Origin of the sequence: Methylobrevis albus (assembly GCF_015904235.1) — a bacterium.
Taxonomy (GTDB): domain Bacteria; phylum Pseudomonadota; class Alphaproteobacteria; order Rhizobiales; family Pleomorphomonadaceae; genus Methylobrevis_A; species Methylobrevis_A albus.
Genome location: NZ_JADZLT010000049.1, coordinates 510463 through 567092 on the forward strand (window position 1 = coordinate 510463; position 56630 = coordinate 567092).

A 56630-nucleotide genomic window follows, 5' to 3' on the forward strand; every position below is an offset into this window, starting at 1 on the left:
TGGGCGGCGTTGCCGAGGTAGCCGCTGACGATGCCGCCGATCTCGCGAAGGCGCGGCGAGCCGGCGAGGTCGGCGCAGAGCGCGGCGAAATCCGCGTCGGACGCGACGATGCGGGTGCCGCGCCCGTGCCCCGGGTGCCAGGGCAGCAGCACGGTCGGCACCTGCCAGACCCGGTGGCCGAGCCGCTCCAGCACGAAGCCGGCGCGGCCGCCGACGGAGCCCCGCACCACCTGCGAGGAGATCACCAGCATGTCTGCGGACGGCGGCGGGCGCTGGGCCTCGGGCGGCGGGACGGCGAAGGGGTCTGTCATGCGGGGCGTCGCGTCGGAGGGGAGGGATCTCGATCCCGTCTTAAGCCAGATCGGCGCGCCGGTGTCACCTTTCGCCGAGATCGCCGGGATCGGCGCAAGGCGGCGGTCCGGGCCGGCCGCTCGCCGTGCCGCCGGCGCAGGGCAGGCGACCGCCGCGCCGGCGTCGCCTAAACTGCGGCACGCAGCGGCGATTCGACGAGGCGCCTCCGGCACCGCCTCCCAACGACAAGGACCTCACGCGCATGGACCTCCTGAGCGGGGAGGCGGACGGCGCCGCCCCCGCGGTGGTGCAGGTGCTGCTGCCCGTCGCCCTTGACAAGACCTACAGCTACCTGGCGCCGCCGGATCTCCGGCTGGTGCCGGGCAGCATCGTCACGGTGCCGCTCGGCACGCGAAAGCTGATCGGCGCGGTGTGGGCGTTCGGCGATCCGGCCGGCGTGCCGCTCAAGAAACTGAAGCCGGTGCTCGGCGTGCACGATGCGCCGGCGCTCGGCGATCCCTTGCGGACGCTGGTCGACTGGGTGGCGCGCTATACGCTGACCCCGCGCGGCATGGTGCTGCGCATGGTGCTGCGGGTGCCCGAAGCGCTGGCGCCGGAGCCGGCGGTGCCGGGGGTGCGCCGGGCCGGGCCGGCGCCGGAGCGGCTGACCGACGCGCGGCGCCGCGTGCTCGCCCGGCTCGAGGACGGTTTTGCCTGGACGCGGACGGGCCTTGCCGCCGCAGCCGGCACCAGCCCCGGCGTCGTCGACGGGCTCGTCACGGCGGGCACGCTGGAGGTGGTGGCGCTGCCGCCCGGGCCGCCGGTGCACCCGCCCGATCCCGATTTCAACGCCCGCGCGCTCACCCCCGACCAGGTCCGGGCGGCGGACGAGCTGCGCCGCGCCGCGGGCGAGGGCTTTTCCGTCACGCTGCTCGAAGGCGTCACCGGCGCCGGCAAGACCGACGTCTACCTCGAGGCGGTCGCCGAGGCGCTGCGGCGCGGCCGGCAGGTGCTGATCCTCGTGCCGGAAATCGCGCTGACGCGGGCGTTCCTCGAACGCTTCTCCGAGCGCTTCGGCGCCAACCCGGCCGAGTGGCACTCGGACGTTCCGCCCAAGCAGCGCATGCGGGTCTGGCGCGGCGTCGCCGAGGGGCGGGTGCCGGTGGTGGTCGGGGCGCGCTCGGCGCTGTTCCTGCCGTTCGCCGACCTCGGCGTCATCGTCGTCGACGAGGAACACGACGCCGCCTATAAGCAGGAGGAGCACGCCACCTACCACGCTCGCGACATGGCCGTGGTGCGCGGGCGGCTGGAGGAGGCCGCGGTGGTGCTGTCGTCGGCGACGCCGTCGCTGGAGACGCGGGCGAACGTCGAGCGCGGCCGCTATCGCCGCCTCGTGCTGCCGGCGCGCGCCACGGGGGCAGCGCTGCCTGAGATCGCGCTGATCGACATGCGGCGGGCCGGGCCGGAGAAGGGGCGCTTCCTCGCGCCGGGGCTGATTGCCGCGGTGCGGCGGACGGTGGAAAAGGGCGAGCAGGCGCTGCTGTTCCTCAACCGGCGCGGCTTTGCGCCGCTGACCCTCTGCCGGGCCTGTGGCCACCGCTTCCAGTGCGACAACTGCTCGACCTGGCTGGTCGACCACCGTTTCCGCGGCACGCTGTCGTGCCACCACTGCGGCCACACGGTGCGCCGGCCGGAGAGCTGCCCGGCCTGCGGCGCGCTCGACAGCCTCGTCGCCTGCGGCCCGGGCGTCGAGCGCATCGCCGAGGAGGCGGCGGCGGTCTTCCCGGACAAGCGGATCATCGTGCTCTCGTCCGACATGCTCGGCGGCATCCAGCGGCTGCGCGCCGAGCTGCAGGTGATCGCGGAAGGGGGCTGCGACATCGTGATCGGCACCCAGATCGTCGCCAAGGGCCACACCTTCCCGAAGCTGACGCTGGTCGGGGTGGTCGACGCCGATCTCGGCCTGTCGCACGGCGACCCGCGCGCCGCCGAGCGGACGTTCCAGCTTCTCGTGCAGGTGACAGGCCGGGCCGGGCGGCTCGGCGGCGAGGGCATGAGCCCCGGCTTCGGCATCCTGCAAACCTTCGCGCCGGAGCATCCGGTCATGGCGGCGCTGGTGTCGCGCGATCCGGAACGCTTCTACGCCACCGAGATGGAAGAGCGGCGCGCCGCCAGCATGCCGCCGTTCGGCCGGCTCGCCGCGGTGATCGTGTCCGGCACCGACCGGCCCGCGACCGAGGACCACGCCCGGGCGCTGGCGCGCGCCGCCCCGATGGCCGAGGGAATCGAGGTGCTGGGGCCCGCGGATGCGCCACTCGCGCTGGTGCGCGGGCGCCACCGGCTGCGGCTTCTGGTACAGTCGGGACGCGAGAGCGACCTCTCGGCCTACCTGCGTGCCTGGCTCGCCGCGGCGCCGCCGGCGCGCGGCAGCCTGGCCGTCCAGGTGGACGTGGACCCGCAGAGCTTCCTCTGAAACCGGCCCCGACTGCCGTATACGGCATGCGACGAATGGCGCGAAACTGCGGATATTGTGCTGCAGCAAGCGTGGTTGCGCCACTAGGAACCATGTGCTAGTTGAAGCGCCAACTCGTGGCGGGAGGGGCGTGACCAGCTCGTCACCTCGCTGAAAAATCAACGATATTTCAAAGTGCTGCGACGCCCGTCGCCGTGCTCTGGAAGCTTCGAGAGGGTCGGGGCCTTTGAGCGAGACAGATTCCGCCGTATCCGGTGTAGCCCAGCGCTACGCGACCGCCCTGTTCGACCTCGCCATCGACGGCGGAGCGACCGACGCGGTCGAGGCCGACGCCGTCCGGTTCGAGGGTCTCGTCGCCGAAAGCGCCGATCTCGCCCGCGTCGTCCGGTCGCCCGTCTTCACCGCCGACGACCAGCTCAAGGCGGTTTCCGCCGTGCTGGCCGCCGCCGGCATCGACGGACTGTTCGCCAACGTCGTCAAGCTCGCGGCGCGCAATCGCCGCCTCTCGGCCGTTCCCGACATCATCAAGGGCTACCGGCAGCTCGTCGCCGTGCATCGCGGCGAAGTCACCGCCGATGTCGTTTCGGCCGAGCCGCTCGCCGACGCCCATGCCGCCGAGCTCAAGGCGGCCCTGTCCGCCATGACCGGCAAGACGGTGGTGCTCGATGCGAGCGTCGATCCTTCACTGATCGGTGGCCTGATCGTCCGGCTCGGAAGCCGGATGATCGACACCTCGATCAAATCCAAGCTCAATGCGCTCAAGATAGCCCTGAAAGAGGTCGGCTGATGGATATTCGGGCCGCGGAAATTTCCGCCATCCTCAAGGAGCAGATCAAGAACTTCGGCCAGGAAGCCGAGGTTTCCGAGGTCGGCCAGGTTCTCTCAGTCGGTGACGGCATCGCGCGCGTCTACGGCCTCGACAACGTCCAGGCGGGCGAGATGGTCGAGTTCCCGGGCGGCATCCGCGGCATGGCGCTGAACCTCGAGACCGACAACGTCGGCGTCGTGATCTTCGGCACCGACCGCGACATCAAGGAAGGCGACACCGTCAAGCGGACGGGCTCGATCGTGGACGTGCCGGTCGGCAAGGGCCTGCTCGGCCGCGTCGTCGACGCGCTCGGCAACCCGATCGACGGCAAGGGCCCGATCGTCTACGAGACGCGCTCGCGCGTCGACGTGAAGGCGCCGGGCATCATTCCGCGCAAGTCGGTGCACGAGCCGATGTCCACGGGCATCAAGGCGATCGACGCCATGATCCCGGTCGGCCGCGGCCAGCGCGAGCTGGTCATCGGTGACCGCCAGACCGGCAAGACCGCGATCATTCTCGACACCTTTCTGAACCAGAAGGCGCTGAACCAGGGCACGGACGAGAGCGCCAAGCTCTACTGCGTCTACGTCGCCATCGGCCAGAAGCGCTCGACGGTCGCGCAGTTCGTGAAGTCGCTCGAGGAAGCCGGCGCGCTGCAGTACTCGATCGTCGTCGCGGCCACCGCGTCGGACCCGGCGCCGATGCAGTTCCTCGCGCCGTTCGCCGGCTGCGCCATGGGCGAATACTTCCGCGACAACGGCATGCACGCCGTGATCGCCTATGACGACCTTTCCAAGCAGGCCGTCGCCTACCGCCAGATGTCGCTGCTGCTGCGCCGTCCGCCGGGTCGCGAAGCCTACCCGGGCGACGTGTTCTACCTGCACTCCCGCCTGCTGGAGCGCGCCGCGAAGCTGAACGAGGACAACGGCCTCGGTTCGCTGACCGCGCTGCCGGTGATCGAGACCCAGGCGAACGACGTCTCGGCCTACATCCCGACCAACGTGATCTCGATCACCGACGGCCAGATCTTCCTCGAGACCAACCTGTTCTACCAGGGCATCCGCCCGGCGGTGAACGTCGGCCTCTCGGTGTCGCGCGTCGGCTCCGCCGCGCAGATCAAGGCGATGAAGCAGGTGGCCGGCACGATCAAGGGCGAGCTCGCGCAGTACCGCGAAATGGCGGCCTTCGCGCAGTTCGGCTCCGACCTCGACGCCTCGACGCAGAAGCTGCTCAACCGCGGCGCGCGCCTCGTCGAACTGTTGAAGCAGCCGCAGTTCTCGCCGCTGAAGACGCAGGAGCAGGTCGCGGTGATCTACGCCGGCGTCAACGGCTACCTCGACGCGATCCCGGTCAACAAGGTGCGGGCCTTCGAAGAGGGGCTGCTGCGCTTCCTCCGCGACAAGCACGCCGCCGTGCTCGACGGGATCTGGGCCGAGAAGGCGCTGACCGACGACCTGCGGTCGAAGCTCAAGGCCGCCATCGACAGCTACGCCAAGACGTTCGCCTGATCGAAGCCTCTCCGGGCCGGCGCGATGCCGGCCCGGACGCGTTGAAGCGGGGCCCTCCGGTCCCGGTTCGGCGGTGAGGAGCCCGGGTCTCGAGTTGCAGGGGAAGAGGAGCCGAGATGGCGAGCCTCAAGGAACTGAAGAACCGTATCGCCTCCGTGAAGGCGACGCAGAAGATCACCAAGGCGATGCAGATGGTCGCCGCGGCGAAGCTGCGCCGCGCGCAGGACGCCGCCGAGGCGGCGCGCCCCTATGCGACGCGGATGGCCGAGGTGATCGGCAACCTCGCGACGGGCTTTGCCGGGCGCGACGACGCGCCGGCGCTGCTCGGCGGCACCGGCAAGTCGCAGGTGCATCTCCTCGTCGTCGCGACCGCCGAGCGCGGCCTCTGCGGCGGCTTCAACGCCTCCATCGTGCGCCTCGCCCGCGAGCACATCCGCAAGCTGCTCGCCGAAGGCAAGACGGTGAAGATCCTCACCGTCGGCAAGAAGGGAGCGGATTCGCTGCGCCGCGACTACGGCAACCTGATCATCGACCGCGTCGAGCTGCGCGGCGTGAAGTCGATCGGCTTCGACAACGCCGCCGACGTCGCCGCCAAGGTGATGGCGCTGTTCGCCAAGGGCGAGTTCGACGTCTGCACCCTGTTCTATTCGCGCTTCCGCTCGGTGATCGCGCAGATCCCGACGGCCAAGCAGCTGATCCCGGCCAAGATCGAGGCCACCGCCACGCCGGCGACGTCCGGCACGGCGCTCTACGACTACGAGCCGGGCGAAGCGGAGATCCTCGAGGATCTGCTGCCGCGCGCGGTTGCGGTGCAGGTGTTCACCGCGCTGCTCGAGAACGCCGCGTCCGAGCAGGGCGCGCGGATGAGCGCGATGGACAATGCGACGCGCAATGCCGGCGACATGATCAACCGCCTCTCGCTGGAGTACAACCGCTCCCGCCAGGCGCAGATCACCAAAGAACTGATCGAGATCATCTCGGGCGCCGAGGCGCTCTGAACCGTCTTACAGAGACACGAGGACTCAACTGATGGCGAATGTCGGACGTATCACGCAGGTCATCGGCGCCGTCGTCGACGTCAAGTTCGACGACCAGCTCCCGGCGATCCTGAACGCGCTGGAAACCACCAACAACGGCGCGCGCCTCGTGCTCGAGGTCGCCCAGCACCTCGGCGAGAACACCGTCCGCACGATCGCGATGGACACCTCCGAGGGTCTGGTGCGCGGCCAGACCGTCACCGACACCGGCGCGCCGATCTCGGTGCCGGTCGGTGAAGCGACCCTCGGCCGCATCATGAACGTCATCGGCGAGCCGGTCGACCAGGCCGGCCCGGTGGTCGGCGAGGCGGTGCGCTCGATCCACCAGAACGCGCCGGAATACGTCGAGCAGGCCACCGAGGCCGAGATCCTCGTCACCGGCATCAAGGTCGTCGACCTGCTGGCGCCCTACGCGAAGGGCGGCAAGATCGGCCTGTTCGGCGGCGCCGGCGTCGGCAAGACCGTTCTGATCATGGAACTGATCAACAACGTCGCCAAGGCGCACGGCGGCTACTCGGTGTTCGCCGGCGTCGGCGAGCGCACCCGCGAGGGCAACGATCTCTACCACGAGATGATCGAATCGGGCGTGAACAAGCACGGCGGCGGCGAAGGCTCCAAGTGCGCCCTCGTCTATGGCCAGATGAACGAGCCGCCGGGCGCCCGCGCCCGCGTCGCGCTGACCGGCCTCACCGTCGCGGAGCACTTCCGCGACAAGGGCCAGGACGTGCTGTTCTTCGTCGACAACATCTTCCGCTTCACCCAGGCGGGTTCGGAGCTGTCGGCGCTGCTCGGCCGCATCCCGTCGGCGGTGGGCTACCAGCCGACGCTCGCCACCGACATGGGCGCGCTGCAGGAACGCATCACCACCACCACCAAGGGCTCGATCACCTCGGTGCAGGCGATCTACGTGCCCGCCGACGATCTGACCGACCCGGCCCCGGCGACGTCCTTCGCCCACCTCGACGCGACGACCACGCTGTCGCGCTCGATCGCGGAAAAGGGCATCTACCCGGCGGTGGATCCGCTCGACTCGACCTCGCGCATGCTCGACGCCCGCATCATCGGTGACGAGCACTACGCCGTCGCCCGCCGCGTGCAGGAAATCCTGCAGCGCTACAAGTCGCTGCAGGACATCATCGCGATCCTGGGCATGGACGAGCTCTCCGAAGAAGACCGCATGACGGTGGCGCGCGCCCGCAAGATCGAGCGCTTCCTGTCGCAGCCGTTCTTCGTCGCGGAAGTGTTCACCGGTTCGCCGGGCAAGCTCGTCGCGCTCGAAGACACCATCAAGGGCTTCAAGGGCCTGTGCGAGGGTGCCTACGACCACCTCCCCGAGGCGGCCTTCTACATGGTCGGCACGATCGAGGAAGCGATGGAAAAGGCCGAGCGTCTGGCTGCCAAGGCGGCCTGACCTGCGCTGCCGTCCAGCGCTGCCTGAACCGAGCAAGGCTCGACGGCGTTGCGGGGTTTTCCGCAACGCCCGTCCTTTGAGGAACCGACCATGGCCGCACCGTTCAAGTTCGAGCTCGTGAGCCCCGAGCGCCTGTTGCTGTCGGCGGAGGTGACGCAGGTCGACCTGCCGGGCACCGAAGGCGACTTCGGCGTGCTCGCCGGCCACGCGCCGTTCGTCGCCACGCTCCGCCCGGGCATCGCGACCGTCACCAAGTCCGGCGGCGAGGTCGTCAAGATCTTCGTGCGCGGCGGCCTCGCCGACGTCTCCCCGGCCGGCCTCACCGTGCTCGCCGAAAAGGCGATCCCGGTCTCCGAAATGAAGGCCGACCAGATCGCGGCCGAGATCGCGGTCGCCGAGACGGCGGTCGCCAATGCGATCGGCGAAAGCGCCCGCCAGGCGGCGGCGCTGAAGCTGGCGCAGCTCAAGGACCTGGTGGGGTCGCTGAAGGCGGCCTGACCCGGGAATTGTCCCGACGATTGTTTTCAGAAGGCCCGGTCGGCAGCGACCGGGCCTTTTTCGTGGGCGGCATCCGGAATTCGCCACCGAGCCTCGCGGTCCCTCGACCCGCGCATGCGGCGGCACGATTGCCCGCCCGGTCACTCCGGCCGAGTGACGAGGGCGTTGCCGCTGGCGGCGGCGCGCATCACCGTCTGGTCCTCGGGCAACGTCAGTGCCGCGAGGCTGCGCGCCAGCGCGGCGCGGGCGTGCTGGCTGACGAGCTCGGCGTGACGGCCGTCACCGGCGCGGGCTAGAATGCCGAGCATCTTCTGCAGCCGGATCGCGACCTCGAGGATGCCGGCGCCGTCCCGGGCGATCGGGCGGATGAAGTCGTCGAGCAGGTCGTCCGGCGACAGGCGCGGCGCGTAGACGGCCGGATGACTTGTGGCGCCCGCGGTCTCCTCCGGCTCGTCGAACCAGCGGGCGAGCAGGCGGGTGCCGGCGGCGAGCGCGGTGATCGCGGTGCCGGGATCGTTGATCCCGGGCGACAGCGCGCGCGAGGCGATTTCGGCGAGCACGATCAGGCCGAAGCGGAAGTCGCTCGCAAAGTGCCGCTGCTCGGTCACGGTGAGGGCACCGCGCAGGGTCTCCATCTCGGCGGCCCCGAGCGGGCGGCGGGTCGCGGCGATGGTGCGGCGCCGGTCGACATAGGCGCCGGGCAGCACGTCGAGGCGGATCTCGGTCCCGGCGTCGTCCGCGAGCTTGGCGATGGCGCCGATGTCGATGTGCTGGACATAGCCGTCGCGGGCGGCGCTCACCGGAAAGCCGGCGTCGCTGCCCCAGTCGCCGTGCGGCCGGGCCCCGAGCCCGGGATGCGCGATCCAGCGATCGAGCGCCTCGCCGGCGGCGCGTTCGACCCGCTTGGTGGTCTCGTCGACGCGCACCAGCGACGAGAGGTGATCCATCCAGCGCAGGAAGGTGACGACGATCCACACCATCACCGCGAGGGTCGCGACGAACAGCGCCAGGCTGCCCTCGTCGCCGAAGACGCCGAGATTGATCCAGACCAGCGCCGTGACGGCATAGATGAAGGCGCCGAGGAACACCGAGATGGCGTTCTGGGCGGTCTGGTCCTCGGTGACGAGCGGGGTCGCGCGCGGCGTCACGTTGTCGGTCGCGGCGGAAAAGCTCGAGACCATGGTGGTGAGCGCGAAGGTGGTCACCGGCAGCATGCTGCTCGCGAGCAGGCTGAGCATGGTCTCGGTCGCCGCGCGGTCGATGCGGAGCAGCGTCAGGTCGGCGAGCAGGTCGTCGACGACGCTGGCGAGCACGACGACCGCGATCGACAGCAGCACGAAGAACACGGCGCGCAGGCCGAGCCGGCGCAGCGTGTTGCGCATGAGAAAGGCGAAGTTGCTGATCATGGCGGCCCCCGGTTACCGTTGCGTGGCGGCGTCGGTCGCGACCGGCCGTCCGGCGTCAACGCGCGAGGACCGCGAATCGCTCCGCGACACGGGCGTAGGTCGGCCGGCGGTGCAGCGGGCCGGTCAGCGGCAGCTCGGCGAGCCGCGTCCAGCGCCATTCGGCGAACTCGGCCGGCTCGTGGGTGTGCTCGGCCGTCACGGTGATCTCGGCCTCCGCGCCGGTAAAGCGGAAGGCGGCCCAGCGCTGGGTCTGGCCGCGGAACGGGAACAGCTTGTGGCTCGGCGCCCCGCGGACGGGAAAATCATAGGGCCACCAGTCGTCGGTGATCGCGACGAGGTCGGCGGAGCGGACGCCGGTCTCCTCGAACAGCTCGCGCCGGGCGGCGGACTCGATGTCCTCGCCGGCGTCGATGCCGCCCTGCGGCAGGATCCAGTCGGCGCCGGGCGCGACGATCTCGGGGTCGGGCCAGCCGTGGGGGTTGGCGAAGGCGCGCCCCGCGAAGACGAGGCCGGCCGCGTTGAAGAGGCAGATGCCGACGTTCGGCCGGTAGGGCAGGTCCGGCGACAGCGGCGCCCGCAGCGCCGGGTCGACCGGGGCGGTGGCGGCCGGGGCGCGCTCGAGCTTGACGGGCGTCACCGGCCGGCGCCGGGGGCTGCGAGGTGGGCGAAGGCGGCGACGACCTGCTCGTAGACCGGCCGCTTGAAGGCGACGATCAGGCCGGGCAGCCGGTCGAGCGTCTCCCAGCGCCAGGCGCCGAACTCGGGCTTGTGGGCGCCGCCGGCCGGGCGGTCGATGTCGATCTCGCTTTCGTCGCCCTCGAAGCGGAAGGCGAACCACTTCTGCGTCTGGCCGCGCCAGCGGCCCTTCCAGGATTTCCGCACGAGGTCCGGCGGCAGGTCGTAGGCGTACCAGTCCGGGGCCTCGGCGATCAGGCTGACGGAGGAGACGTTGGTCTCCTCGTAAAGTTCGCGCTTCGCCGCGGCGAGCGGGTCCTCGCCCTCGTCGATGCCGCCCTGCGGCATCTGCCAGGCGTCGTCCGGGTCGATTGGCTGGGTGGAGCCCTCCTGGCGGCGGCGCTGGCCGACGAAGGCGCGGCCATCCCGCGACAGCAGCATGATGCCGACGCAGGGGCGGTAAGGCAGGTCGGTGCGGTCGGGCATCGAGGGCTCCGGGGGGTGATTGATCGCCGGCAGGCCGGCGCGGGGTCAGCGCGCGGCGAGGGTGGCGGTGACGGGCACCAGAGTGATGCCGCGGTTCTCGAGGCCGCGGGTCCATTCGGCGATGCGCCGCACCGAGACCGGCAGCGCCGAGGCATAGCCGACGGCGAGGCCGCGGGTGCGGGCGAGCTGCTCGAGCTGGGCGAGGCGGGCGTCGATGTCGGCGTCGCTCGGCAGCGCGTCGACGACGAGATCGGCGCCGGCGACCGGCGTCGACAGCCGGCGGCCGATCTCCAGCGTGCGGCTGCGGCTCGACGAGCCGTCGTCGAAATAGAGCAGGCCGCGGTCCTTCAACGTGCGCAGCATCGGCTCGACGGCGGCGGGATCGGCGGTGAAGCGGGCGCCCATGTAGTTCATCACGCCGACATAGGCGCCGAGGCGGGACATCAGCCAGTCGAGGCGCTCGCTGTTCTGCTCGGGGGCGAGCGTCGTCAGCAGCGTGTGCGGGCCGGGGTCGTTGTCGGGGTAGTCGAACGGCTCCAGCGGGAGTTGCAGCAGCAGTTCGTGGCCGTCCTGGCGGGCGCGGCCCTGCCAGAGGTCGAGGCTGTTGCCGTAGGGGGCGAACGCCAGCGTCACCTCGGCGGGCAGCTGGCGCAGCGCCTCCTGGGTGCCGCTCTGGCTGAGGCCGATGCCGCCGATGATGATGGCGATCTTCGGCGAGGCGCCGACGATCGGCGGCACGGGGCGGGCATAGGCGTCGAGCGGGCGGGTGCCGTCGGCACCGATCTTCGGCAGTTGCCCGAAGCGGCCTTCCTCGACGAGCTCGTCGAGCGCGCGCAGCGGCATCGCGCGGGCGTCGGCGGCGGTGGGCAGCGCGGCGCCGCTGCCGGGCTGGTCGACGGCGGCGATCATGTCGTCGCCGTCGTCCTCGGCCGTGCCGGGGGGGGCGGCCGCCGCGATATCGTCCGCCGCGTCGAGGTCCTCGCCGCTGCCCGAGCGCACCCCGACCACCGAGACGGCGTTGCCGCCGGTCCGCGCGGCGTCGCGGTCGATCCGTGCGCTCGCCACAGGCTGGCCGCCGAGCGGGTCGTCGACCATCACGGCCCAGATCACGGCGACCATGACGACGAGGCTGACGGCGGCGACGAAGATCATCGCGATCGGCCAACGACGCCGCGACGCCTTGGGAATGGCGATGCCGAGCGGGGCCGATAGGTCGTTCATCGCCTCTCCGTGCGCTCATCGCGGCTACGGCCGTGAAGGGCGGTCCGCCCCGCATCCCGCGAGGCGCGAATCAAAGGGCCGGGCGAATGCCCGGCCCCTGGAGTCTCGCATGTTCGGTCCCGGGCCGGAAGCGCCCCGCCGGCTGGCGGGGTGCTGCCCGGTCCGGCGCGCGTCAGTTCGGAACCGGCGCGTCCGTTGCCGGCGGGAAGGCACCGTTGGCCTGCAGGCCACGCAGCAGGTCGTAGGCGTAGTTGAGCTGCTTGTCGTCCTTCGGCTCCGGCGGCACGTAGGCCTGGGAGCCGGTCTCCTCCGAGCCGTCCTGCGACGATAGGTGGCCGCGCAGGCTCGCCTCGCCGCGGGTCGCGTCTTCCTGGCCCTTCAGTTCTTCGGGCAGGTCCTGCAGCAGCTCGATGTCCGGCACGATGCCCTTGGCCTGGATCGACGTGCCCGACGGCGTGTAGTAGCGCGCCGTGGTGAGGCGGATCGCGCCGTTCTGGCCGAGCGGGATGATCGTCTGCACCGAACCCTTGCCGAAGGAGCGGCTGCCGAGAATCGTGGCGCGGCGGTGGTCCTGCAGGGCTCCGGCGACGATCTCCGAGGCCGACGCCGAACCGCCGTTGACGAGCACGATGACGGGCTTGCCCCCGGTCAGGTCGCCCGAACGGGCGCTGTAGCGGCGGGTCTCGTTCTCGTGCCGGCCGCGGGTGGAGACGATCTCGCCCTTGTCGAGGAACGCATCCGAGACCGCGATCGCCTGGTCGAGCAGGCCGCCGGGGTTGTTGCGCAGGTCGATGACGAAGCCCTTCAGCTGGTCGCCCGGCAAGTCCTTGCGGATCTTGTCGATCGCCGTCTTCAGGCCGTCGAAGGTCTGCTCGGTGAACTGCGTCACGCGGACGTAGCCGATGTCGCCCTCGACGCGCGAACGCACCGACTGGATGCGGATCACGTCGCGCTTGATCGAGATGTCGAGCGGCTTGTCGGTGCCCTTGCGGACGATGGTGAGCTTGATCGGCGAGTTGATCGGCCCGCGCATCTTCTCGACCGCCTGCTGCAGGGTGAGACCCTGCACCTGCTCGCCGTCGAGGCCGACGATGAGGTCGCCGGAGAGGATGCCGGCCTTGGCCGCGGGCGTGTCGTCGATCGGGGTGACGACCTTGACGACGCCCTCCTCCATCGTGACCTCGATGCCGAGGCCGCCGAACTCGCCCTTGGTCTGGACCTGCATGTCCTGGAACGATTTCGCGTTCATGAAGCTCGAATGCGGGTCGAGCGAGGTCAGCATGCCGTTGACGGCCGCCTCGATCAGTTCCGCATCATCGGGCGCTTCCACGTAGTCGGCGCGAATCCGCTCGAACACGTCGCCGAACAGCGTCAGTTGCCGGTAGGTATCGGGGCTCGCGGCGTTCGCGACGCTCACCCGGCCGAAGTCGACTTGGCCGGCGACGAAGGACGCGGCGGCGCCCAACAGGGCGCCGGCGGCGAGAAGTGACGTTTTCCTGATCATCCGCGAACCTTCCGATCTTCGGAGGCGACCCACCACGGCGACGGGTCGATCGACATTCCATCCTTGCGGAACTCAATATATAGAACGGGCTGCGAGACATTCGAATCCGGCGCCATGGCGCTCGCGAGCCTCTGGCTGCCCATTTCGCCGATCGGCTCGCCAGTCAGCACGAACTGACCGAGCTCCACGTCGACGGTCTGCATCCCTGCCAGAACGACATGATATCCGTCTCCGGCGTTCAGGATCAAGAGTCGCCCGTAAGAGCGGAATTCACCGGCATAGACAACCCAGCCGTCACAGGGGGCCGCGACGCGGGCGCCGGCACGGGTCGCGACCGACATGCCCTGGGCCGTGCCGCCGAGGCCGGTGTCGTCGCCGAAGGCCTGCACCTCGACGCCGCGAACCGGCAGGTTCAAGCTGCCGCGGGCACTTGCGAAGGCGATGGCCGGGCTGATCCGGCCACTGTCGTCGATGGCCGGGCGCTCGGCCAGCGCCCGGTCGCGGGCCGCCTCGGCGGCGCGGCGGGCGCTGTCGAGATCGCGCTCGAGAGCGGCTATCAATTCTTCGAGACTACGGGCTTCGCCAGCGAGATCTTCAGCTTTCATCCGTTCGGTGGCGAGCGTGGCGGCCGAGTTTTCCTCGAGCTTGCGCTTTTCCTCGACCAGCAGCGCCACCCGCTCGCGCGCCTCGGCGAGGGTTTCGCGGTCGGCGGTGAGGCGGGCGAGTTCGGCGGCCGCTTCGTCGCGCACCGCGACCAGGGCGGCGAGGTCGGAGGCGAGCGCCTCGGCCTCGAGCCGGATCTCGGGCAGCACGGCGCCGAAGACGATCGCCGAGCGGATCGCGCCCAGCGCATCCTCGGGCTTCACGATCAGCGCCGGCGGCGGCCGGCGGCCGATCCGCTGCAACGCGGCGAGCACGTCGGCGAGCACGTGGCGGCGGGCGTTGAGCCGGGTGCGGATGCCGGCGGCGTTGGCGTCGAGCCGGGCGAGGCGCTCCTCGCTGCGGCCGAGCTCGTCCTCCAGCGGCCCCATGCGGGCGGCGGTGGCGATCAGGTCGTCGTTGAGGCTGGCGCGGTCCTTGGCGATCTCGGCGATCTCGGCGGCGAGCGCCGCCTGGCGTTCTTCGGACAGCCGGATGCTGGCGCTGATCCGCTCGAGCTCGGTCTGGCGCTTCAGCTGCTCGACCTCGATGGTGCTCGGGTCGACCGGCGCCTGAGCCGTCGTTTCCGCCGCGGGCTGCGCGCGCGCGTGGCCAGCCCACGCCGGCAGCGCCAGCACGGCCAGCGCGACAAGCGCCCGCACGGCCGCCGACCGGCGGTGCGGCCCGGCGACAACCGGAGCGTCATGGAGAAATTCGGGTCGGAGGGACATTGCCCGTCGATGCTGCCACGGTCGCGTTAACGGATCGTCAACCATGTCGGCCGCCGCGTCCGCTCAAGGGCGTAGCGGGCGGAGGTGGCGAAATCCGGGCGGTGCGGCGACCTCGGCGCGTCAGGCGCGGTGATAGGGGTGGCCGGCGAGGATGGTGACGGCCCGGTAGAGCTGCTCGGCGACGAGGATGCGCACGATCTGGTGCGGAAAAGTCAGCCGGCCCAGTGCGATACGCCGGCGCGCCGCGGCCAGCACCGCCTCGCCGTGCCCGTCGGCGCCGCCGATCAGCAGGGCGAGCGTCGGGGTGCCGCCATCGCGGACGGCGGCGATATGGCCGGCGAAATCCTCGCTGGTCGGGGTCTCGCCGCGCTCGTCGAGCACGAAGATCGCGCTTCGCTCGGGCAGGCCGGCGAGCAGGCCGGCGGCCTCCTCGTCTTTCCGCGCCGCGGCGCGGTCGGCGCGGCTCTCGCCGATCTCGCGCACCTCGACGGGGCCGAGCCCCAGCGGCCGGCCGGCCTTGTCGGCGCGGTCGAGGTAGCGCGCGGCAAGTTCGCGCTCGGGCCCGGTCTTCATCCGGCCCACGGCCCCGATGACGATGCGCATCGCTTCAAATGCCGCGCGGCGGATGCCGGCGGCCCCTCGTTCGATCGGGTCCCTCGGAGTTCAGCCGCGGCGAAGTTCCGCCGTGGTGTCCACCGACCACATCTTCTCGAGATTGTAGAAGGTGCGGACTTCCGGACGGAAGACGTGGACGATCACGTCGCCGGCGTCGATCAGCACCCAGTCGCAGGCCGTCATGCCCTCGACCGCGGCATTGCCGAAGCCGTGGTCCTTGAGGTCCTGCAACACATGCTCGGCGATGGCCGCGACATGGCGATGCGAGCGGCCGCTGGCCACCACCATGAAGTCGGCAATCGGCGTCTTGGATGCGATGTCGATGGCGACGACGTCCTCGGCCTTGCTGTCGTCGAGGGTCGTCAGGATGGCGGCGAGAAGCGCCGGCCGGTCCGTTTCCGGCTGGATCGCCGGCAGCGGCGCCGAGGTTGCGGCGCCTTCGGACATGAGTACCATGCTCAGGGGTAGAACCTCCGGTTCACTGGATCGTCGGCAGCGCCGGCCGATCACGCTGCGGCTGCGCCGGACCGGCAATTCCGCCGTCCATCCGCGTCCGCAGTTCAAGAGTGTGCGTGTTACACGACATTTTCAAGTCGCGCGGGTGTTTTCGGCCGGATTCGCCGCCGCACGCCCGTGCGCCGCGCGCACGGCGGTCGAGGACAGGGCGACGCGGCGGCCCGTCAGCAGGATCCAGGCGGGTGGTCGGCAGCCGGGAAGGCGGCGCCCGTCGCCGCCGCGCAGGCGCGCCCCGGCGAAGGCGCGGGCGGCGGGCGACGACAGCGCGGCGAAGGTGGCGCCGGGCCGGTCGACCACCGCGATCGGCACCAGCCGGCAGATTTCGCGCCAGTGCCCCCAGCGGTGCATCGTCGCCCAGTTGTCGGCGCCGACGACGAGCACGAAGCGCACGCCCGGGCGCAGGCGGACGAGGCGGCGGACGAGGTCGATGGTGTAGCGGGTGCCGAGCCGCGTCTCGGCGTCGGTCGCCACCATGCGCGGGTCTTCGCAGAGCGCCCGCACGGCGGCCATCCGCTCCGCGAGCGGCGCGAGGCCGCCGGTGTCTTTCAGCGGGTTGCCCGGCGTCACCAGCCACCAGACCCGATCCAGGCCCAGCCGGCGCAGCGCGAGGCCGGCCGCGGTGAGATGGCCGCGGTGCGGCGGGTCGAACGAGCCGCCGAAAAGGCCGACGGCAAGGCCCGGCGTGGTGGCGGGGAGGCGCGCCATGACGAACTCGCGTGGCTTCGGGGCGGGGGCGATCGTCAGGCACCGGCCAGACGCGGCTCACGGCCGCGTCTGGCCGGTGCCGATGACGCGGTACTTGAAGCTCGTCAGCTGCTCGGCGCCGACCGGGCCGCGGGCGTGCATCTTGCCGGTGGCGATGCCGATCTCCGCGCCCATGCCGAATTCGCCGCCGTCGGCGAACTGGGTCGAGGCGTTCCAGGCGACGATCGCCGAATCGATGCCGTTCATGAAGCGCTCGGCGGCTTCGGCGTCTCCGGTGACGATCGCCTCGGTGTGGTGCGAGCCGTAGGTCTCGATGTGCTCGATCGCGGCGTCGACGCCATCGACGATCCGCACCGAGAGGATCGCGTCGAGGTACTCGGTGCGCCAGTCGTCCTCGGTCGCGGCGAGCGCCGCCGGCCACAGCGCACGCACCTCGGCGTCGCCGCGGATCTCGCAGCCCATCGCGGCGAGATCGTCGAGGATCGGCCCGAGATGGCTGCCGGCGACGGCGCGGTCGACCAGCAGCGTCTCGGCCGAACCGCAGACGCCGGTGCGGCGCAGCTTGGCGTTGAGGGTGATGGCGCGCGCCATGGCGAGGTCGGCGGCCTTGTCGACGTAGACGTGGCAGATGCCCTCGAGATGGGCGAACACCGGCACGCGCGCCTCGGCCTGCACCCGCGCGACGAGGCTTTTTCCCCCGCGCGGCACGATGACGTCGACGTTGCCGCCGAGTCCCGAGAGCAGCGCGCCGACGGCGGCGCGGTCGCGCGTCGGCACCAGCTGGATCGCGCCCGCCGGCAGGCCGGCCACCTCGAGGCCGGCGACGAGGGCGCGGTGGATCGCGGTGCAGCTTTCGAAGCTGTCGGAGCCGCAGCGCAGGATCGCCGCGTTGCCGGCTTTCAGTGCTAGACCGCCGGCGTCGGCGCAGACGTTCGGCCGGCTCTCGAAGATGATGCCGATGACGCCGAGCGGCGTCGCGACGCGCTCGATCTTCAGCCCGTTCGGCCGCTCCCAGGCGGCGAGCGTGCGGCCGACCGGATCGGGCAGGGCGGCGATGTCCTCGAGCGCCACGGCGATCGCCTCGATCCGGGCCGGGGTCAGCGTGCCGCGGTCGATGAACGAGGCAGCCTGGCCGGCGCCCTGCATCGCGGCGAGGTCGAGGGCGTTGGCCGCGAGGATCTCGCCACGCGCCGCCCGCACCGCGGCCGCCATCGCGACGAGCGCCGCCGTCTTCTCCGCCGGGCTCGCCACCGCGAGCCGCCGTGCGGCGGCGCGGGCGGTCCGGCCGATGCCGGCCATCAGGCCGGCGACGTCGTCGGGGGTGCGGGTCTTGTCGAGCATGGGTCCGGGTCCGGGTGTTCGGTGGAGGAGAAGTTCTAGAGAGTTGGGGGCGGGAGGGGAAGGGTGGAAGGGGGCCTTGGGTGGTGGCGACTGCCGCGGATGCTGTCAGTCGTCCTGCGCCGCATAGGTCGGGATCGTCATCCCCGCGAAAGCGGGGATCCAACTCTCCCTGAACTCGGACGGCGCAATGCTGCGCGGCAGTGCCAGACCGAGGCGGCGCACGCGCGGTGAGTTGGATCCCCGCTTTCGCGGGGATGACGACCTGAAGCGCAGATGCTCAATCGGACGATTGCCCGGTGTTCGGCACGGTCACGGTCGTGTCGGGGTCGTTCTCGACCGATGAGCGCCGCGCCGGACGGGATCGTCTGCTTCGCCAGAGTTCCGGCAGGAACGCCGTGGCCACCGCCAAGCTGATCAGAGCGAGGCCGAAAACGACACCGAGAGTAAGCAGGAGCCAATCGGGCATCGAAGATCACCGTCGTTGCTCGAACGAGACGATCGCATCCGAGACCGAAGAATGCAAACGATCGGCTCAACCATCTTTGATTGTGGTGACCGAGGCTGCTGCTTCAGCCACGCCCCCCTCACACCCCCGCCACATCCCCTTCGAGGCTCAGGTCATCCCGGTGGATCATCTCCGCCCGGCCGGCATAACCCAGGATCAGCTCGATCTCGCGGCTGTTGCGGCCCTTGAGGCGCTCGGCGTCGGCGCGGTCGTAGGCGACGAGGCCGCGGCCGAGTTCGCGGCCGGCTTCGTCGCGCAGCGAGACGGCGTCGCCGCGGCTGAAACTGCCGGTGATGGCGACGACGCCGGCGGGCAGCAGGCTTTTGCCCGAGTGCAGCGCCCGCACCGCGCCGGCGTCGACGACGATGCTGCCCTTCGGCTCGAGGTGGCCGGCGATCCAGGCCTTGCGGGCGGTGGCGGGGTTTTCTTCGGCGCGGAACAGGGTGCAGAGGCCGCCGGCGTCGATGCGGGCGAGGGGGTGCAGTACCTTGCCCGAGGCGATGATCATCGCGGTGCCGGCGCCGGTCGCCATCTTGCCGGCCTCGATCTTGGTCTTCATGCCGCCGCGCGACAGCTCCGAGCCCGCGGCGCCCGCCATCGCCTCGATGTCCGGCGTGATGCGGTCGACGAGCGGGATGTGGCGCGCGTCCGGGTCGAGCGCCGGCGGCGCGGTGTAGAGGCCGTCGATGTCGGAAAGCAGGATCAGCAGGTCCGACGAGGTCATGGTGGCGACGCGGGCGGCGAGGCGGTCGTTGTCGCCGTAGCGGATCTCGGTGGTGGCGACGGTGTCGTTCTCGTTGATCACCGGCACCGCCTTCCGCTCCAGCAGCGTCGCGATGGTGGCGCGGGCGTTGAGGTAGCGGCGGCGCTCCTCGGTGTCGCGCAGGGTGAGCAGGATCTGGCCGGCGGTGAGGCCGTGGCTGCCGAGGATCTCGGCATAGGTGCGCGACAGCGCGATCTGGCCGACGGCGGCGGCGGCCTGGCTCTCCTCGAGCTTCAGCTTGCCGGCGGGCAGGCCGAGCACGCCGCGGCCCATGGCGATCGCCCCCGACGAGACGACGAGCATCTCGGCGCCGCGCGCGGCGAGCCCCGCGACATCGGCGACCAGCGCCTCCAGCCAGGCGCGCTTCAGCACGCCGGACCGGCCCTCGACGAGCAGCGCCGAGCCGATCTTGACGACGATGCGGCGATAGGGGGCGAGCAGGCCGGTGCCGATGGGGGAGAGGGCGGGGGAGGGCGTGGTCATGGCGAGGGGCTTAGCTTCTTTGGGGGTTCAGTCGAAACTTCGGAACTGCCGGTTCCAATGCTCGGTCTTCTCAGTCCGTCATTCCCGCGAAAGCGGGAATCCAATTATCCGCGCATGCCGGAGCGAGTGTCAGGATGCGGCCGTCGGTGCCGGGTTGATTTCTGCTCGAGTCGGTCGGAGCCGCGTGTCATGTCCGGCTATCGCCCGTCGGGCTGGACGTTGGATCCCCGCTTTCGCGGGGATGACGACCGAAAGGTAGGAGAGACCCGCTCCCTACTCTCTCCCCACTACGGTCGCCAGTCCTCCTCGCGCCGCACCGGCGAGATGTCGGCTTCGTCGGCGCGGGCTTCCTCGATCGTCCGCCACATCATGCGCAGCGCCGCCTCGACGCCCTCGCCGGTGGCAGCGGAGAGGACGAGGGGCATGCGGCCGGCGGCCTTCTTCAGGGCCTTGATCTTCGCCTTGAGGTCGTCCTTGTCGACGATGTCGGCCTTCGACAGCGCCAGCACCTCGGCCTTTTCGTCGAGGCCGGCGCCGTAGGCTTCGAGTTCGCCGCGCACGACGCGGTAGGCCTCGGCGACATCGTCCTGGCTCGCGTCGACGAGGTGCAGCAGCACGCCGCAGCGCTCGACGTGGCCGAGGAAGCGGTCGCCGATGCCGACGCCCTCGTGCGCGCCTTCGATCAGGCCGGGGATGTCGGCGAGCACGAACTCGCGCGTCGAGACGCGCACGACGCCGAGGCCGGGGTGCAGCGTCGTGAAGGGATAGTCGGCGATCTTCGGCTTCGCCGCCGTGGTGCGGGCGAGGAAGGTCGACTTGCCGGCGTTGGGCAGGCCGACGAGGCCGGCGTCGGCGATCAGCTTCAGCCGCAGCCAGATCCACTTCTCCTCGCCCGCGAGGCCGGGGTTGGCGCGGCGCGGGGCCTGATTGGTGGAGGTCTTGAAGGTCATGTTGCCGAAGCCGCCGTTGCCGCCCTTCATGAGCAGCAACTTCTGGCCGACCTCGACCATGTCGGCGATCAGCGTCTCCTGGTCTTCCTCCAGGATCTCGGTGCCGACCGGCACCTTCAGCACCACGTCCGGCCCCTTGGCGCCGTTGCGCTGCCGGCCCATGCCGTGGCCGCCGGTCTTCGCCTTGAAATGCTGGGTGTAGCGATAGTCGATCAGCGTGTTCAGCCCGTCGACGCACTCGACCCAGACGTCGCCGCCGCGCCCGCCGTCGCCGCCGTCCGGGCCGCCGAACTCGATGAACTTCTCGCGCCGGAAGGACACCGCACCGGCGCCGCCGTCGCCGGAGCGGACGAAGACCTTCGCCTGGTCGAGGAATTTCATGACGCCGTACTCTGTTCTCTTGCCGCAATCGCGAAGACCTATGCGGCAGAAGCGCCGTTCGTGCAACGGTCGCGGTGCGGGGCAGCCTTGCCGATCGGTGCGGCGTCGCGCTCACGGGGCGCTGCAGCCCCCGCGACAAGGCCCCCGCTTTCGGCTAGACGAGCGGGATGAACGATCCAGCCCTCTCCAGCCTGTTCGTGCCGTTCGAAGACGGTTCCCTCACCCTGCCCGAGGCGGGCGGCACGCTGTTCCTGCGCGCCCGCGCCGGCAACGGCTTTGCGCGCGAGCATGCGGCGCAGATTTCCTGCGTGCAGAGCTTCAAGCCCGACGCCGACGCGCTGCTGCACGAGGGCTTCACCGTGCTGCCCGCGCCGCAGGCCGGCGGGACGTGGCCGCTGGTGCTGGTGCTGCCGCCGCGCCAGCGCGACGAGGCGCGCGCGCTGTTCGCCGAAGCGATCCGGGCCGCGACGCCGGGCGGCCTCGTGGTCGCCGCCGTTACCAACGCCGAGGGCGCCCGCACCGCGGAGGCCGACCTCGGCCAACTGTCGCCGATCTCCGGCTCGGTGTCGAAGCACAAGAGCCGTGTGTTCTGGACCAGGATCGATCCGGACGGGCTCGATACCGCCCGGCTCGACGCGGCCATCGAGCGCGACCAGCCGCGCGAGGTCGTGCCCGGCTTCCGCAGCCGGCCGGGGCTGTTCGCCTTCGACCACGTCGATACCGGCTCGGCGCTGCTCGCCGCCGCGCTCCCGGCGGACCTCTCGGGGCGCGGCGCCGACCTCGGCGCCGGCTGGGGCTATCTCGCCGCGGCGGTGCTGGCGCAAGCGCCCGGCGTCGCGGTGCTCGATCTCTACGAGGCGGAGGCGCGAGCGCTGGACCTCGCCAGGGCCAACCTCGCCGACGTGGCCGGAACGCTCGGCTTCCACTGGCTCGACGTGACGCGCGGGCTGCCGTCGTCCGGCTATGATTTCATCGTGATGAACCCGCCGTTCCACGAGCGGCGCGAGGACCGGGCCGACATCGGCCAGGCCTTCATCCGCGCCGCCGCCGCGGCGCTGCGGCCCGGCGGGCGGCTTTACATGGTGGCGAACCGGCATCTCCCCTATGAGGCGACGCTGACCGAGGCGTTTGCCGCGATCAAACCGCTGGCGGACGCCAGCGGCTACAAGGTGATCGAGGCGACCGCGAAACCGGCGGCGAAGTTGAAGCCGGCGGCGCACAAGGGCGGGCGCGACAAGGGCCGGGGCAAAGGGCGCGACGGCAAGGGGCGCGACGAGAGCGGTGACAAGGACCGCGGTGGACGCACCGGAGGAAAGCGCCGGTGAGGCTCGTCAAGCTGCTCGGCAACCTCGGCTATGGCAGTCGCAAGGAGATGCAGGCGCTGATCCGCGCCGGCCGCATCACCGACGCCGCGGGCACGCCGCTGGAGGTCGATTCGAAGACCGACCACGCCGACATCCGCTTCGACGACGCGCCGCTCGACCCGGCGCAGGGCTCGGTGATCCTGTTCCACAAGCCGGTCGGCTTCACATGCTCGACCAAGGATCCCGGCCGCATCCTCTACGAGCTGCTCCCGTCGCGCTTCCGGGCGCGAAAACCGATCATCTCGCCGGTCGGCCGGCTCGACCGCGACACCTCGGGCCTGCTGCTGCTCACCGACGACGGCGCGTTCCTGCACCGGGTGATCGCGCCGAAAAGCCACGTCGGCAAGGTCTACGAGGCGGAGCTCGCCCGGCCGCTCGAAGGCCACGAGGCCGGCGTGTTCGCCTCGGGCACCTTGCTGCTGCAGTCGGAGACGACGCCGCTGGCGCCGGCGGAGATGGTGCCGCTCGGGCCGCGCAGCGCCCGGCTGGTGCTCTACGAGGGCCGCTACCATCAGGTCCGGCGAATGTTCGCCGCCGTCGGCAACCACGTCGAGGCGCTGCACCGGCCGGCGATCGGCCGGCTGACGCTCGGCGATCTCGCCCCCGGCACATGGCGCGTGCTGCCGCCGGACGACATCGCGCTGCTGTTCGAGCCGCCCGCAGCGCCCTGAGGCCGCATCGACCGCCGTTCAGCTGCCGATCAGCTGCATGTCCGCGGCGCGCGCGATCTCGGCCGCGGCCGAGCGCAGCGTCGGGGCGTGCCGCTCGAGCTCGGCGAGCGGCAGCAGCCGCGTCGTCGTCGTCACCGAGAGGGCGCCGAGCAGCGTGCCGCGCGCGCCGACGATCGGGGCGGCGACGCAGACGACGCCGGCCTCGTGTTCCTCGTCGTCCACCGCATGGCCGCGCGCCGCGATCTGCGCGAGCTCCTGGTCCAGCCGGCCCTGCGAGGTGATCGTGTGCGGCGTGTGTCGCTCGAAGCGCTGCCGTGCGACGGCGGCGGCGCGGGCGGGCGCGGGCAGCGCCGCCAGCATCGCCTTGCCGACACCGGTGCAATAGGCCGGCCCCACCCGCCCGGGGCGCGAGAACAGGCGCAGCGACGGGCCGGCGTGGCGCTTGTCGAGATAGAGCACGTCGGAGCCGTCGAGGGCGGCGAGGTGGATGGTGGCGCCGAGTTCGGCGGCGAGCCGGTCGAGTACCGGCCGGGCGGCCTCGACGAGGCTCGCCCCTTCCCAGGCCGCATGGGCGAGGCGGATCAGGCGCAGGCCGAGCCGCCAGTGCTGGCCGCCCGGCTCGCGCATCAGCATGCCTTCGGCCTCCAACTGGTGCAGCAGCCGGTGCAGCGTCGCCTTCGGCAACGGGCTGGCGCGGTGCACGTCGGCAAAGCGCAGCGGTCGCCCGGCCGCGGCGAAGACGTCGAGCAGAGCGAGTGCGCGGCCCAGCGGGCCGATGCGGTCGGCCTCCGGAGCGGCGCCGTCCTCGGCGGCGGTGTCGGGCCCAAGGCCGATGCTCGCGCCGTCTTTCGCGTTGACACTCATCCGGGCGCAGCCCTAGAATTTCACTGAATGAAACTATGTTCCGCTGGATGGAACTGCACAAGCGGTTTTCCGGCGGCGGCAGCGGGCGAGGCGCGGGGCGTGGGCGGGACGGGCGACGGCACGATCAACAGCCCGGCCGGCGATATCCCGGCCGGCGGCACCATCCCGGCGGAGCAGCCGCGGCTGGCCGCCGTCGACTGGGGCACCTCGTCGTTCCGGCTCTGGCTGGTCGGCGCCGGCGGCACCGTGCTCGCCGAGCGGCGGGCGGCCGAGGGCATGCAGGCGGTGCCGCCCGGTGGCTTCGAGGCCGTGCTGCGCGGCCATCTCGCCGCGGTCGGCGTGGAGGCGACCGACGCGCCGCTGCCCGTGGTGCTCTGCGGCATGGTCGGGGCGCGGCAGGGCTGGCGCGAGGCGGCCTATGCCGACTGCCCGGCCGACCCGGCGGCGCTCGCCGCAGCCGCCCTGCGCTTCGACCTGCCCGGCCTCGACCTCGCCATCCTGCCCGGCGTCGCCCGGCGCGACGCCGACCGCCCCGACGTGATGCGCGGGGAAGAGACCCAGCTCGCCGGCTTGCTTGCGCTGGAGCCGGACTACGCCGGCGTGGTCGTGCTGCCCGGCACCCATGCGAAGTGGGCGACGGTGGCGGGCGGCCGCATCGCCGATTTCCGCACCGTGATGACCGGTGAACTCCACGCGCTGCTCGCCGGCCACTCGATCCTGCGCCATTCGATCGGCGATGCGCGGCCGAGCGGCGATCCGGCGTCACCGGGGTTTCGGGCCGGGCTGGCGCGCGGGCTCGCCGATCCGGCAGCGCTCGCCGGCGAGATCTTCGCGCTGCGCGCCGGCGACCTCCTGTTCGCCCGGCACGGCGCCGAAGTCGCCGACCGGCTGAGCGGGCTGTTGATCGGCGCCGAGGTCGGGGCCATGCTGGCCGGCGTCGCAAAGGGGGCCGCGATCGGCCTCGTCGCCGCCGGGCCGCTCGCCGGGCTCTACCGGGCCGCGTTCGTCGCCGCCGGCCGTCCGGCGCGCGATCTCGACGCCGACGTTCTCGTGCGCGCCGGTCTCATCGCCGCCGCCGGCCGGCTCTGGCCGGACCTCGCCGCCCTGACGCCGCCGGCGCACAATTCCGCCGCCTGAAAGGCTCCCCCGATGTCGCCTGCCTCCTCGATCCCGATCCTGCCGGTGCCGTGGCCGGCGCTGCGGCGCAACCTCGTCGCCATCCTGCGCGGGATCACGCCGGAAGAGATCGGCGGCATCGGCGTGACGCTGATCGAAGCCGGCTTCGAGGCGATCGAGGTGCCGCTCAACTCGCCCGACCCGCTCGCCTCGATCGGCCGGCTCGCGGCGATCGCGCCGCCGCACGTCCTCGTCGGCGCCGGGACGGTGCTGTCCGTCGCCGACGTCGACCGGGTCGCGGCCGCCGGCGGACGACTGATCGTCAGCCCGAACGCCGATCCGGCGGTGATCGGCCGCGCGCGCGACCGCGGCCTTGTCGCGATGCCCGGCGTCTTCACCGCGACGGAGGCCTTCGCGGCGCTCGCCGCCGGCGCCTCGGCGCTGAAGTTCTTTCCCGCCAATGTGCTCGGCCCGGCCGGCATCGCGGCGCTGAAAGCCGTGCTGCCGAAGGACGTGCTGGTCGGGGCGGTCGGCGGCGTCGCCGAGGGCGATTTCGCCGCCTATGCCACCGCCGGCTGCCGCGCCTTCGGACTTGGCTCCGGCCTCTACAAGCCCGGCGACGAAGCGGATACGGTGGGCGCGCGGGCGCGCCGGGCCGTCGCCGCCTGGGATGCCGTCTTCCCCGGCTGAATGCCTCGCCGCTCACCCCTTGCTGTTTGACCGCGGCCCCGCCGCCTGATCCGGATCCTGCCACCATGACCGCCGAGAAGAAGCCCCGCCGTTCCGCCAAGTGGTTCGACAATCCCGAAGACCCGGGCATGACGGCGCTCTATCTCGAGCGCTACCTCAACTACGGCATCACCCGGGCCGAGTTGCAGTCCGGCAAGCCGATCATCGGCATCGCCCAGACCGGCTCCGACCTCAGCCCGTGCAACCGCGTGCATCTCGAACTCGCCAAACGCGTGCGCGAGGGCATCCGCGATGCCGGCGGCATCTGCTTCGAGTTCCCGGTGCATCCGATCCAGGAGACCGGGCGCCGGCCCACGGCGGCGCTCGACCGCAACCTCGCCTATCTCGGCCTCGTCGAGATCCTGCACGGCTATCCGCTCGACGGCGTCGTGCTGACAACGGGCTGCGACAAGACCACCCCGGCGCTGCTGATGGCGGCCGCCACCGTCGACCTGCCGGCGATCGTGCTGTCGGCCGGGCCGATGCTCGACGGCTGGCACGACGGCAAGCTCGCGGGATCGGGCACCATCATCTGGGAGCAGCGGCTGAAGCTCGCGACCGGCGAGATCGACTACACCGAGTTCATGGACGCCGCGGCCGCCTCGGCGCCGTCGGTCGGCTACTGCAACACCATGGGCACCGCCTCGACGATGAACTCGCTCGCCGAGGCGCTCGGCATGAGCCTGCCGGGCAACGCCTCGATCCCGGCGCCCTACCGCGAGCGCGGCCAGATGGCCTATGCCACCGGCGTGCGCATCGTCGCCATGGTCGACGAGGACCTGCGCCCGTCGAAGATCCTGACCCGCGCGGCGATCGAAAACGCCATCATGGTCAATTCGGCGATCGGCGGCTCCACCAACGCCCAGCCGCACATCACGGCGATCGCCCGCCACGTCGGCGTCGAGATCGCGCCGATGGACTGGCAGACGGTCGGCTACGACGTGCCGCTCATCGTCGACATGCAGCCGGCCGGCCGCTACCTCTCGGAAGCCTTCCACCGCGCCGGCGGCGTGCCGGTGGTGATGAAGGAACTGCTCGCCAACGACCGGCTCAACGGCGAGGCGCTCACCGTCACCGGCCGCAGCGCCGCTGAGAACATCGCCTTTGCCGCCGCCCCCGACGGCGACGTGATCCGGCCCTATGCCGCGCCGCTGAAGGAGCGCGCCGGCTTCATCGTGCTGAAGGGCAACCTGTTCGACGCGGCGATCATGAAGACCTCGGTGATCTCGGAGGCCTTCTTCTCGCGCTACCTCGACCGGCCCGGCGAGCGCTGGGTGCTGGAGGGGCGCGCCGTGGTGTTCGAAGGCTCGGAGGACTACCACCACCGCATCGAGGACCCGGCGCTCGGCATCGACGAGGATACGATCCTCGTCATCCGCAACGCGGGGCCGGTCGGCTGGCCGGGCTCGGCGGAGGTGGTCAACATGCAGCCGCCGGCGGCGCTGATCAAACGCGGCATCACGGCGCTGCCGTGCATCGGCGACGGGCGGCAGTCCGGCACCTCGGGCTCGGCGTCGATCCTCAACGCCTCGCCGGAGGCGGCGGTCGGCGGCGGGCTCGGCCTGCTCGTCACCGGCGACCGCATCCGCATCGACCTCAACACCGGCACCGCCGACGCGCTGGTGTCGGCCGAGGAGTGGGCGGCGCGCAAGGCGGCGTTCCAGCCGAACTATCCCGCCAGCCAGACGCCCTGGCAGGAGATCCACCGCGCCACCGTCGGCCAGCTCGCCGAGGGCGGCTGCATGGAGCTCGCCGTGAAGTACCGCGCCGTCGGCGACGTGCTGGCGCGCAACAACCACTGACCGCAGCCGCGGATCGTCCCGGAGCACCGCGATGGCACCGCAACCGAAGGTGAAGCTCTCGAAGCTGCGCGACATCGGCTGGTCGCTCTGGGACCCGATCGGCATGCTCCGTGGTGCCGGGCCGGGCGCCTGGCAGCGCGAGGAAAACGAGCGCTTCGCCAACGAGTATGACCGCTATCTGGTCGGCGCGGCCTCCTCGCTGCGGCGGGGTGTGCCCGCGGCCGAGGTGGTCGCGGAACTGGTCGAGATTGAGGCGTCCTACATGGGGCTCGGCGAGCGGCCCGACACGCGGGCGCGGGCAGTGGCGGTGGTCGCCGCGATCCTCGCCGATCCCACGATCTGGACCTGGCCCGACGAGCAGGGCCGGTTCAGCTAGGCCGCGGACGCGCCCGCCAGATCGCGTCGTCACCGCCCACCTGCATGCCGCACGCGGCCCTTTCTTTCCGCCCCGTGCAACGGCACCGCGCAACGGCCGCCGACGGCGTTGCATCGCCGGCGTCGCCGAGGCTGGCGGGCGCAACCGGCGGCGTATAGGGTGGCGGCTGCCGGAGCTGGAGTTTGCTGCCCATGTCGCTTGAAGCCGACGCCATCGTCGATCGCCGCCGCACGCGGCGAAAGCTGGTGTTCTGGAGGGTGAGTGCCTTCGTGCTGCTCGCCGCGGCCCTGCTCGCCGCGGCCGGAGCGGCGGGGGCGCTGAAAGGGCTCGACGGCGCGGCGACGCCGCACATCGCCCGCATCACCATCAGCGGCGTGATCATGGAGGATCGCGCCCAGCTCGAGATGATCGAACGCGTCGCCGAGAGCGACGCCGTCGAGGGCGTGATCCTCGCGATCGATTCGCCCGGCGGCACCACCACCGGCGGCGAGGCGCTCTATGAAGCCGTGCTGAAGCTCGCCGAGGTGAAGCCGGTCGTCGCCTCGGTGCAGACGCTGGCGGCCTCCGCCGGCTACATGGTGGCGATCGCGACCGACCATATCGTGGCGCGGCGCAGTTCGATCACCGGGTCGATCGGCGTGCTGTTCCAGTACGGCAACGTCTCGCGGCTGCTCGACAACATCGGCATCTCGGTCAACACCATCAAATCGGCGCCGCTGAAGGCGGAGCCGAACCCGTTCTCGTCCGAAGAGCCGCCGGGCACGCGCGAGGCGATCGCGGCGCTGGTCGACGACACCTACCAGTGGTTCGTCGACATCGTCGCCGAACAGCGCGGCTTCGATCGCGCCGAGGCGCTGCGCCTCGCCGACGGCCGGGTGTTCAGCGGCCGGCAGGCGCTCGACGCCAAGCTGATCGACGAGATCGGCGGCGAGGAGGCGGCGATCGCCTGGCTCGCGGAAGAATACGACGTCGATCCGGAACTCCCGGTTCGCGACTGGGAACCGAAGCGCGCCGACGAGGGTTTCTCGTTCGCAGAGGCAGCCCTCGGGGCGGTCGGCGGACTGATCGGACGCGACCTCGGCGCCCTCGTGCCGACGGGCGCGTCGCTTGACGGTCTCGTCTCGGTTTGGCAGGGTCAACTATCGGATGACGAAGACGTTTTCTCGGGGGGGCGGAAATGATCAAGTCTGAGCTCGTGCAGCGGATTGCCGCCCAGAACCCGCACCTCTACCAGCGCGACATCGAGAACATCGTCAACACCATCCTCGACAAGATCGCCACCGCGATGGCGAACGGCGACCGGGTCGAGCTGCGCGGCTTCGGCGCCTTCTCGGTTAAGAGCCGGCCGGCGCGCGTCGGCCGCAACCCGCGCACCGGCGAGAAGGTCGAGGTGCGCGAGAAGTTCGTGCCCTTCTTCAAGACCGGCAAGGAAATGCGCGAGCGGCTGAACGACGGCTGAGCGCCTCCCATTCCGATGGCCGCCGCCCGGCGGCCGTCCCTTCGCGAAAGGCCTAGACTGATGCGGCTCCTGATCTGGCTCCTGGTCGGCGGACCGATCGCCGTCGTCGTGATGGCGCTCGCGATGGTCAACAACCAGCCGGTGACGATCCTGCTCGACCCGGTGACGCCGGAGAGCCCGCTGTTTTCGGCGACGGCGCCGCTCTACGCGGTGTTCTTCGCGACACTGATGGTCGGCGTGCTGATCGGCGGCATCGCGGTCTGGGCCGGCCAGGGCCGCTTCCGCCGTGCCGCGCGCCGCAACCAGCGCGAGGCGGTGCGCTGGCAGGTCGAAGCCGAGCGGCTGAAGGAAGAGATCCGGCCGACCGCCGATCCCGCGCTGCCGGCCCCGACGCGCCGCGCGGCCTGAGCGGCCCGGCCCCGTCGGTCGCCGGTCCATCCGGCGCCAATCCTGCCCGGCGCTGCGTTTCGCCGCCTCCCCCGCGTGTTCATCCCACCCCGGATCGATTGCCGATGTCCACGCCGTTTCGCCCGCCGCTGATCACCCTCGAAGCCGAGGAGGTGGCGGCGCGTGCGGCGCGCGGCGAGATCCACCTCGTCGACGTGCGCGAGGACGCCGAGTGGGAAGGCGGGCGCATCCCCGGGGCCATCCATGCGCCGCTGTCGCGCTTTGCCGACGTGGTCGGCAGCCTCCCCGACGACAAGCCGTTGGTGTTCTACTGCCTCGTCGGCGGACGCTCGGCGCGGGCGGTGGCCTTCTGCCAGGCGTCCGGCCTGCCGCACGACACCCATCTCGGCGGCGGCATCCAGGCCTGGGCCGAGGCCGGCCTGCCGCTCGAGGGTTGAGGCGATGCCGCTTCCTTCCTGCACTGCCGCATGATCCTGACGCAGATGCGGTCATCCGCATTGCACCGCAGCATTTGCCCGGCCTCTGAGCAATTGCTCTGGATTTCGCCGGGCCCTTCCTCCTATGCTCCGTCACCCGACCGTCATGGACCGCGCCCGCGGCCGTGCGGCGGACGACTTCACCGGGTGCCGCGCCGTGTCTGACCTCGTCGATCCCCAGTCGCGGCGCCGTCTCGATCTCGCGGCGCGTGCCGCCTGGCTCTACTACATCAAGAGCCGGACGCAGGACGAGATCGCGGTCGAGCTCGGCGTCTCGCGCCAGAACGTGCAGCGCCTCGTCGCGCTGGCGCTGCAGGAGCGGCTGATCAAGTTCCGGCTCGACCACGAGCTCGCCGAATGCATCGAGCTCGAGCAGCGGCTGCGCGAGCGCTTCGACCTGCAGGTCTGCGAGGTGGTGCCGGGGCAGCGCGACGGCGACGACGGCCGGCTCGGCGTCGGCATCGCGGTGGCGCAGCTGCTCGAGTATTTCCTGTCGCAGAAGGCGCCGCTGACGCTGGCGATCGGTACCGGGCGCACGCTGCGCGAGGCGGTGCAGCAGGTGCCGGCAATGGACCGGCCGCAGCACAAGATCGTGTCGCTGGTCGGCAACCTCACCCGCGACGGCCGCGCCAGCCCCTATGACGTGGTGATCCGCCTCGCCGACCGGGTGGGGGCCTCGTGCTATCCGCTGCCGATGCCGGTGGTGACCGACACCGCCGAGGAACGCGAACAACTGCACCTGCAGCGCGGCTTCCAGACCGTGCGCACCCTTGTCGACGAGGCGAAGGCGCACATCATGGGCATCGGCCAGGTCGCCTGGGGCGCGCCGCTCAACATCGACGGCTTCATCACCGACCGCGAACTCGCCCAGATGATGGACCTCGGCGCGATCGGCGAGATCCGCGGCTGGACCTTCGACGCCGCGGGCCGGGTGCTGTCGGGCGGCTTCCACGACCGCCTCACCGCCGTGCCGATCGTGGTGCCGGCCGACCATCTCGCCGTGATCGCCGGCGCCGGCTCGCACCGGGCGCCCGCGATCCGCGCCGCGCTCGGCGGACAGCTCGCCAACGGGCTGGTGACCGACGAACTCACGGCGCGGCTGGTGCTCGGCGACTGAGGCCGGGCGCGCCGATTCTTTTGCAGAGCGGGACTTCGGGATTTCCGGCCGGAGGCCCCTTCGTCGACGGGTCATTTCGGCCCGGATCCGATCCGGCCCCATCCCGTCCTCTCCCCGTCATCCCCGCGCAGCCGAAACTCCGGCGCGGGCGTTGCCGCGCCGCGATGTGCGCGGCGAGGGTTCGGCGCCGCCCCCATCGCGCCGGCGAGCGTCGGCTTTCGCGGCAACTCGCCCGTTCCCCATTGACAAGCGTTTCCGGGTATGTGAGCTTTTGCCCATCGCATGGGCATTAGCCCATCCGATCAATAAATCGATTGCGCGACGATCGACCTCGCTCGCTCGAGACCCATTGCATCTCTGGGAGGAGTGCACCCGATGAAGGTTTCCGGATTTCCGGTGCTTGGCGCCGTCCTGCTCGCCAGCACCGCTTTCGCCCATGCCGAGACGCTGACCATTGCGACGGTCAACAACTCCGACATGATCATCATGCAAAAGCTCTCGCCGGCCTTCGAGCAGGCGACGGGGCACAAGCTGAACTGGGTGGTGCTGGAAGAGAACGTGCTGCGCCAGCGCGTCACCACCGACATCGCCACCGAAGGCGGCCAGTTCGACATCATCACCATCGGCGCCTACGAGACGCCGATCTGGGGCGCCGCGGAATGGCTGACCCCCGTCGACGACCTCGGCGACGCCTATGACTACGACGACATCCTCGAGCCGGTGAAGAACGGCCTCAGCTACGAAGGCAAGCTGTTCGCGGTGCCGTTCTATGCCGAGAGCTCGTTCACCTTCTACCGCAAGGACCTGTTCGAGGCGAAGGGCCTCACCATGCCCGAGCAGCCGACCTACGACGACATCCTCGCGGCGGCGAAGGCGATCCACGACCCGGCCAGCAACACCTACGGCATCTGCCTGCGCGGCAAGCCGGGCTGGGGCGAGAACATGGCCTACGTGTCGACGCTGGTGAACACCTTCGGCGGCAAGTGGTTCGACATGGAGTGGAACACCACGATCAACACGCCGGAGTGGAAGCAGGCGCTGACGCTCTATCTCGACCTGCTCAACAACTACGGTCCTCCGGGCGCCGCCTCCAACGGCCACAACGAGAACCGCGCGCTGTTCGCCAGCGGCAACTGCGGCATCTGGATCGACGCCACCTCGGCCGCGGGCTACATCTTCAACCCGAACGAGTCGAAGGTCGCCGACACGACCGCCTTCGCCAAGGCGCCGATCGCTGCCGTCGACAAGGGCGCCGGCTGGGCCTGGGCCTGGGCGCTCGGCATCCCGGCGTCGTCGCAGAAGGCCGATGCGGCCAAGCAGTTCCTCGCCTGGGCGACCTCGAAGGAATACGTCGAGATGGTCGGCGAGAGCGAAGGCTGGGTCTCGGTCCCGCCGGGCACCCGCAAGTCGACCTACGCCAACCCGAAGTACACCGAAGCCGCGCCGTTCGCCGACACCGTGCTCGCCGCGATCCTCGCTGCCGATCCGGCCGACGCGACCAAGGACGAGGTGCCCTACACCGGCGTGCAGTTCGTGGCGATCCCCGAGTTCCAGGGCATCGGCACGCAGGTCGGCCAGACGGTGGCCGCGGCCCTGACCGGCCAGATGTCGGTCGACCAGGCGCTGCAGACCATGCAGTCCGCCACCGAGCGCACCATGAAGCAGGCCGGCTACCCGAAGTAAGCCGGGACTGACGCCAGAAGCTCCGGCGCCGGCGGCCCTCTCCCCGGCCGGCGCCGGACACCCCCGGCGACGCGCCGGACCCAGATCTCCCGCGAGCACCTGCCCGGGCGGCGATCCCGCCCGGGCCTCTTTCGCCGCACCGGCGCCGATCGGCGCCCCGCGGCGAGGAAACGCCCGCGACCGGTCTGCCGCTCCCGCGTCGTGCGACCCAGAGCTTGTGCCCGGGCCTTGCCGTCCTTGCGCCCGGGCCCTCTGCCGCGGCGGACGCCGACCTTAGAAAACAAAGAACCGTCGCCAGGACGACTTGCCCCGAGGGAGGCGTGCCATGACCGCAACCGTGCCCCTGCCGGCCACGCCCGCCGCGAAAGGCGGTGGCCGTGCCGTCCGGACGCTGCCCTTCATCGCCCCCTCGGTGGCGGTGCTGCTGGTCTGGATGATCGTGCCGCTGGCGATGACGCTCTGGTTCTCGTTCCAGCGCTACAACCTGCTCAATCCGTTCCTCACCGGCTTTGCCGGGGTCGAGAACTATCAGTACCTGTTCGAGGATCCGGCGCTGTGGTCGGCGCTCGCCAACACGCTGCTGCTGGTCGGCTGGGTGCTGGTGTCGACCGTGGTGCTCGGCACGCTGTTCGCCGTGCTGTTCGACCAGGACTTCTTCGGCCGCGGCGTCGCCCGGCTCTTCGTGATCGCGCCGTTCTTCGTCATGCCGACGGTGAGCGCGCTGATCTGGAAGAACCTCCTGATGCACCCGGTGAACGGCTTCTTCGCCTATGTCTCGCGCAGCCTCGGGCTGCCGGTGATCGACTGGTTCACCAATATCCCGCTCACCGCGATCATCGTGATGGTCGCCTGGCAGTGGGTGCCGTTCGCGACGCTGATCCTGCTCACCGCGATCCAGTCGCTCGACCGCGACCAGATGGAAGCGGCGCGGATGGACGGGGCAAAATCGATCGCGCTGTTCCGCTACATCATCGTGCCGCACCTGATGCGCCCGATCGCCATCGTGGTGATGATCGAGACGCTGTTCCTCCTGTCGATCTTCGCCGAGATCCTCGTCACCACCTCCGGCGGACCCGGCGTCGCGACGACGAACCTCACCTACCTGATCTATGTCCGGGCGCTGCTCGAGTTCGACGTGGGCGGGGCCTCCGCCGGCGGCGTGGTGGCGATCATCCTCGCCAACATCATCGCCTTCTTCCTGATCCGCACCATCGCCCGCAACCTGACGGCCTGAGGAGGACGTGATGAACCCGAAGCTCGTCAGGAAGCTCGCGCTCACGGTGCTCGCGTGGAGCGTCGCGGGGATCATGTTCTTCCCCGTCGCCTGGATGCTGGTCACCGCGTTCAAGACGGAGATCGACGCCGTCACGCCGAGCCTCGTGTTCTCGCCGACGTTCGAGAACTTCGTCGTGGTCGACCAGCGCGCCGACTACTTCAAGTTCGCCATGAACAGCGTCGTGATCGCCTTCGGCTCGACGATCCTGGCGCTGGCGCTGGCGGTGCCGGCGGCCTATGCGATGGCCTTCTATCCGGGCCGGTTCACCAAGGACATCCTGCTCTGGATGCTGTCGACCAAGATGCTGCCGGCCGTCGGCGTGCTGGTGCCGATGTATCTGATCTTCCGCAATACCGGCCTGCTCGACACCCGCACCGGCCTGATCATCGTGCATACGCTGGTCAACCTGCCGATCATCGTCTGGATGTGCTACTCGTTCTTCAAGGATATCCCGAACGAGATCCTCGAGGCCGGCCGCATGGACGGCGCCCGGCCGCGCGAGCAGCTGTTCTACCTCTTGCTGCCGCTGACGCTGCCGGGGATCGGGTCGACCGCGCTGCTCGCGATCATCCTGTCGTGGAACGAGGCGTTCTGGAGCCTCAACCTCTCGGCGGCGAACGCCGCGCCGCTCACCGCCTTCATCGCCTCCTTCTCCAGCCCCGAAGGCCTGTTCTGGGCGAAACTCTCGGCCGCCTCGACGATGGCGGTGGCGCCGATCCTGATCTTCGGCTGGCTGACGCAGCGGCAACTGGTGCGCGGCCTCACCTTCGGCGCGGTGAAGTGACGGCGCCCGACTGAACGACGCCCGGTGCCGGCGAGACGGCCGGCACCGGGCGGAGACGAAACCCTTTCGTTACGAGACCCCGGCGCACGGGGCAGGGCGGCCCCGGCCGCCGCCCTCGAAGCAGGTGAGGACACCGATATGGCGACCGTCCAGCTCAAGTCCGTCGAGAAGGCCTATGCCGGTCACAAGGTGATCCACGGCGTCGACCTCGAGATCCGCGACCGCGAATTCATGGTCTTCGTCGGCCCGTCGGGCTGCGGGAAGTCGACGCTGCTGCGGATGATCGCCGGGCTCGAGGAGATCACCGGCGGCGACCTGCTGATCGACGGCACGCGCGCCAACGACGTCTCGCCCGACCGGCGCGGCCTCGCCATGGTGTTCCAGTCCTACGCGCTCTATCCGCACATGACGGTGGCCGACAACATGGGCTTCGCGCTGAAGCTCGCGAAGGTGCCGGAGGCCGAGCGGAACGCGAAGGTCGCGGCGGCGGCGAAGATCCTGAAGCTCGAGGACTATCTCGACCGCAAGCCGAAGGCGCTCTCCGGCGGCCAGCGCCAGCGCGTCGCCATCGGCCGCGCCATCGTGCGGGCGCCGAAGGTGTTCCTGTTCGACGAGCCGCTGTCCAACCTCGACGCGGCGCTGCGCGTGCAGATGCGCATCGAGCTCGCGCGGCTGCACAAGGAACTCGACGCGACGATGATCTACGTCACCCACGACCAGGTCGAGGCGATGACGCTGGCCGACCGCATCGTGGTGCTGAACGCCGGCAAGATCGAACAGGTCGGACGGCCGCTGGAGCTCTACGAGCGCCCGCGCAACCTGTTCGTCGCTGGCTTCCTCGGTTCGCCGAAGATGAACTTCGTCGAGACCGCGGTGCAATCGGCCGATGCGACCGGGGTCACCGTCGGCCTGCCCGGCGGGCACAGCATCAAGATCGCCGCGAAGCCTGCCCGGGTCGCGAAGGGCGACCGCGTCACGCTCGGCGTGCGCGCCGAGCACCTCGTCGTCGATCCGGCGGGCGCCCTGGTCGGCCGGGCCGACGTCGTCGAGCATCTCGGCGGCGAGGTGCTCGCCTATGTCGACATCGGCGGCTCGATGGTCGTCGCCAAGCTGCCGGGCCACGACCGCATCGTCGTCGGCGACCCGGTCAGCCTCGCGATCCGCGACGGCGGCGCGATCCTGTTCGACGCCAAGGGCGAAGCCATGCCGGCACTCGGCGCCTGAGTCCCAGCCAAAAAGCATTCCGCACGCATATCCTGCGTGCCAGTCAACGGGAGAACCCCATGTTTCTCGAGAAGTTCAAGCTCGACGGCCGCCGCGCCGTCGTGACCGGCGGCGGCCGCTCGATCGGCCTTGCCTGTGTCGAGGCGCTGGCCGAGGCCGGCGCCCATGTCATCATCGCCGACGTCGACACCGGGGCGGCCGAAGAGGGCCGCGACGCGATGAAGGCGAAGGGCTATGCGGTCGACATCGTGACGATGAACGTGGTCGACCCGGCGCAGGTCACCAGCGTCGCCGACGACCTCGTCGCGAAGTTCGGCGGCGTCGAGGTGCTCGTCGCCAACGCCGGCATCGCCCGCTCCGGCACGCCGGCGGAAGAGCTGTCCGACGAGCACTGGCTCAACGTCAACGACGTCAACTACAACGGCGTGTTCTGGTGCAACCGCGCCTTCGGCAAGCACATGTTGGCGGCGAAACGCGGCGCGATCGTCAACATCGGTTCGATGTCGGGCTTCATCGTCAACCGCCCGCAGAAGCAGGCCTACTACAACGCCTCCAAGGCGGCGGTGCACCACCTGACCCGCTCGCTCGCCGCCGAATGGGCCGACCGCAACGTGCGCGTCAACGCGGTGGCGCCGACCTACATCGACACGCCGCTGGTGCATACGGTGGAAGGCTCCGCCGAGATGATGAAGCACTGGCTGCGCGACACGCCGATGGGCCGGCTCGGCCAAACGCACGAGATCGGCTCGGTCGTGCACTTCCTCGCCTCCGACGCCGCCAGCCTCGTCACCGGTACCACCGTGCTGGCCGACGGCGGCTTCACGGCCTGGTAGGGCGATGGCGGCAGTGCGCGACACCCGCCGGCTTGGACGGTCGGCCGTCGAGGTCAGCCGGCTCGGCTTCGGCGGCAACGCGCTCGGCAATCTCTACGCGGTGGTGGACGACGACCTCGCGCGCGAGACGGTCGACGCCGCGCTGGAGAGCGGCGTCACCTATGTCGATACGGCGCCGCTCTACGGCCACGGCCTGTCGGAGCGGCGGATCGGCGACATGCTGCGCGGCCGGCCGCAGGGCAGCTTCGTGCTCTCGACCAAGGTCGGGCGGCTCCTGAAGCCGAACGGCCGCGCCGCGCCGCGCAAGCTCTCGATCGCCGAGGGCGGCATCTTCGAAGGCGAGCTGCCGTTCACGCCGCACTTCGACTTTTCCTACGACGCGACGATGCGTTCGTTCGAGGATTCGCTGCAGCGCCTCGGCCTCGGGCGGATCGACGTGCTGCTGATCCACGACTGCGACGCGTGGAGCCAGGGGGCGAACTTCGAGCCGGCGCTGCGCGACGTGGAGACCGGCGCGCTGAGGGCGCTGGAGCTGCTCAAGGCCGAGGGCAGCATCGGCGCGTTCGGGGCAGGGGTGAACCAGTTCGAGGCCTGCGAGCGGCTGATGGACCTCGGAGACTTCGACTGCTTCCTGCTCGCCGGCCGCTACACGCTGCTGGAGCAGGGCGCGCTAGCGACGTTCCTGCCGCGCTGCGTGCGCCAGGGGGTGTCGGTGATCCTCGGGGCGCCGTTCAACTCGGGCATCCTCGTCACCGGGGCGGTGCCGGGCGCGCGCTACAACTACGTGCCGGCGCCGCCGGAGGTGCTGGCGCGGGTCGCGGCGATCAAGGCGGTCGCCGACGCGCACGATGTGCCGCTCGCCGCGGCAGCGCTGCAGTTCGTGCTCGCCCATCCGGCGGTCGCAACCGTAATCCCGGGCGCAAGGAGCCCGGCCGAGGCGACGGCGAACGCGGCGCTGGTCGAGCGGCCGATTCCGGGCGCGTTCTGGTCGGCGCTCAAGACCGAGGGGCTGATCGCGGCGGACGCGCCGGTGCCGTGAGCGGGCGCCGCGCGGCATCCGCAGACCATCCGCGCCGGGACGACGGCGCACGCAAGAGATCTGGAGCATCAGGGCATGAGCGGCGGGCAGGGCTACGACTACATCATCGTCGGCGGCGGCAGTTCGGGCTCGGTCGCGGCGGCGCGGCTGGTGCGGGACCACGGCGCGCGCGTGCTGCTGCTCGAAGCCGGCGAGAAGGCGGACCGGCTGCTGGTCGACATGCCGGCCGGCTTCATCAAGTTCCTGAAGGGCAGCCCGCTGCTCACCATGCACACGCCGGTGCCGCAGGCCGCCCTCGGCGGGCGGCAGCCGGTGGTGCCGCAGGGCAAGGCGCTCGGCGGCTCGTCGATCGTCAACGGCATGGTCTACATCCGCGGCCAGGCCGACGACTATGAGACCTGGGACCGCAGCACCGACCGGGCCGGCTGGTCGTTCCGGCACATGCTGCCGTATTTCACGCGGATGGAGGGCAACCAGCGCCTCGGCGGGGTGATGCACGGCGTCACCGGGCCGCTGAAGGTGTCGGACCACATCCACAAGTGCGACCTCAGCCACGCCTTCGTCGCGGCGCTGCAGAACCTCGGCATGCCGTTCAACCCGGATTTCAACGGCGGTCGCCAGACCGGCGTCGGCTTCCTGCAACTCACGACGCACAAGGGCAAGCGCTGCTCGGCCTACCGCGCCTTCCTCGAGCCGGTGATGACGGACCCGGTGCTGTCGCAGAACCTCGTCGTCGAGACCGGAGCGACGGTGGCGCGGGTGCTGTTCGAGAAGGATCGCGCCGTCGGTGTCGACTATGTGCGGGACGGCAAGCTGGTCACCGCGCGCACCGACGGCGAGGTGATCCTGTCGGCCGGGGCCTATCAGAGCCCGAAGCTGCTGATGCTGTCGGGCATCGGCCCGGCCGCGCATCTGAAGCAGCACGGCATCGCGGTGAAGGTCGACCTGCCGGGCGTCGGCGAGAACCTGATGGATCACCATGAAGTGCCGATCATCGCCGCCACCAACGGCGCCTACGGCTATTTCGGCGAGGACCGCGGCTGGCGGATGATCAAGAACGGGCTGCAGTATCTCCTGTTCAAGTCCGGCCCGGTGACGTCGAACGGCGTCGAGGCCTGCGTCTTCATCAACCCCGACAGCCCGAACGCCGACGCCTCGATCCAGCTCTACTGCGTGCCGACGGTCTACCTCGACCGCGACGTCTCCGACGTCGAGGCGACGCACGGCGTCACCCTCAACGCCTGCCTGCTCCGGCCGAAGGCGCGCGGCACGGTGCGGCTCGCCTCGGCCGATCCGGCGGCGCTGCCGCTGATCGATCCTAACTATCTCGGCCATCCCGACGACCTGCGCCTGTCGATCGAGGGCCTGAAATACTCGCGCGAGATTCTCACCGCCGAGCCGCTGAAGGGCATGGTGACGGGCGAGATCTTCCCCGGCCCGCAGCACACCAGCGACGAGGCGCTCGCCGCCCATTGCCGGCGCACGGTGAAGACCAACTACCACCCCTCCGGCACCTGCAAGATGGGCGCCGACAGCGACCCTATGGCGGTGCTGACCCCGGAGCTCCGGGTGCGGGGCGTCACCAACCTGCGCGTCATCGACGCCTCGATGATGCCGGCGATCGTCTCGGGCAACACCAACGCCACCGCGCTCGCCGTCGGCGACCGGGCGGTGGACCTGATCACCGGGACACCGACGTTGCCGCCCGTCGATCTTCCGAATACCGTCCACTGAACAACACCGGCCCATGGCGCGGCCGGGCATCTTCGAAGCGGGACGGAAGCCAACATGCAGCGTGCGTATATCGGGGTGGACGTCGGCACCGGCAGTGCCCGGGCGGGCGTCTTCGACGCGGCCGGGCGCCTGCTCGGCAGCGCCAAGCATCCGATCCGGATGTGGCGCGAGGCCGGCGACGTGGTCGAGCAATCCTCCGACGACATCTGGGCGGCCTGCGTCGCGGCGGTGCACGGGGCGATGGCCGAATCGGGTGTCGAGGCCGCGGCGATCGCCGGGATCGGCTTCGACGCGACCTGTTCGCTCGTGGTGCTCGACGCGGATTTGCGGCCGGTGACGGTGAGCCCGTCGGCGGACCCGGCGCGCAACGTCATCGTCTGGATGGACCACCGCGCGATGGCGGAGACCGACCGGCTCAACGCCACCGGCCACGCGGTGCTCGCCCATGTCGGCGGCCAGATCTCGCCCGAGATGGAGACGCCGAAGCTGCTCTGGCTGAAGACGCACCTGCCGGAGAGCTGGGCGCGCGCGGCGCATTTCCTCGACCTCTCCGATTTCCTGACCCTGATGGCGACCGGCGACCTCGCGCGGTCGACCTGCACCGTCACCTGCAAGTGGACCTATCTCGCGCACGAGAACCGCTGGGCCGACGACTTCTTCCATGCCGGCGGCCTCGGCGACCTCGCCGACGAGGGGCATGCGCGCATCGGCACCCGCATCGTCGATCCCGGCGTGCCGCTCGGCAGCGGCCTGACGGAGGCGGCGGCGCGGACGCTCGGCCTCCGGCCGGGTATCCCGGTCGGCGCGGCGCTGATCGACGCCCACGCCGGCGGCGTCGGCACCATCGGCGGGCAGGATGCGGCCGGCGCGCCGGTGAACCCGGAAAGCCGTATCGCCTTCATCATGGGCACGTCGGCCTGCGCGATGGCGGTCGCCGCGGCGCCGCGCTTCGTCGACGGCGTCTGGGGACCCTATTATTCGGCGATGGTGCCGGGGCTCTGGCTCACCGAGGGCGGGCAGTCGGCGGCGGGGGCGGCGGTCGATCGCATCGTCGCGATGCATCCGGCGCACGCGGCGCTGAAGGCCGAGGCGGCCGCCGCCGGCATCGGACTGCTGGAACTGCTCGAGCGCGAACTCACCGCCGCGGCGCCGTCGCTGGCGGAGGCCGCCTATGCGGCGGCGAACCTGCACGTCGTGCCCGACCTGCTCGGCAACCGCTCGCCGTTTGCCGATCCCGACATGCGCGGCCTGATCGCCGGGCTCGACCTCGACGACGGCCGCGACGGGGTTGCGAAGCTCTATGCGGCGGTGCTGTGCGGGCTGTCCTACGGCGCGGCGCAGATCCTCGACGCGCTGGAGGCGGCGGGTTACGGGCTCGAGACCGTGGTGATGAGCGGCGGCGCCAGCCACAGCCCGCTGGTGCGCCAGATCATGGCCGATGCCACCGGCCGGCGTGTCGCGCTGCCGGAAACCGCCGAGCCGGTGCTGCTCGGGGCGGCGATGCTCGGCGCGATGGCCGCGGGGGATTTCCCCGACATGGGTGCCGCGATGGCGGCGATGTCGCGCGACGGCGCCGAGACGCTGCCGGCGGGCGGCGCGGTCGCGGCGTTCCACGCGAAGAAGCGCGCGGTGTTCGAACTGCTGCAGACCGCCGAGGGCGAGACCCGGCGGCTGATGCGGGGGTAGGGCGGCGCCCTACCCCTTTCCTTGCGATCGTTTCCTCAGCCTGCCTTCGATTGCCTCAGCTGGCCTTCGGCCGGGCGACGTCGTTGACGCCGTCGAGGTCGGGCGCCTGGCCGTAGCTCATGCGGCGCATCTGCTCCAGCACGCGCTCCATCTCGTCGTCGGGCAGCACCGGCGGCTCGCCGAGGGTGAGCGCCTGCACGTAGAGCCGCGAGATCGTCTCGACCTCGTTCGCCAGCCACAGCGCGCTCTCCAGCGTCTTGCCGAGCGAGATCTGGCCGTGCTGGCCGAGCAGGCAGGCGAGCCGGCCCTCGAGCGCCTCGATCGCATAGTCCGACAGCGCTTGCGTGCCGAAGGTGGCGTATTTCGCGCAGCGGATCGTCGTGCCGCCGGCGACGCCGGTCATGTAGTGGAAGCTCGGGATCGTCTTGTGGTGGCAGGCGAGCGTCGTCGCGTAGACCGAATGGCAGTGCAACACGACGTCGATGTCGGTGCGGGCCTTCAGGATGTCGCGGTGGAAGCGCCATTCTGACGACGGGCGCCGGTTGCCGACATAGGTGCCGTCGAAGGCCATCTCGACGAGGTCTTCCGGCTGCATCCGGTCATAGGGCAGCGACGACGGGGTGATCAGGAAGCGGTCGCCGAGGCGGACCGAGAGGTTGCCGGCCGTGCCCTGGTTGATGCCGGTGGCATTCATCTCGCGGCAGGTCCGCACCATCTCGCTGCGCAGTTTCATTTCGGCTTCGGTGGTCATCTGGCGTCTCCTTGTCAGGCGTTCTTGGTGTTGGAGTGAGGGGCGCCGGCGGCGTGGCCGCCGGCGGGTGAACGGTCGCCGGCCTCGGCGAGGGCGAGCCAGCGCGCGCGGTAGGCGGCAAGGGCCGGCAGGTCGAGCGGCGCGGGGGTTTCGAGCGGGATCTCGACCGGAGCCGTGCGCGCCGTGTGGGTCGCGAGCAGCGCCGCACCGGCCGCGACGCCGTCGGCGTCGAGGCTGTAGAGCATCGGCTTGCCCGGGCGCAGCGCGGCGACGAGGCTCGCGAACAGCGGGTCGCGCACGAAGCTGCCGTCGAGCACGACCTGGCCCTCCGCCTGCAGCGCCGAGAGGCAGACGTCGGCGAGGAGGGCGGTGTAGAGCGTCGCGAGCGCCCTGCGTTCCTCCGGCGTTTCGGGCGGCGGGCCTTCGATGCGGCCGCGCCCGCCGCTGCCCGGAAACAGCCCGTCCTCGCTGCCGAACGACGGCACGGCGAAGGTGCCGCGGGCGACCAGCGCCGCGACGAGGGCGGGATCGGCCCGCTTCAGCGCCGCGCCGTCGCCGGCGACGAGGGCGAACTCGCGCCCGCCCATGGTGAGCGCCCCGGCCACCGGCCGGCCGGCGAGGTCGGCGTTCAGCGTCATGCCGCGCACTTCCGAGACGAGAGACAGGTCGTCGGTGCGGCGCAGGCCGACGATCCAGGTGCCGGTCGAGAGCAGCGTCAGCCCGTCGAGACCGGCCGCCTTGTAGCGGTAGAAGTTGGCCGAGGAATCATGCACGCCGCAGAGGATTGAGAGATCCGGCGGCAGGTTCCAGCGTGCGGCGAGATCGGCGCGGACCGGGCCGAGGCTCGCCCAGGCCGGGGCGATCGGCGGCATCAGCCGCTCCCAGCCGCGGGCGGCGACGATCGCCGCGTTGCAGTGTTCGGGCACGTTCCAGAGATGCGACTGCGCGCCGAGCAGGCTGTATTCCGCTGCGGCGACGCCCGACAGCCGGAACGCCCAGTACTGCGGCACGCCGAGCAGCCAGCGGGCGCGGGCGACCTCGTCCGGAAACTCGCGCTCGAACCACATCAACTGCCGCGCCTGGTGCGTCGCCGCCATCATCACGGCGCTGCCGCGGTCGAAGAACGGGCCGGCGGCGGCGCGGTATTCGTCCTGGAAATCCTCGGGCAGCGGTTGTTCGTAGTCGATCATCGGCAGCACCGGGCCGGTGTCGTCGACGAGGACGCCGCCCGACCCGTGGCCGCTGGTCACCACCCAGCCGAGCCGGTGCCGGCCGGCGAGCTCCGCGAGGCCGGCGAGCAGCCAGGCTTCGAGGCGCGGCAGGTCGTGGTGGCGGAACGGCGGGCCGGGATGCACGTCGTTCGGCGTCGACAGCGCTTCCAGCACGGTGCCGTCGGTGGAGACGGCGTTGAGCTTGACGTTGGTCTTGCCGACGTCGAACACGGCGACGACGGCCCCGTCGGGGGCGGTGCGGGTCATGCGCGGAACTCCGGCCGGAGGGCACGGTAGAGCCGCTTGTAGCGGGCGAGGCCCTCCGCATAGGCGTCGCGGAAGGCGGGGTCGGGCTCGACGACCGCCTCCACCTCCGGCTTGGTGCAGACCTCGGCGCCTTCGCCGGTCGCCGCCATCCGCGCGAGGCGGGCGGCGCCGAAGGCCGGGCCGGTCTCGCCGCCGCGGTAGCGCACGATCGGCACGCCGAGCACCGACGCGATGATCCGGGTCCAGAACGGGCTGCGCGCGCCGCCGCCGATGATCGCGGCGTGGCCGAGGTCGGTGCCGGCGGCGGCGAGGCAGTCGCGCGCCTCGGCCAGCGAATAGGCGACGCCTTCGAGCACCGCCTGCACCGCGGCTTCCTGCGTCGTGGCCGGATCGAGGCCGAACAGCACGCCGCGGGCGTCCGGATCGTCGTGCGGCGTCCGCTCGCCGACGAGATAGGGCAGGAACAAGAGCCGCTGCGGGCCGGCGTAGGCGTCCGCGCTGCGGGCGACCAGCGCGTCGACGTCGTCCGCGCCGAGCAGACGGGCGATGAAGCCGACGCAGCTCGCGCCGTTCAGCATCGCGCCCATCTGGTACCAGGTGGCGGGCATGGCATGGGCGAAGGCGTGCACCACGGTTTCGGGCGCCGGCCGGTAACTATCCGTCGTCACGAAGAGCTGGGCCGAGGTACCGAGCGAGATGAAGGCGTCGCCGCCCGTCACCGCGCCGACGCCGAGCGCGCCGGCCGCCGCATCGCCGGCGCCGCCGGCGACGACGATGCCGCCCGGCCGGTCGGCGTCGAGCCCGAGCACTTCGGCGGCGGCGCGGGTCAGGCGCCCGGCGGCGGCTGGGCTTTCGGTGAGCGCCGGCATCTGATGTTCGCCGAGGCCGCAGGCGGCGAGAATCGGCGCGCTCCACGTCCGCGCCGCCTCGTCGAGGAAGAGGGCGCCCGCAGCGTCCGACATGTCGGTGAGCTTCTCGCCGGTCAGTTGCAGGCGCACGTAGTCCTTCGGCAGCATCACGCAGGCGATGCGGGCGAAGACGTCCGGCTCGTGGCGCTGCAGCCAGAGCAGCTTCGGCGCGGTGAGGCCGGGCATGGCGCCGACGCCGGCGATGCGGCCGAAGCCGGGCACGGCGGCCTCGAGGTCGCGGCATTCGGCGGTGGCACGGGCGTCGTTCCAGAGGATCGCCGGGCGCAGCGGCCGGTCGTCCGCGCCGAGCAGCACCGCGCCGTGCATCTGGCCCGACAGGCCGATCGCGGCGACGCTGCGATAGGGCGCGCCGGCCTTGTCGCGCAGGTCGGCGAGCACGGCGACGACGGTGCGCCACCAGAGCTCGGGATCCTGCTCGGACCAGCCGGGGCGCGGGCGCGCCGTCGGCATGGGGCGGCTTTCGCTGGCGAGCAGGCGCTGGCCCGTGTCCACCAGCACCGCCTTCACGGCCGACGTGCCGATGTCGATGCCGAGAAAAGTCTCCGTCATGACCGTTTCGTCTCCCTCGGTCGTTTCCCTTGGCGCCCTCCTCGTCGGAGGCGGCCGTCTGGTGCGGCCTGTGGCGCGGTCGTTTCTTGTTGGTTCAGCCCGCCGGGGCGGACTGGCGGACGCTGGCCTGTGGCCGGCGTTCGGAGCCCGCCCCGCGCATGACGCGGCCGTCGTTCGGCACGAACAGCGGCGGGATCAGCGTGGTGCCGGTGGTCTCGCCACCGGCGATGCGCGCGAAGGCGACGTCGATCATGGTGGCGACGTCCTGGCGGACCATGGCGACCGGGAACGGCAGGAACGCGGCGAAGGGATCCCAGTCGAAGCAGCCGATGGCGCAGTCGTGCCAGGGCTCGTCGTCGAGGCTGCGGAAATACTGCACCACGCCCTCGAAGGCGCTGAGCGAATTGACGAAGAGGGCGTCGGGAAGGCGGCCGAGCTCGGCGTGCAGGGCGGCGACGGCAGCTTGCGATTCCTCCGGCCAGTAGCCGCAGCGGCGGATCCGGTCTTCGGGCGGCGGCGCGCCGTCGCGCTCGGTGAGCGCGTCGCGGAAGCCGGCGACGCGGCCGTCGGTGGCGAACTCGTCGGGAACGCCGCCGAGGAAATCGATGCGGGCGGCGGGTCCGGCGCGCGTTGCCGCGTGCTCGGCGAGATGGCGGGTGAGCCGGTAGGCGCCGGCCCGGTTGTCGGTGACGACGGAGGGCGCCGCCTCGCCGGGAAGATCGACGTTGACGCTCGGCACGCCGGCCGCCGAGCAGAGCCTGTTGAGCGGCTCGGGATGGGCGACGCCGGCGAAGAACAGGAACTCGACCTGATGCGACAGCAGCGTTTCGGCGACCGAGCGCTCGGTGACCGGGTCGCGCAGGCCGCTCACCACCATCGGACAGAGGCCGCGGGTGCGGGCGCGCGATTCGAACTCCTCGGCGAGGTCGGCGAAGAAGCGGTTGCGGTAGTGCGGGATCACCATGCCGGCGAGGCCCGAGCGTGACAGGCGCAGCGCGCGCGCCTTCATGTTGACGGCATAGCCCAGCGCCCGGGCCGCCTCGGCGACGCGCAGCGCCGTGTCCTCGCTGATTCGGTAGCGCTGCCAGGTGCCGTTGAGGACCATGCTGACGGTGGCGGGCGACGTCTGCGTCGCCGTGGCGATATCGTAGATCGTGGATTTTCGGCTGCCACCGCCGGCTTTCCCCGGCCCGGATTTCCCGGACTCGCCCTTCTCCGCCATCGTGCGTGTCTCCCCGTCGCTCGTGCGCGCCTCGCCCATGCACATCTCGATCCGGTCGCCTTCCATCCGAGCCTTGCGGCCCCGGCATGGCGGCGACTTCTGGTTCTCCGCTGAACGCATACGCCGGCACCCTCGGCGATGCGAACGGACCGGCACGCGTCGTTCAATCGATTATAGACGGTCTTGACGAAAATGCTAAATGGATTTAGCGTTTCAGCTTGTCGATTGGCGGCGGCGCCTGGGACCGGGTCTCCACCGGGCCTTCGGTGTGCCGGCCGACAGTCATCATCGAAGAACCGGGCAATCCGGTCGATCTCGCCCGCGGCCGTTCGCAGGCGTGACAGGAGGAGGAAACATGGCACTTCGTTCCCTGCCGGCGCTTGTCGCCGGCGTGCTGGCGTTCGGCCTGATGGCCGGCACAGCCCTTGCCGACCAGACCCGCATCGGTGTCGTCGTGAAGATCGGCGGCATCCCGTGGTTCAACGCCATGGAAGCCGGCATCAAGGAGCAAGGCGCCGCGCTCGGCGTCGACGCCTTCATGATCGGACCGACCAGCGCTGATCCCGCGCTGCAGGTGCGCGCGGTCGAAGACCTGATCGCCCAGGGCGTCGACGTCATCGGCGTGGTGCCGAACGACGCCGAGGTGCTGGAGCCGGTGCTCGAGCGCGCCCGCGCCCAGGGCATCAAGGTGATCACCCACGAGAGCCCGAACCAGCGGAACGTCGACTGGAACTTCGAGCTCGCCTCGGTCGAGGGCTTCGGCGACGCCTACGGCAAGCTGATGGCCGACCTGATGGGCGGCACCGGCAAGTACGCCGTGTTCGTCGGCTCGCTCACCGTGCCGCTGCACAACGCCTGGGCCGACGCCGCGATCGCCTATCTCAAGGCGAACAACCCCGAGATGGAACTCGTCGGCGAGCGTTACGGCGTCGCCGAGAACGTCGACGACAGCCGCCGCACCGCGCTCGACCTGATGCGCGCGCATCCGGACCTGAAGGGCTTCCTCGCCTTCGGCAGCCAGGGCCCGATCGGCGCCGCGCGTGCCGTGGAAGAGCGCCGCAAGGCCGGTGAAGTGGTCGTGCTCGGGCCGTTCTCGCCCGGCCAGGGCCAGAAGCTGATCCACGACGGCGTGCTCTCGGGCGGCTTCATGTGGAACCCGAAGGAAGCCGGCAAGGTGTTCGTCACGCTCGGCGACATGCTGGTGAAGGGCGAAGAGATCAAGGCGGGCACGGAAGTTCCGGGCCTCGGCACGATCAACCCCGAAGCCGGCTCGAAGAACATCATCGTCGACCAGCTCGTCGAGCTGAACAAGGACACCATCGACGGCCTCGCCGAGATGGGCCTCTGATCGACGCCTGACGCGATCCCCCGCCCGTCGCCACTCCCGCGACGGTCCCCTCGAGGGGCGGCCCTCCTCCATCGGCGACCGCGGTCGCCGTCCGCCGCCCCTCGTCTTTTTCCGCACCGGCCGACGGCCTGCCATCAGCCGCCCGGTGCCGCCGGCAGAGCCGTGCCGAGGTTCCGGACAAATCGAGCGAGGCGATGACCGACATCGACCCCCAATCCGCCGCGTTGCGGCCGCAGTCGACCGACGCCGCCGCGCCCCTGCTGATCCAGCTCGAGGGCATCTCGAAGGTGTTCGGCGGCGTCAAGGCGCTGCAGGACGTCCGCTTCGACATCGCGCCGGGCGAAGTGCTGTGCCTCGCCGGCGAGAACGGCTGCGGCAAGAGCACGCTGATCAAGATCATCAGCGGCGTCTACCAGCCGGAAGCCGGCGGGACGATGCTGTTCGACGGCAAGCCGATGGACAAGCTGACCCCGGGCCTCGCCCGCAGCCTCGGCATCCAGGTGATCTGGCAGGATCTCGCCCTCTTTCCCGAGATGAGCGTCGCCGAGAACATCGCTTTCGAGCAGAACCTCGGCGCCCGGCCGCGCCTGGTCGACTATGGCCGCATCCGCCAGATCGCGGGCCGCATGCTCGACCGGCTCGGCGTCGCCATCGACCTCGAGAAGCCGGTGCGCGAACTCTCGATCGCCCAGCGCCAGATGGTCGCCATCTGCCGGGCGCTGGTCGCCGACGCCCGCCTCGTCTTCATGGACGAGCCGACGGCATCGCTGTCGAAGGGCGAGACCGACGCGCTGCTCGTCATCGTGCGCCGGCTGGCATCGGAAGGCATCGCCGTCGTCTTCGTCAGCCATCGCCTCGCCGAGGTGCTCGACGTCTGCTCGCGGGTGACGGTGCTGCGCGACGGTCGCTATGTCGGCACCTATCCGACCAAGGGTATGACGCAGACCCGGCTGACCGAGCTGATGACCGGGCGCAATTTCGACCAGAGCGTCCGCGCCGCCGACCGCTCCGCCGCCCCGGCGGTGCTGTCCGTGGAAGGGCTCGGCCGCGAGGGCGACTATGCGGAAATCGACCTCGTCGTCCGCCGCGGCGAGGTCGTCGGCCTCACCGGCCGGCTCGGCGCCGGACGCACCGAGCTCGCGCTCAGCCTGTTCGGCATGACGCGTCCCGACCGCGGCACGATCCGGCTCGGCGGCGAGGTCACCGACTTCCGGTCCAACCGCGACGCGATCCGCGCCGGCATCGCCTATGTCTCCGAGGACCGGCTGTCGCTCGGCCTCGTCCAGCCGCAGTCGATCGCCGACAACATCGCGCTGCCCGTGCTCGGCAAGCTGGTCGACGCGCTCGGCCTCTTGTCGAAGCGCCGCAAGGCGGCGCTGGTCGACGACTGGATCCGCCAGCTCGCCGTCAAGATCGGCGCGCCGGAGCATGCGGTCTCGACGCTTTCGGGCGGCAACCAGCAGCGCATCGTGCTGGCGAAATGGCTCGCCACCGAGCCGAAGGTGCTGATCCTCGATTCGCCCACCGTCGGCGTCGACGTCGGCGCGCGCGCCGGCATCTTCGAGATCGTGCACCGCCTCGCCGAGGCCGGCATGGCGATCCTGCTGATTTCAGACGAGATTCCCGAGGTCTACTACAACTCCGACCGCATCCTGCACATGCGCGACGGCCGCATCATCGCCGACTACGTGCCCGGCCGGGACGACATCGACGCCATCGAGGAGGCCGTCCATGCCTGACACCACCCCCGCCGCCGGCCCGCGCTTCGCGCTGCCGCGGCTCGGCTCCACCGAGCGGGCGCTCGCCGTCGTCATCGCGCTGCTCTGCCTGTTCCTCGCGCTGACGACCGACACCTTCTTCACGCTGGTCAACCTGCTCGACCTGCTCAACATTTCGGCCGTCAACGTGATCTTCGCGGTCGGGCTGCTGGTGGTGCTGATCGCGGGTGGCATCGACATCTCGTTCGCGGTCGCCGCCTCGGTGGTGCAGTACCTCACCGCGCTCGCCCTGCAGCAGATCGGCGGCGGCGGCTGGATCTCGGGCGTGCTGATCGCGGGCGGCATCGGCTTCCTGCTCGGCGCCTTCAACGCGGCGCTGATCTACCACTTCCGCATCATCTCGATCGTGGTGACGATCGCGACGTTCAACCTGTTCTTCGGCGCGCTGATGTTCTTCACGCAGGGCGTCTCGATCTACAACCTGCCGAGCTGGTGGACCTCGCGCGTCGTGCTGTTCGAGATGGAGACGGCGAGCGGCTGGGCCGAACTGACGCTGCCGGTGGTCGTCATGCTCGCCGTGGTGTTCGCCACCTGGCTGCTCATTCGCCGGCTCACCATCGGCCGCCAGCTCTATGCCATGGGCGACAATCCGGAAGGCGCGCGCCGCGTCGGCATCAACATCGGCGCGATGCACTACCTCGCCTTCGGCTGGCTCGGCATCACCGCCGGCATCGCCGGGTTGATGCAGGCGCATTACGCGCAAGAAGTGGTGCCGAACGCGCTCTACGGCCGCGAGCTCGACGTGCTCGCCGCCGTGGTGCTCGGCGGTGCCCGGCTCGGCGGCGGCCGCGGCACCATCCTTGGCGCGATCCTCGGCGTCGCCCTCGTCACCATCACCCAGAACGGCCTCAACCTGCTCGGCGTCTCGCCCTACGCCTTCAAGATGATCGTCGGCGCGGTGATCCTGATCGCCATCACGCTGTCGAACAGCGGCGTCGGCGACCTCGTCACCGCCATGAAGAACAGCGCCCGCCGCGGCGCGGCGCGCAAAGCAGACAGCGGAGTGTCCCGATGAGCGGCCCCACCTCGCCCGGCAACCCGGCGGCGCGCAGCCCGTTCGGCGGCTTCGCCGAGATCGGCGGCCTGCTCGGCTTCCTCGCCATCGTCGTCATGGTGTTCGCGCTGTCGAACAGCCGCTTCCTGTCCGGCCCGACGTTTGCGTCGATCGCGTTCCAGCTGCCCGAACTCGGGCTGCTGACGCTCGCCATGCTGATCCCGATCATCTCGGGCGGCTTCAACCTCGCGATCACCTTCACCGCCAACATCTCGGCGCTGACGCTCGCCTGGACCATGCAGGCCTATGGCGGCGTCGATGCGGGCACCGGCGCCTATGTTCTCGGCGTCGTGGCGGCGCTCGGCGTCGGCGCGTTCATCGGCTGGGTGATGGGCGTCGCGATCGCCTATACCGGCGCGCACCCGATCCTCGTCTCGCTCAGCATGATGATCTTCCTGCGCGGCCTCGGCGAGTTCATGACGCGCGGCGGCGACGTGTCGGGCTTTCCGCCCTTCGTCAGCTTCATCGGTCACGGCACACTCGGCGGCATCCCGATGCCGCTGTGGATCCTCGGTGTCTGCGTGCTGCTCTGGCACGTGCTTTTGACCCGCACCCGGCTCGGCTTCAACGTCTACATGATCGGCTCGAACATCGAGGCGACGCGCTATTCGGGCATCGATACGCGGCGCACGCTGACGCTGGTCTACACGCTGTCGGGCCTGATGTGCGGCATCGCCGGCGTCGTCATGCTGTCGCGCTTCAACTCGGTGCGCGTCGGGCACGGTGAGGCCTACCTGCTGATCACCGTGCTCGCCTGCTTCCTCGGCCGCGTCGATCCGTTCGGCGGCTTCGGCCGCGTGCTGCCGGTGCTGGTCGCGCTGGTGATCCTGCAGGTGATGGCCTCGGGGCTCAACCTGCTCGGCGCCAACCAGCACCTCGCCACCGCCATGTGGGGCGTGTTCCTGATCCTCGTCATGGTGATCCGCTGGGGCCTCGCCCGCTACCTGCCGAAGCGCCGCTAGCGGGCGGCGGCCGTCCTCGGCTTCCACCATCAAGTCCTTCGACGCTCAACAAGACTCAACTCTGGAGGAAACGCTTCCATGCACGGTTTCGGCATCCACACCAGCCTCTGGTCGCTCGACTGGACCCCCAAAGCGGCGGAGTTCGCCATCCCCGAGGCGGCGAAGTACAAGCTCGACTTCGTCGAGATCTGCCTGCTCGACCCGCCGGCCGTCGACGGGCCGCACACGCGCGCGCTGCTCGACAAGCACGAGATGGTCGCGATCTGCTCGCTCGGCCTGCCGAAAGACAAGCTGCCGACCAACAACCCCGAAGGGGCGCTGGAATTCCTCGAGGCGGCGCTGAACAAGTCGGCCGAGTGCGGCGCCAAGGCGCTGTCGGGCGTCGTCTACGGCGCGATCGGCCAGCGCACCGGCCAGCCGCCGACCGAGGCCGAGTACGACGCCACCGCGCGCGTCGTCGAGAAGACCGCGAAGATGGCGGCAGCGCTCGGGCTCGAGCTCGGCATCGAGGCGGTCAACCGCTACGAGAACCACCTGCTCAACACCGCCGAGCAGACCGTGGCGCTGATCGAGAAGGTCGGCCAGCCCAACGTCTTCCTGCACCTCGACACCTACCACATGAACATCGAGGAAAAGGGCCAGGCGAACGGCATCCTGAAGGCGCGCGGGCACCTCAAATACATCCACCTCTCCGAAAGCGACCGCGGCGTTCCGGGCGAGGGCACCGTGGCGTGGGACGAGGTCTATGCGGCGCTCGCCGCGATCGGCTTCACGGGCGGCCTCGCGATGGAGAGCTTCATCGAGCTGCCGCCGCAGGTCGGCTCGGACCTCTCGGTCTGGCGGCCGGTGGCGAAGAACCGCCAGGAAATCCTCGACCGCGGCCTGCCGTTCCTGCGCAACAAGGCGCGGCAGTACGGGCTGATCGCCTGATGTCCTGAGGAGGCTGGGAGGCCTGCCGTGTGGCCTCCCCCCTCCCGTGCTTCGCACCTCCCCCGCAAGCGGGAGAGGGGACGCAGGAGGAGAGTTTTCCACTTCCAGCGGCGTCTAGGTTCGGCGAAACGTTAGCTTTGCGAAGGTCCTGTCCCCCAACGTCCCCTCTCCTGCGAAGCGGGGGAGGTGCGAAGCACGGGAGGGGGCAGGCCGCACGGCAGGGCCGCCGCCACCCCTCAAGCCAGCAACTGCCCCCCGTTCACCTCGATCGTCTGCCCAGTCACGTAGCCCGAGAGCTTGGGCGAGGCGAGGTAGAGGTAGGCGGCGGTGCAGTCGTCCGGGGTGCCGAGGCGGGCGAGGGGGATCTGGCGGGCGGTGGCGTCGAGCTTTTCCGGCGTCGAATAGCGGCGGTGGAAATCCGTCATGATCGTGCCCGGCGAGACAGCGTTGACGCGGATGCCGTCGGGGGCGAGTTCTTTCGCGAGGCTGCGGGTCCAGGTGGCGACGAAGGCTTTTGCCGCGCTGTAGAGCGACGAGCCGGGGCTGCCGCCGGTGCGGGCCGAGATCGATACCGTGTTGACGATGGCGGCATCGCCGCTGGCCCGCAGCAGCGGCAGCAGCCCGGCGGTGAGCAGCACCGCCGAACGGGCGTTGAGGTCGACCACCTTCGCAAACTGCGCCGCATCGACCGCGTCCGCCGCGACGCGGCCGAGCATGGTACCGGCGTTGTTGATCAGCCCGTCGAGGCGGTCGGTGCGCGCGATGATCGCGGCGGCGAGCGCCTCGGCGGCACCGTCGGCGGCGAGATCGGCAGCAAAGGTCTCGGGGCGCGGGGCGTCCGGGGCAAGGCCGGCGAAGAGGTCGTCGTCCGGTCCGGCCTCCTGCCGCCCGGTGTGCGCCAGCACCCGGGCGCCGCAGGCGAGTAGCCCGCGCGCCACCGCGGCGCCGATGCCGCTGCGCGCGCCGGTGACCAGCACCGTGCGTCCGGCGAACAGATCCGCCGCAAATCCCGTCCCGCCCATGCGATCCTCCCGCTCATGTCCGGCGCCGGTCGGCCGGTGCTTTTGCCGCCAGCATGGCCGCGGTTTCGCCGGCGCGTCAAACGAAAACAGGGATACGGCGATCTTCGGTTGAATTTCGGATTTTTGGAAAGGAGCACTTGCAGGCCGTACGGCCCGTGCCGGGGCGACGCCGTGGTCGGGCAGCTGCCTCGCGATCCGTCGAACTCCACCCCGGGGTGATCCCCGGCGCCGGCAACCCTCCCCTTCTCCCCTTGCGGGAGAAGGTGCCCGAAGGGCGGATGAGGGGTGCGGCCTTACCGTTTCGTCATGGAGAGACGGGAAGAATCCCCCTCATCCGGCGCTGCGCGCCACCTTCTCCCGCGAGGGGAGAAGGGAAGGAATGCCTCGTCCGGCGACCGATATCGGCGATGATCGCATCGTCGAAACCGGCGACTCGTCCTTGCCTCCCGACCTGCTCCCGCACGAATCTCTCGCCCTGCCAACGGCTTCCCGCAGGTGCGAAGCGGCGCGGAATTTTTTCGTTTGACGCGCGATTTATTTCGATTTAGCTCTGCTGACGACGCGTGACGGCTAACCTCCGGGGAGCGCCGTTGCGAGCGAGAGGGGCGCGTCTTGGGCGAGTATGACATCCTCATCGTCGGTGGCGGAATCAACGGCTGCGGCATCGCCCGCGATGCGGTCGGCCGGGGCTTTTCGGTCTGCCTCGCCGAGATGAACGATCTCGCCAGCGGCACCTCGTCGTGGTCGACCAAGCTGGTGCACGGCGGCCTGCGCTATCTCGAGCACTATGAATTCCGGCTGGTCCGCGAAGCGCTGATGGAGCGCGAGGTGCTGTGGTCGGCCGCGCCGCACATCATCCGCCCGCTGCGTTTCATCCTGCCGCATCACGCCGGCCTGCGCCCGGCCTGGCTGCTGCGCCTCGGCCTGTTCTTCTACGACCACCTCGGCGGCCGCAAGCTGCTGCCGCCGACGAAGACGCTGGATCTTTCCCGCGATCCGGCCGGCCGGCCGCTGAAGCCGCTGTTCGGCAAGGCGTTCGAATATTCCGATTGCTGGGTCGACGACGCCCGCCTCGTGGTGCTCAACGCCCGCGACGCCGCCGACCGCGGCGCCAGCATCCGCACCCGCAGCCGGGTCGTCTCGGCCCGCCGCGAGGGCGGCGTCTGGCGCGCCGACATCCGCGACGAACGCACCGGCGAGGTGACCGAGGTCCGGGCGAAGCTGATCGTCAACGCGGCGGGGCCGTGGGTCGACAAGGTACTGAACGGCACCGTCGGCATGAACGACGCCCGCAACGTCCGCCTCGTGCAGGGCAGCCACATCGTCGTGCGCAAGATGTTCGAGCACGATCGCTGCTACATCTTCCAGAACGCCGACGGCCGCATCATCTTCGCGATCCCCTACGAGCAGGATTTCACCCTGATCGGCACCACCGACCAGGACTACAACGGCGATCCGGCCAGCGTTGCGATCACCGACGGCGAGATCGACTATCTCTGCGCCGCCGCCAGCGAGTATTTTACCCAGCCGGTGACGCGGGGCGACATCGTCTGGACCTATTCGGGGGTGCGCCCGCTCTATGACGACGGCGCCTCCAAGGCGCAGGAAGCAACGCGCGACTATGTGCTGAAGGTCGAGGGCGCGCCCGGCGAGGCGCCGCTGCTCAACATCTTCGGCGGCAAGATCACCACCTTCCGCCGCCTCGCCGAGGCGATGGTCGAGAAGATCGAGGCGGCGCTCGGCCGGCGCGGTCCGGGCTGGACCGCCGGCGCGGCGCTGCCGGGCGGCGACTTCCCGGTCGAGGGCTATGCCGCGCTCTGCGCCGAGATCGCGAAGGCGCATCCCTATCTCGCCGCGCGCCACGTCGCCCGGCTGGTGCGGCTCTACGGCACCCGCGTCCGGCGGATGCTCGCCGGCGTCGGCTCGGCGGCCGGCATGGGGCGCAGCTTCGGCGGCGACCTCACCGAGCGCGAGGTGATCTGGCAGATGGAGAACGAGTGGGCCGAGCGGGCCGAGGACGTCGTCTGGCGGCGCTCGAAGCTCGGCCTGACGCTGGGGGCGGCGGAGATCGCGGCGCTCGACGACTGGATGCGCGATCATCGCGCCGACCACAAGACCGTCGTCGCGGCGGAATAGCGCGACCCGGCGGGAGAGGGCGTGGAGGCGCCCGCTCCCGGCGGACCGAGACGACCGGCCGGAGGGCCGGGCAAGGATTGCGGGGCGATCGGTGCGGCGGGCATGGCCCGCGGCGCGGCCCTGCCGGGGAGGATCAGGATGCTGGAACTCAGCAACGTCTCGAAGCGTGTTGGAGCGGTCGTTCATATCGACGACGTGTCGCTGCGTCTCGAGAAGGGGACGCTGAACGTGCTGCTCGGGCCGACGCTGTCGGGCAAGACGACGCTGATGCGGCTGATGGCGGGGCTGGACAAGCCGACGTCGGGCGAGATCCGGATGGACGGGACGAGCATCGTCGGCGTGCCGGTGGCAAAGCGCAACGTCGCCATGGTCTACCAGCAGTTCATCAATTACCCGGCGATGACGGTCTACGAGAACATCGCCTCGCCGATGCGCGTCGCCGGCGTCGACGGCGCGACGATCGACCGGCGCGTCAAGTCGGCGGCCGAGCTGATGCGGCTGACACCGTACCTCGGTCGCACGCCGCTCAACCTCTCGGGCGGCCAGCAGCAGCGCACGGCGCTGGCGCGGGCGATCGTCAAGGACGCCGGCCTCGTGCTGCTCGACGAGCCGCTCGCCAACCTCGACTACAAGCTGCGCGAAGAGCTGCGCATGGAGCTGCCGAAGATCTTCGCCGCGTCGGGGGCGATCTTCGTCTATGCGACGACGGAGCCGTCGGAAGCGCTGCTGCTCGGCGGCAATACCGCGACGCTCGCCGAGGGGCGCGTCACCCAGTTCGGCCGCACCATCGACGTCTACAACCGGCCCGCCGACCTCGAGGCGGCGCAGACCTTCTCCGACCCGCCGCTCAATGTGGCCCGGGTGGAAAAGCGCGACGAGACGC

52 protein-coding genes (2 of these 52 only partly in view) are annotated in these 56630 nt (G+C 70.7%); 32 read left to right on the top strand and 20 right to left on the bottom strand.

All coding sequences use genetic code 11. From position 1 onward, the window contains the following. A protein-coding gene (pdxY, locus tag I5731_RS09505) for a pyridoxal kinase (RefSeq protein ID WP_235981651.1) crosses the window boundary here: on the bottom strand, positions 1-311 show its 5' end (the start). 601 nt of this gene lie to the left of the window's left edge; the window shows 311 of its 912 coding nt (coding positions 1-311); it begins with the start codon at positions 309-311; the stop codon falls past the left edge of the window. 242 nt (positions 312-553) lie between these two features. Here pdxY and I5731_RS09510 point away from each other — a divergent pair, with 242 nt between their 5' ends. The 6 genes from I5731_RS09510 (at position 554) to I5731_RS09535 (ending at position 8026) form a co-directional block, all read left to right on the top strand. Continuing rightward, positions 554-2764, top strand: a complete 2211-nt coding sequence (locus I5731_RS09510; RefSeq protein ID WP_197311102.1) for a primosomal protein N' — start codon at positions 554-556, stop codon at positions 2762-2764. Between the two features lie 226 nt (positions 2765-2990). Further along, entirely contained in the window at positions 2991-3551 is a 561-nt protein-coding gene (locus I5731_RS09515) for a F0F1 ATP synthase subunit delta (protein WP_197311103.1), read from the top strand. Beyond that, complete coding sequence (gene atpA, locus I5731_RS09520) at positions 3551-5080, top strand: F0F1 ATP synthase subunit alpha (protein WP_197311104.1); 1530 nt, start codon at positions 3551-3553, stop codon at positions 5078-5080. Before I5731_RS09515 ends, atpA begins: the two co-directional genes overlap by 1 nt. Positions 5081-5196: 116 nt before the next feature. Further along, positions 5197-6078, top strand: a complete 882-nt coding sequence (locus tag I5731_RS09525) for a F0F1 ATP synthase subunit gamma (protein ID WP_197311105.1) — start codon at positions 5197-5199, stop codon at positions 6076-6078. A 31-nt stretch (positions 6079-6109) separates the two neighbouring features. Beyond that, the gene (gene atpD / locus I5731_RS09530) at positions 6110-7528 is read left to right on the top strand and encodes a F0F1 ATP synthase subunit beta (protein WP_197311106.1); all 1419 of its coding nucleotides are present in this window, start codon (positions 6110-6112) and stop codon (positions 7526-7528) included. Between the two features lie 90 nt (positions 7529-7618). Beyond that, on the top strand, positions 7619-8026 hold the full coding sequence (locus tag I5731_RS09535; RefSeq protein WP_197311107.1) for a F0F1 ATP synthase subunit epsilon: 408 nt from the start codon (positions 7619-7621) through the stop codon (positions 8024-8026). Between the two features lie 140 nt (positions 8027-8166). Here the strand turns inward: I5731_RS09535 and I5731_RS09540 are convergent, their stop codons facing one another. The 13 genes from I5731_RS09540 to obgE form a co-directional block, all read right to left on the bottom strand. Next, on the bottom strand, positions 8167-9432 hold the full coding sequence (locus I5731_RS09540; RefSeq protein WP_197311108.1) for a DUF2254 domain-containing protein: 1266 nt from the start codon (positions 9430-9432) through the stop codon (positions 8167-8169). Between the two features lie 55 nt (positions 9433-9487). Continuing rightward, the gene (locus I5731_RS09545; RefSeq protein ID WP_328838507.1) at positions 9488-10069 is read right to left on the bottom strand and encodes an RNA pyrophosphohydrolase; all 582 of its coding nucleotides are present in this window, start codon (positions 10067-10069) and stop codon (positions 9488-9490) included. Beyond that, the gene (locus I5731_RS09550; RefSeq protein ID WP_197311109.1) at positions 10066-10593 is read right to left on the bottom strand and encodes an RNA pyrophosphohydrolase; all 528 of its coding nucleotides are present in this window, start codon (positions 10591-10593) and stop codon (positions 10066-10068) included. The genes I5731_RS09545 and I5731_RS09550 overlap by 4 nt, the downstream gene beginning before the upstream one ends. 45 nt (positions 10594-10638) lie before the next feature. Continuing rightward, positions 10639-11814: a divergent polysaccharide deacetylase family protein gene (locus I5731_RS09555; RefSeq protein ID WP_197311110.1), complete on the bottom strand. Its 1176-nt coding sequence runs from the start codon at positions 11812-11814 to the stop codon at positions 10639-10641. Positions 11815-11986: 172 nt separating this feature from the next. Continuing rightward, positions 11987-13318, bottom strand: coding sequence for a S41 family peptidase (locus tag I5731_RS09560; RefSeq protein WP_210336269.1), 1332 nt, complete (start codon positions 13316-13318; stop codon positions 11987-11989). Further along, the gene (locus I5731_RS20020) at positions 13315-14619 is read right to left on the bottom strand and encodes a murein hydrolase activator EnvC family protein (protein WP_197311111.1); all 1305 of its coding nucleotides are present in this window, start codon (positions 14617-14619) and stop codon (positions 13315-13317) included. Before I5731_RS20020 ends, I5731_RS09560 begins: the two co-directional genes overlap by 4 nt. 189 nt (positions 14620-14808) lie before the next feature. Beyond that, positions 14809-15291 (bottom strand): 23S rRNA (pseudouridine(1915)-N(3))-methyltransferase RlmH, encoded by a 483-nt coding sequence (rlmH, locus tag I5731_RS09570; RefSeq protein ID WP_197311112.1) that lies wholly within the window; start codon positions 15289-15291, stop codon positions 14809-14811. Between the two features lie 60 nt (positions 15292-15351). Next, positions 15352-15759, bottom strand: coding sequence for a ribosome silencing factor (gene rsfS / locus I5731_RS09575; RefSeq protein WP_235981652.1), 408 nt, complete (start codon positions 15757-15759; stop codon positions 15352-15354). A 132-nt stretch (positions 15760-15891) separates the two neighbouring features. Beyond that, a complete protein-coding gene (locus I5731_RS09580) occupies positions 15892-16524 on the bottom strand; it encodes a nicotinate-nucleotide adenylyltransferase (RefSeq protein ID WP_197311113.1) in 633 nt (210 codons plus the stop codon). Positions 16525-16581: 57 nt separating this feature from the next. Further along, positions 16582-17865 carry a glutamate-5-semialdehyde dehydrogenase gene (locus I5731_RS09585; RefSeq protein WP_197311114.1) on the bottom strand — a complete coding sequence of 428 codons (1284 nt, stop codon included), beginning with the start codon at positions 17863-17865 and terminating at the stop codon, positions 16582-16584. A 277-nt stretch (positions 17866-18142) separates the two neighbouring features. Then, entirely contained in the window at positions 18143-18331 is a 189-nt protein-coding gene (locus I5731_RS09590; protein ID WP_197311115.1) for a hypothetical protein, read from the bottom strand. A 118-nt stretch (positions 18332-18449) separates the two neighbouring features. Next, entirely contained in the window at positions 18450-19616 is a 1167-nt protein-coding gene (gene proB / locus I5731_RS09595; protein ID WP_197311116.1) for a glutamate 5-kinase, read from the bottom strand. Positions 19617-19903: 287 nt separating this feature from the next. After that, on the bottom strand, positions 19904-20947 hold the full coding sequence (gene obgE / locus I5731_RS09600; protein WP_197311117.1) for a GTPase ObgE: 1044 nt from the start codon (positions 20945-20947) through the stop codon (positions 19904-19906). A 167-nt stretch (positions 20948-21114) separates the two neighbouring features. On the opposite strand from obgE, the gene I5731_RS09605 reads away from it, so the two are divergent. Then, a complete protein-coding gene (locus I5731_RS09605) occupies positions 21115-22272 on the top strand; it encodes a class I SAM-dependent methyltransferase (protein ID WP_197311118.1) in 1158 nt (385 codons plus the stop codon). Further along, a complete protein-coding gene (locus tag I5731_RS09610) occupies positions 22269-22982 on the top strand; it encodes a pseudouridine synthase (RefSeq protein WP_328838514.1) in 714 nt (237 codons plus the stop codon). The genes I5731_RS09605 and I5731_RS09610 overlap by 4 nt, the downstream gene beginning before the upstream one ends. An 18-nt stretch (positions 22983-23000) precedes the next feature. On the opposite strand, the gene I5731_RS09615 is transcribed toward I5731_RS09610, so the two are convergent. Next, positions 23001-23846 (bottom strand): IclR family transcriptional regulator, encoded by an 846-nt coding sequence (locus tag I5731_RS09615; protein ID WP_197311119.1) that lies wholly within the window; start codon positions 23844-23846, stop codon positions 23001-23003. 99 nt (positions 23847-23945) lie between these two features. On the opposite strand from I5731_RS09615, the gene I5731_RS09620 reads away from it, so the two are divergent. The 17 genes from I5731_RS09620 to I5731_RS09700 all read left to right on the top strand — a co-directional run bounded on the left by I5731_RS09620 (position 23946) and on the right by I5731_RS09700 (position 41588). Next, positions 23946-24983 carry a 2-dehydro-3-deoxygalactonokinase gene (locus I5731_RS09620; protein ID WP_328838516.1) on the top strand — a complete coding sequence of 346 codons (1038 nt, stop codon included), beginning with the start codon at positions 23946-23948 and terminating at the stop codon, positions 24981-24983. Between the two features lie 12 nt (positions 24984-24995). Further along, positions 24996-25652: a 2-dehydro-3-deoxy-6-phosphogalactonate aldolase gene (locus I5731_RS09625; protein WP_197311121.1), complete on the top strand. Its 657-nt coding sequence runs from the start codon at positions 24996-24998 to the stop codon at positions 25650-25652. 65 nt (positions 25653-25717) lie between these two features. Continuing rightward, positions 25718-27493, top strand: coding sequence for an IlvD/Edd family dehydratase (locus I5731_RS09630; RefSeq protein ID WP_197311122.1), 1776 nt, complete (start codon positions 25718-25720; stop codon positions 27491-27493). 31 nt (positions 27494-27524) lie between these two features. Next, complete coding sequence (locus I5731_RS09635; RefSeq protein ID WP_197311123.1) at positions 27525-27869, top strand: hypothetical protein; 345 nt, start codon at positions 27525-27527, stop codon at positions 27867-27869. Positions 27870-28060: 191 nt separating this feature from the next. Then, positions 28061-29050, top strand: coding sequence for a signal peptide peptidase SppA (gene sppA, locus I5731_RS09640; RefSeq protein WP_197311124.1), 990 nt, complete (start codon positions 28061-28063; stop codon positions 29048-29050). Next, complete coding sequence (locus tag I5731_RS09645) at positions 29047-29328, top strand: integration host factor subunit beta (protein WP_197311125.1); 282 nt, start codon at positions 29047-29049, stop codon at positions 29326-29328. Before sppA ends, I5731_RS09645 begins: the two co-directional genes overlap by 4 nt. 60 nt (positions 29329-29388) lie before the next feature. Continuing rightward, the gene (locus I5731_RS09650) at positions 29389-29736 is read left to right on the top strand and encodes a LapA family protein (protein ID WP_235981653.1); all 348 of its coding nucleotides are present in this window, start codon (positions 29389-29391) and stop codon (positions 29734-29736) included. Positions 29737-29840: 104 nt separating this feature from the next. Beyond that, positions 29841-30173 carry a rhodanese-like domain-containing protein gene (locus I5731_RS09655; protein WP_197311126.1) on the top strand — a complete coding sequence of 111 codons (333 nt, stop codon included), beginning with the start codon at positions 29841-29843 and terminating at the stop codon, positions 30171-30173. A gap of 196 nt (positions 30174-30369) precedes the next feature. Then, on the top strand, positions 30370-31329 hold the full coding sequence (locus I5731_RS09660) for a sugar-binding transcriptional regulator (protein ID WP_328838520.1): 960 nt from the start codon (positions 30370-30372) through the stop codon (positions 31327-31329). A gap of 375 nt (positions 31330-31704) precedes the next feature. Beyond that, positions 31705-33012, top strand: a complete 1308-nt coding sequence (locus I5731_RS09665) for an ABC transporter substrate-binding protein (RefSeq protein WP_197311128.1) — start codon at positions 31705-31707, stop codon at positions 33010-33012. A gap of 325 nt (positions 33013-33337) precedes the next feature. Further along, positions 33338-34246 (top strand): carbohydrate ABC transporter permease, encoded by a 909-nt coding sequence (locus I5731_RS09670; RefSeq protein ID WP_197311129.1) that lies wholly within the window; start codon positions 33338-33340, stop codon positions 34244-34246. Between the two features lie 10 nt (positions 34247-34256). Next, positions 34257-35072: a carbohydrate ABC transporter permease gene (locus tag I5731_RS09675; protein ID WP_197311130.1), complete on the top strand. Its 816-nt coding sequence runs from the start codon at positions 34257-34259 to the stop codon at positions 35070-35072. 138 nt (positions 35073-35210) lie between these two features. Then, on the top strand, positions 35211-36296 hold the full coding sequence (locus I5731_RS09680) for an ABC transporter ATP-binding protein (protein WP_197311131.1): 1086 nt from the start codon (positions 35211-35213) through the stop codon (positions 36294-36296). Positions 36297-36355: 59 nt separating this feature from the next. Then, positions 36356-37129, top strand: a complete 774-nt coding sequence (locus I5731_RS09685; RefSeq protein WP_197311132.1) for an SDR family NAD(P)-dependent oxidoreductase — start codon at positions 36356-36358, stop codon at positions 37127-37129. A 4-nt stretch (positions 37130-37133) separates the two neighbouring features. Beyond that, positions 37134-38168, top strand: a complete 1035-nt coding sequence (locus tag I5731_RS09690) for an aldo/keto reductase (RefSeq protein WP_197311133.1) — start codon at positions 37134-37136, stop codon at positions 38166-38168. Between the two features lie 75 nt (positions 38169-38243). Next, positions 38244-39902, top strand: coding sequence for a GMC family oxidoreductase (locus I5731_RS09695; protein ID WP_197311134.1), 1659 nt, complete (start codon positions 38244-38246; stop codon positions 39900-39902). A 54-nt stretch (positions 39903-39956) separates the two neighbouring features. Beyond that, positions 39957-41588, top strand: a complete 1632-nt coding sequence (locus I5731_RS09700; RefSeq protein ID WP_197311135.1) for an FGGY-family carbohydrate kinase — start codon at positions 39957-39959, stop codon at positions 41586-41588. Between the two features lie 55 nt (positions 41589-41643). Here the strand turns inward: I5731_RS09700 and I5731_RS09705 are convergent, their stop codons facing one another. The 4 genes from I5731_RS09705 to I5731_RS09720 all read right to left on the bottom strand — a co-directional run bounded on the left by I5731_RS09705 (position 41644) and on the right by I5731_RS09720 (position 46517). Continuing rightward, entirely contained in the window at positions 41644-42339 is a 696-nt protein-coding gene (locus I5731_RS09705) for a class II aldolase/adducin family protein (protein WP_235981655.1), read from the bottom strand. Positions 42340-42353: 14 nt separating this feature from the next. Then, positions 42354-43817 (bottom strand): FGGY family carbohydrate kinase, encoded by a 1464-nt coding sequence (locus tag I5731_RS09710; RefSeq protein WP_197311136.1) that lies wholly within the window; start codon positions 43815-43817, stop codon positions 42354-42356. Then, positions 43814-45295: a xylulokinase gene (gene xylB / locus I5731_RS09715; protein ID WP_197311137.1), complete on the bottom strand. Its 1482-nt coding sequence runs from the start codon at positions 45293-45295 to the stop codon at positions 43814-43816. The genes I5731_RS09710 and xylB overlap by 4 nt, the downstream gene beginning before the upstream one ends. Positions 45296-45389: 94 nt before the next feature. Continuing rightward, a complete protein-coding gene (locus I5731_RS09720) occupies positions 45390-46517 on the bottom strand; it encodes a LacI family DNA-binding transcriptional regulator (protein WP_197311138.1) in 1128 nt (375 codons plus the stop codon). Positions 46518-46926: 409 nt separating this feature from the next. Between I5731_RS09720 and I5731_RS09725 the strand changes: the two genes are divergently transcribed. From I5731_RS09725 to I5731_RS09745, 5 genes are all read left to right on the top strand, one after another. Beyond that, positions 46927-47865 carry a substrate-binding domain-containing protein gene (locus tag I5731_RS09725; protein WP_235981690.1) on the top strand — a complete coding sequence of 313 codons (939 nt, stop codon included), beginning with the start codon at positions 46927-46929 and terminating at the stop codon, positions 47863-47865. A 194-nt stretch (positions 47866-48059) separates the two neighbouring features. Beyond that, a complete protein-coding gene (locus I5731_RS09730) occupies positions 48060-49604 on the top strand; it encodes a sugar ABC transporter ATP-binding protein (protein WP_197311140.1) in 1545 nt (514 codons plus the stop codon). After that, entirely contained in the window at positions 49597-50658 is a 1062-nt protein-coding gene (locus tag I5731_RS09735) for an ABC transporter permease (protein WP_197311141.1), read from the top strand. The genes I5731_RS09730 and I5731_RS09735 overlap by 8 nt, the downstream gene beginning before the upstream one ends. Continuing rightward, entirely contained in the window at positions 50655-51659 is a 1005-nt protein-coding gene (locus tag I5731_RS09740; RefSeq protein ID WP_197311142.1) for an ABC transporter permease, read from the top strand. Before I5731_RS09735 ends, I5731_RS09740 begins: the two co-directional genes overlap by 4 nt. A gap of 78 nt (positions 51660-51737) precedes the next feature. After that, the gene (locus tag I5731_RS09745) at positions 51738-52589 is read left to right on the top strand and encodes a sugar phosphate isomerase/epimerase family protein (RefSeq protein WP_197311143.1); all 852 of its coding nucleotides are present in this window, start codon (positions 51738-51740) and stop codon (positions 52587-52589) included. A gap of 236 nt (positions 52590-52825) precedes the next feature. Here the strand turns inward: I5731_RS09745 and I5731_RS09750 are convergent, their stop codons facing one another. Further along, entirely contained in the window at positions 52826-53611 is a 786-nt protein-coding gene (locus I5731_RS09750; protein WP_197311144.1) for an SDR family NAD(P)-dependent oxidoreductase, read from the bottom strand. Positions 53612-54223: 612 nt separating this feature from the next. Here I5731_RS09750 and glpD point away from each other — a divergent pair. Both glpD and I5731_RS09760 read left to right on the top strand, forming a co-directional pair. Continuing rightward, positions 54224-55747, top strand: coding sequence for a glycerol-3-phosphate dehydrogenase (gene glpD, locus I5731_RS09755; RefSeq protein ID WP_197311145.1), 1524 nt, complete (start codon positions 54224-54226; stop codon positions 55745-55747). Positions 55748-55885: 138 nt separating this feature from the next. After that, positions 55886-56630, top strand: the 5' portion of a protein-coding gene (locus I5731_RS09760; protein ID WP_197311146.1) for an ABC transporter ATP-binding protein. Its footprint extends 338 nt past the window's final position; 745 of the gene's 1083 nt are visible here — the first part of the coding sequence; the start codon lies at positions 55886-55888; its stop codon lies beyond the right edge, outside the window.

Excerpts from the sequence above, each read along its gene's own strand:
- I5731_RS09555 (WP_197311110.1), bottom strand. The coding sequence starts at position 11,814 with ATGAACGACCTATCGGCCCCGCTCGGCATCGCCATTCCCAAGGCGTCG.
- I5731_RS09745 (WP_197311143.1), top strand. The coding sequence starts at position 51,738 with ATGCACGGTTTCGGCATCCACACCAGCCTCTGGTCGCTCGACTGGACC.
- I5731_RS09630 (WP_197311122.1), top strand. The coding sequence starts at position 25,718 with ATGACCGCCGAGAAGAAGCCCCGCCGTTCCGCCAAGTGGTTCGACAAT.
- I5731_RS09650 (WP_235981653.1), top strand. The coding sequence starts at position 29,389 with ATGCGGCTCCTGATCTGGCTCCTGGTCGGCGGACCGATCGCCGTCGTC.
- obgE (WP_197311117.1), bottom strand. The coding sequence starts at position 20,947 with ATGAAATTCCTCGACCAGGCGAAGGTCTTCGTCCGCTCCGGCGACGGC.
- I5731_RS09550 (WP_197311109.1), bottom strand. The coding sequence starts at position 10,593 with ATGCCCGACCGCACCGACCTGCCTTACCGCCCCTGCGTCGGCATCATG.
- I5731_RS09705 (WP_235981655.1), bottom strand. The coding sequence starts at position 42,339 with ATGACCACCGAAGCCGAAATGAAACTGCGCAGCGAGATGGTGCGGACC.
- I5731_RS09725 (WP_235981690.1), top strand. The coding sequence starts at position 46,927 with ATGGCCGGCACAGCCCTTGCCGACCAGACCCGCATCGGTGTCGTCGTG.
- I5731_RS09720 (WP_197311138.1), bottom strand. The coding sequence starts at position 46,517 with ATGGCGGAGAAGGGCGAGTCCGGGAAATCCGGGCCGGGGAAAGCCGGC.
- I5731_RS09730 (WP_197311140.1), top strand. The coding sequence starts at position 48,060 with ATGACCGACATCGACCCCCAATCCGCCGCGTTGCGGCCGCAGTCGACC.
- I5731_RS09605 (WP_197311118.1), top strand. The coding sequence starts at position 21,115 with ATGAACGATCCAGCCCTCTCCAGCCTGTTCGTGCCGTTCGAAGACGGT.
- I5731_RS09635 (WP_197311123.1), top strand. The coding sequence starts at position 27,525 with ATGGCACCGCAACCGAAGGTGAAGCTCTCGAAGCTGCGCGACATCGGC.
- I5731_RS09750 (WP_197311144.1), bottom strand. The coding sequence starts at position 53,611 with ATGGGCGGGACGGGATTTGCGGCGGATCTGTTCGCCGGACGCACGGTG.
- rlmH (WP_197311112.1), bottom strand. The coding sequence starts at position 15,291 with ATGCGCATCGTCATCGGGGCCGTGGGCCGGATGAAGACCGGGCCCGAG.
- I5731_RS09625 (WP_197311121.1), top strand. The coding sequence starts at position 24,996 with ATGTCGCCTGCCTCCTCGATCCCGATCCTGCCGGTGCCGTGGCCGGCG.
- xylB (WP_197311137.1), bottom strand. The coding sequence starts at position 45,295 with ATGACGGAGACTTTTCTCGGCATCGACATCGGCACGTCGGCCGTGAAG.
- I5731_RS09560 (WP_210336269.1), bottom strand. The coding sequence starts at position 13,318 with ATGATCAGGAAAACGTCACTTCTCGCCGCCGGCGCCCTGTTGGGCGCC.
- rsfS (WP_235981652.1), bottom strand. The coding sequence starts at position 15,759 with ATGGTACTCATGTCCGAAGGCGCCGCAACCTCGGCGCCGCTGCCGGCG.
- I5731_RS09540 (WP_197311108.1), bottom strand. The coding sequence starts at position 9,432 with ATGATCAGCAACTTCGCCTTTCTCATGCGCAACACGCTGCGCCGGCTC.
- I5731_RS09535 (WP_197311107.1), top strand. The coding sequence starts at position 7,619 with ATGGCCGCACCGTTCAAGTTCGAGCTCGTGAGCCCCGAGCGCCTGTTG.
- I5731_RS09645 (WP_197311125.1), top strand. The coding sequence starts at position 29,047 with ATGATCAAGTCTGAGCTCGTGCAGCGGATTGCCGCCCAGAACCCGCAC.
- proB (WP_197311116.1), bottom strand. The coding sequence starts at position 19,616 with ATGACCACGCCCTCCCCCGCCCTCTCCCCCATCGGCACCGGCCTGCTC.
- I5731_RS09695 (WP_197311134.1), top strand. The coding sequence starts at position 38,244 with ATGAGCGGCGGGCAGGGCTACGACTACATCATCGTCGGCGGCGGCAGT.
- I5731_RS09735 (WP_197311141.1), top strand. The coding sequence starts at position 49,597 with ATGCCTGACACCACCCCCGCCGCCGGCCCGCGCTTCGCGCTGCCGCGG.
- I5731_RS09590 (WP_197311115.1), bottom strand. The coding sequence starts at position 18,331 with ATGCCCGATTGGCTCCTGCTTACTCTCGGTGTCGTTTTCGGCCTCGCT.
- I5731_RS09690 (WP_197311133.1), top strand. The coding sequence starts at position 37,134 with ATGGCGGCAGTGCGCGACACCCGCCGGCTTGGACGGTCGGCCGTCGAG.
- I5731_RS09685 (WP_197311132.1), top strand. The coding sequence starts at position 36,356 with ATGTTTCTCGAGAAGTTCAAGCTCGACGGCCGCCGCGCCGTCGTGACC.
- I5731_RS09680 (WP_197311131.1), top strand. The coding sequence starts at position 35,211 with ATGGCGACCGTCCAGCTCAAGTCCGTCGAGAAGGCCTATGCCGGTCAC.
- sppA (WP_197311124.1), top strand. The coding sequence starts at position 28,061 with ATGTCGCTTGAAGCCGACGCCATCGTCGATCGCCGCCGCACGCGGCGA.
- I5731_RS09700 (WP_197311135.1), top strand. The coding sequence starts at position 39,957 with ATGCAGCGTGCGTATATCGGGGTGGACGTCGGCACCGGCAGTGCCCGG.
- atpD (WP_197311106.1), top strand. The coding sequence starts at position 6,110 with ATGGCGAATGTCGGACGTATCACGCAGGTCATCGGCGCCGTCGTCGAC.
- I5731_RS09665 (WP_197311128.1), top strand. The coding sequence starts at position 31,705 with ATGAAGGTTTCCGGATTTCCGGTGCTTGGCGCCGTCCTGCTCGCCAGC.
- I5731_RS09655 (WP_197311126.1), top strand. The coding sequence starts at position 29,841 with ATGTCCACGCCGTTTCGCCCGCCGCTGATCACCCTCGAAGCCGAGGAG.
- atpA (WP_197311104.1), top strand. The coding sequence starts at position 3,551 with ATGGATATTCGGGCCGCGGAAATTTCCGCCATCCTCAAGGAGCAGATC.
- I5731_RS09615 (WP_197311119.1), bottom strand. The coding sequence starts at position 23,846 with ATGAGTGTCAACGCGAAAGACGGCGCGAGCATCGGCCTTGGGCCCGAC.
- I5731_RS09675 (WP_197311130.1), top strand. The coding sequence starts at position 34,257 with ATGAACCCGAAGCTCGTCAGGAAGCTCGCGCTCACGGTGCTCGCGTGG.
- I5731_RS09740 (WP_197311142.1), top strand. The coding sequence starts at position 50,655 with ATGAGCGGCCCCACCTCGCCCGGCAACCCGGCGGCGCGCAGCCCGTTC.
- I5731_RS09670 (WP_197311129.1), top strand. The coding sequence starts at position 33,338 with ATGACCGCAACCGTGCCCCTGCCGGCCACGCCCGCCGCGAAAGGCGGT.
- I5731_RS09525 (WP_197311105.1), top strand. The coding sequence starts at position 5,197 with ATGGCGAGCCTCAAGGAACTGAAGAACCGTATCGCCTCCGTGAAGGCG.
- I5731_RS09510 (WP_197311102.1), top strand. The coding sequence starts at position 554 with ATGGACCTCCTGAGCGGGGAGGCGGACGGCGCCGCCCCCGCGGTGGTG.
- I5731_RS09580 (WP_197311113.1), bottom strand. The coding sequence starts at position 16,524 with ATGGCGCGCCTCCCCGCCACCACGCCGGGCCTTGCCGTCGGCCTTTTC.
- I5731_RS09585 (WP_197311114.1), bottom strand. The coding sequence starts at position 17,865 with ATGCTCGACAAGACCCGCACCCCCGACGACGTCGCCGGCCTGATGGCC.
- I5731_RS09710 (WP_197311136.1), bottom strand. The coding sequence starts at position 43,817 with ATGACCCGCACCGCCCCCGACGGGGCCGTCGTCGCCGTGTTCGACGTC.